This window comes from Agarilytica rhodophyticola (genome assembly GCF_002157225.2).
GTDB lineage: Bacteria > Pseudomonadota > Gammaproteobacteria > Pseudomonadales > Cellvibrionaceae > Agarilytica > Agarilytica rhodophyticola.
Genome location: NZ_CP020038.1, coordinates 3,666,481 through 3,724,151, shown reverse-complemented (window position 1 = coordinate 3,724,151; position 57,671 = coordinate 3,666,481). Strand labels below are relative to the sequence as shown.

At 41.8% G+C, this 57,671-nt stretch carries 47 protein-coding genes (2 of these 47 only partly in view); 31 read left to right on the top strand and 16 right to left on the bottom strand.

Annotated features, from left to right (window positions below):
• The 10 genes from BVC89_RS15515 to BVC89_RS15470 all read left to right on the top strand — a co-directional run.
• Positions 1-207: the end of an efflux transporter outer membrane subunit gene (locus tag BVC89_RS15515; protein WP_158657974.1), read on the top strand. It extends 1,218 nt beyond the left edge of the window; the window shows 207 of its 1,425 coding nt (coding positions 1,219-1,425); the start codon falls outside the window, past its left edge; its stop codon occupies positions 205-207.
• A 36-nt stretch (positions 208-243) separates the two neighbouring features.
• Positions 244-1,239, top strand: coding sequence for a lipid A deacylase LpxR family protein (locus BVC89_RS15510; protein WP_216824988.1), 996 nt, complete (start codon positions 244-246; stop codon positions 1,237-1,239).
• A gap of 292 nt (positions 1,240-1,531) precedes the next feature.
• Positions 1,532-1,963 carry a MerR family transcriptional regulator gene (locus BVC89_RS15505; protein WP_086932068.1) on the top strand — a complete coding sequence of 144 codons (432 nt, stop codon included), beginning with the start codon at positions 1,532-1,534 and terminating at the stop codon, positions 1,961-1,963.
• A complete protein-coding gene (locus BVC89_RS15500; protein WP_086932067.1) occupies positions 1,963-4,356 on the top strand; it encodes a VIT domain-containing protein in 2,394 nt (797 codons plus the stop codon). The genes BVC89_RS15505 and BVC89_RS15500 overlap by 1 nt, the downstream gene beginning before the upstream one ends.
• A gap of 353 nt (positions 4,357-4,709) precedes the next feature.
• Complete coding sequence (locus BVC89_RS15495; RefSeq protein WP_086932066.1) at positions 4,710-6,848, top strand: type VI secretion system Vgr family protein; 2,139 nt, start codon at positions 4,710-4,712, stop codon at positions 6,846-6,848.
• A 9-nt stretch (positions 6,849-6,857) separates the two neighbouring features.
• On the top strand, positions 6,858-7,205 hold the full coding sequence (locus BVC89_RS15490; protein WP_086932065.1) for a hypothetical protein: 348 nt from the start codon (positions 6,858-6,860) through the stop codon (positions 7,203-7,205).
• Between the two features lie 5 nt (positions 7,206-7,210).
• The gene (locus BVC89_RS15485; RefSeq protein ID WP_158657973.1) at positions 7,211-8,974 is read left to right on the top strand and encodes a hypothetical protein; all 1,764 of its coding nucleotides are present in this window, start codon (positions 7,211-7,213) and stop codon (positions 8,972-8,974) included.
• Entirely contained in the window at positions 8,974-9,789 is an 816-nt protein-coding gene (locus BVC89_RS15480; protein WP_086932063.1) for a hypothetical protein, read from the top strand. The genes BVC89_RS15485 and BVC89_RS15480 overlap by 1 nt, the downstream gene beginning before the upstream one ends.
• 32 nt (positions 9,790-9,821) lie before the next feature.
• Positions 9,822-10,118: a PAAR domain-containing protein gene (locus BVC89_RS15475; RefSeq protein ID WP_086932062.1), complete on the top strand. Its 297-nt coding sequence runs from the start codon at positions 9,822-9,824 to the stop codon at positions 10,116-10,118.
• A gap of 45 nt (positions 10,119-10,163) precedes the next feature.
• Complete coding sequence (locus BVC89_RS15470) at positions 10,164-11,291, top strand: hypothetical protein (protein WP_086932061.1); 1,128 nt, start codon at positions 10,164-10,166, stop codon at positions 11,289-11,291.
• Positions 11,292-11,331: 40 nt separating this feature from the next.
• Here the strand turns inward: BVC89_RS15470 and BVC89_RS15465 are convergent, their stop codons facing one another.
• Positions 11,332-12,681, bottom strand: coding sequence for a dihydrolipoyl dehydrogenase family protein (locus BVC89_RS15465; RefSeq protein WP_086932060.1), 1,350 nt, complete (start codon positions 12,679-12,681; stop codon positions 11,332-11,334).
• Between the two features lie 252 nt (positions 12,682-12,933).
• Between BVC89_RS15465 and BVC89_RS15460 the strand changes: the two genes are divergently transcribed.
• The 3 genes from BVC89_RS15460 (at position 12,934) to BVC89_RS15450 (ending at position 15,204) form a co-directional block, all read left to right on the top strand.
• Positions 12,934-13,329: a VOC family protein gene (locus BVC89_RS15460; RefSeq protein ID WP_086932059.1), complete on the top strand. Its 396-nt coding sequence runs from the start codon at positions 12,934-12,936 to the stop codon at positions 13,327-13,329.
• 654 nt (positions 13,330-13,983) lie between these two features.
• Complete coding sequence (locus tag BVC89_RS15455) at positions 13,984-14,496, top strand: lipase family protein (protein WP_086932058.1); 513 nt, start codon at positions 13,984-13,986, stop codon at positions 14,494-14,496.
• A 195-nt stretch (positions 14,497-14,691) separates the two neighbouring features.
• On the top strand, positions 14,692-15,204 hold the full coding sequence (locus tag BVC89_RS15450) for a hypothetical protein (protein WP_086932057.1): 513 nt from the start codon (positions 14,692-14,694) through the stop codon (positions 15,202-15,204).
• A gap of 46 nt (positions 15,205-15,250) precedes the next feature.
• On the opposite strand, the gene BVC89_RS15445 is transcribed toward BVC89_RS15450, so the two are convergent.
• Positions 15,251-15,541: a hypothetical protein gene (locus tag BVC89_RS15445; RefSeq protein ID WP_086932056.1), complete on the bottom strand. Its 291-nt coding sequence runs from the start codon at positions 15,539-15,541 to the stop codon at positions 15,251-15,253.
• 868 nt (positions 15,542-16,409) lie between these two features.
• Here BVC89_RS15445 and BVC89_RS15440 point away from each other — a divergent pair.
• Complete coding sequence (locus BVC89_RS15440; RefSeq protein WP_086932055.1) at positions 16,410-17,294, top strand: transporter substrate-binding domain-containing protein; 885 nt, start codon at positions 16,410-16,412, stop codon at positions 17,292-17,294.
• A gap of 65 nt (positions 17,295-17,359) precedes the next feature.
• On the opposite strand, the gene BVC89_RS15435 is transcribed toward BVC89_RS15440, so the two are convergent.
• Positions 17,360-18,280 carry an alpha/beta hydrolase family protein gene (locus BVC89_RS15435; RefSeq protein ID WP_086932054.1) on the bottom strand — a complete coding sequence of 307 codons (921 nt, stop codon included), beginning with the start codon at positions 18,278-18,280 and terminating at the stop codon, positions 17,360-17,362.
• A gap of 444 nt (positions 18,281-18,724) precedes the next feature.
• Here BVC89_RS15435 and BVC89_RS15430 point away from each other — a divergent pair, with 444 nt between their 5' ends.
• Both BVC89_RS15430 and BVC89_RS15425 read left to right on the top strand, forming a co-directional pair.
• Complete coding sequence (locus BVC89_RS15430; protein ID WP_086932053.1) at positions 18,725-19,768, top strand: AraC family transcriptional regulator; 1,044 nt, start codon at positions 18,725-18,727, stop codon at positions 19,766-19,768.
• Positions 19,769-19,897: 129 nt separating this feature from the next.
• Positions 19,898-22,213 (top strand): molybdopterin-dependent oxidoreductase, encoded by a 2,316-nt coding sequence (locus tag BVC89_RS15425; RefSeq protein WP_086932052.1) that lies wholly within the window; start codon positions 19,898-19,900, stop codon positions 22,211-22,213.
• A gap of 16 nt (positions 22,214-22,229) precedes the next feature.
• Here the strand turns inward: BVC89_RS15425 and BVC89_RS15420 are convergent, their stop codons facing one another.
• Entirely contained in the window at positions 22,230-23,210 is a 981-nt protein-coding gene (locus BVC89_RS15420) for a LysR substrate-binding domain-containing protein (protein WP_086932051.1), read from the bottom strand.
• Positions 23,211-23,344: 134 nt separating this feature from the next.
• Between BVC89_RS15420 and BVC89_RS15415 the strand changes: the two genes are divergently transcribed.
• Both BVC89_RS15415 and BVC89_RS15410 read left to right on the top strand, forming a co-directional pair.
• Complete coding sequence (locus BVC89_RS15415) at positions 23,345-24,589, top strand: efflux RND transporter periplasmic adaptor subunit (RefSeq protein ID WP_086932050.1); 1,245 nt, start codon at positions 23,345-23,347, stop codon at positions 24,587-24,589.
• Positions 24,590-24,591: 2 nt separating this feature from the next.
• On the top strand, positions 24,592-27,777 hold the full coding sequence (locus BVC89_RS15410; protein WP_086932049.1) for an efflux RND transporter permease subunit: 3,186 nt from the start codon (positions 24,592-24,594) through the stop codon (positions 27,775-27,777).
• Positions 27,778-27,950: 173 nt separating this feature from the next.
• Here BVC89_RS15410 and BVC89_RS15405 read toward each other — a convergent pair whose 3' ends face one another.
• The 3 genes from BVC89_RS15405 to BVC89_RS15395 form a co-directional block, all read right to left on the bottom strand.
• Positions 27,951-28,448, bottom strand: a complete 498-nt coding sequence (locus BVC89_RS15405) for an SDR family NAD(P)-dependent oxidoreductase (RefSeq protein ID WP_281261000.1) — start codon at positions 28,446-28,448, stop codon at positions 27,951-27,953.
• Between the two features lie 70 nt (positions 28,449-28,518).
• Positions 28,519-29,268 carry a hypothetical protein gene (locus BVC89_RS15400; RefSeq protein ID WP_086932047.1) on the bottom strand — a complete coding sequence of 250 codons (750 nt, stop codon included), beginning with the start codon at positions 29,266-29,268 and terminating at the stop codon, positions 28,519-28,521.
• A gap of 6 nt (positions 29,269-29,274) precedes the next feature.
• Entirely contained in the window at positions 29,275-31,458 is a 2,184-nt protein-coding gene (locus BVC89_RS15395) for a hypothetical protein (RefSeq protein ID WP_086932046.1), read from the bottom strand.
• Positions 31,459-32,050: 592 nt separating this feature from the next.
• On the opposite strand from BVC89_RS15395, the gene BVC89_RS15385 reads away from it, so the two are divergent.
• Both BVC89_RS15385 and BVC89_RS15380 read left to right on the top strand, forming a co-directional pair.
• Entirely contained in the window at positions 32,051-32,803 is a 753-nt protein-coding gene (locus BVC89_RS15385; RefSeq protein WP_086932044.1) for an alpha/beta fold hydrolase, read from the top strand.
• 146 nt (positions 32,804-32,949) lie between these two features.
• A complete protein-coding gene (locus BVC89_RS15380; RefSeq protein WP_216824987.1) occupies positions 32,950-33,405 on the top strand; it encodes a MarR family winged helix-turn-helix transcriptional regulator in 456 nt (151 codons plus the stop codon).
• A gap of 5 nt (positions 33,406-33,410) precedes the next feature.
• Here the strand turns inward: BVC89_RS15380 and BVC89_RS15375 are convergent, their stop codons facing one another.
• The gene (locus BVC89_RS15375; RefSeq protein WP_158657971.1) at positions 33,411-34,004 is read right to left on the bottom strand and encodes an AraC family transcriptional regulator; all 594 of its coding nucleotides are present in this window, start codon (positions 34,002-34,004) and stop codon (positions 33,411-33,413) included.
• A 233-nt stretch (positions 34,005-34,237) separates the two neighbouring features.
• On the opposite strand from BVC89_RS15375, the gene BVC89_RS15370 reads away from it, so the two are divergent.
• From BVC89_RS15370 to BVC89_RS15360, 3 genes are read left to right on the top strand one after another with little or no spacing between them, the layout of a single operon-like run.
• A complete protein-coding gene (locus BVC89_RS15370) occupies positions 34,238-35,626 on the top strand; it encodes a type 2 periplasmic-binding domain-containing protein (RefSeq protein ID WP_086932042.1) in 1,389 nt (462 codons plus the stop codon).
• A 28-nt stretch (positions 35,627-35,654) separates the two neighbouring features.
• The gene (locus BVC89_RS15365; protein ID WP_086932041.1) at positions 35,655-36,272 is read left to right on the top strand and encodes a 2-hydroxychromene-2-carboxylate isomerase; all 618 of its coding nucleotides are present in this window, start codon (positions 35,655-35,657) and stop codon (positions 36,270-36,272) included.
• Position 36,273: 1 nt separating this feature from the next.
• On the top strand, positions 36,274-36,903 hold the full coding sequence (locus BVC89_RS15360; protein WP_086932040.1) for a glutathione S-transferase family protein: 630 nt from the start codon (positions 36,274-36,276) through the stop codon (positions 36,901-36,903).
• 39 nt (positions 36,904-36,942) lie between these two features.
• On the opposite strand, the gene BVC89_RS15355 is transcribed toward BVC89_RS15360, so the two are convergent.
• Positions 36,943-39,474 (bottom strand): ABC transporter substrate binding protein, encoded by a 2,532-nt coding sequence (locus tag BVC89_RS15355; protein WP_158657970.1) that lies wholly within the window; start codon positions 39,472-39,474, stop codon positions 36,943-36,945.
• Positions 39,475-39,754: 280 nt separating this feature from the next.
• Here BVC89_RS15355 and BVC89_RS15350 point away from each other — a divergent pair, with 280 nt between their 5' ends.
• The gene (locus BVC89_RS15350) at positions 39,755-40,864 is read left to right on the top strand and encodes an AraC family transcriptional regulator ligand-binding domain-containing protein (RefSeq protein ID WP_158657969.1); all 1,110 of its coding nucleotides are present in this window, start codon (positions 39,755-39,757) and stop codon (positions 40,862-40,864) included.
• Positions 40,865-40,926: 62 nt separating this feature from the next.
• Here the strand turns inward: BVC89_RS15350 and BVC89_RS15345 are convergent, their stop codons facing one another.
• The 4 genes from BVC89_RS15345 to BVC89_RS15330 form a co-directional block, all read right to left on the bottom strand.
• Positions 40,927-43,983, bottom strand: coding sequence for an efflux RND transporter permease subunit (locus tag BVC89_RS15345; RefSeq protein WP_245929095.1), 3,057 nt, complete (start codon positions 43,981-43,983; stop codon positions 40,927-40,929).
• A gap of 36 nt (positions 43,984-44,019) precedes the next feature.
• Positions 44,020-45,093, bottom strand: a complete 1,074-nt coding sequence (locus BVC89_RS15340) for an efflux RND transporter periplasmic adaptor subunit (protein ID WP_086932036.1) — start codon at positions 45,091-45,093, stop codon at positions 44,020-44,022.
• Positions 45,093-46,574 carry an efflux transporter outer membrane subunit gene (locus tag BVC89_RS15335; RefSeq protein ID WP_158657968.1) on the bottom strand — a complete coding sequence of 494 codons (1,482 nt, stop codon included), beginning with the start codon at positions 46,572-46,574 and terminating at the stop codon, positions 45,093-45,095. Before BVC89_RS15335 ends, BVC89_RS15340 begins: the two co-directional genes overlap by 1 nt.
• 425 nt (positions 46,575-46,999) lie before the next feature.
• Positions 47,000-47,590, bottom strand: coding sequence for an NUDIX domain-containing protein (locus BVC89_RS15330; protein WP_086932034.1), 591 nt, complete (start codon positions 47,588-47,590; stop codon positions 47,000-47,002).
• Between the two features lie 161 nt (positions 47,591-47,751).
• Between BVC89_RS15330 and BVC89_RS15325 the strand changes: the two genes are divergently transcribed.
• Positions 47,752-48,510 carry a DeoR/GlpR family DNA-binding transcription regulator gene (locus tag BVC89_RS15325; RefSeq protein WP_086932033.1) on the top strand — a complete coding sequence of 253 codons (759 nt, stop codon included), beginning with the start codon at positions 47,752-47,754 and terminating at the stop codon, positions 48,508-48,510.
• A gap of 352 nt (positions 48,511-48,862) precedes the next feature.
• On the opposite strand, the gene BVC89_RS15320 is transcribed toward BVC89_RS15325, so the two are convergent.
• Together BVC89_RS15320 and BVC89_RS15315 are read right to left on the bottom strand one after the other, a co-directional pair.
• Positions 48,863-49,465 carry a hypothetical protein gene (locus BVC89_RS15320; protein WP_086932032.1) on the bottom strand — a complete coding sequence of 201 codons (603 nt, stop codon included), beginning with the start codon at positions 49,463-49,465 and terminating at the stop codon, positions 48,863-48,865.
• A 121-nt stretch (positions 49,466-49,586) separates the two neighbouring features.
• Positions 49,587-50,039, bottom strand: coding sequence for an AHH domain-containing protein (locus BVC89_RS15315; protein ID WP_086932031.1), 453 nt, complete (start codon positions 50,037-50,039; stop codon positions 49,587-49,589).
• A gap of 232 nt (positions 50,040-50,271) precedes the next feature.
• Between BVC89_RS15315 and BVC89_RS15310 the strand changes: the two genes are divergently transcribed.
• The 6 genes from BVC89_RS15310 to BVC89_RS15285 all read left to right on the top strand — a co-directional run bounded on the left by BVC89_RS15310 (position 50,272) and on the right by BVC89_RS15285 (position 56,718).
• The gene (locus BVC89_RS15310) at positions 50,272-50,940 is read left to right on the top strand and encodes a hypothetical protein (protein ID WP_086932030.1); all 669 of its coding nucleotides are present in this window, start codon (positions 50,272-50,274) and stop codon (positions 50,938-50,940) included.
• Between the two features lie 627 nt (positions 50,941-51,567).
• A complete protein-coding gene (locus BVC89_RS15305) occupies positions 51,568-51,879 on the top strand; it encodes a hypothetical protein (protein WP_086932029.1) in 312 nt (103 codons plus the stop codon).
• Between the two features lie 573 nt (positions 51,880-52,452).
• Positions 52,453-53,769, top strand: coding sequence for an ABC transporter substrate-binding protein (locus BVC89_RS15300; RefSeq protein WP_216824986.1), 1,317 nt, complete (start codon positions 52,453-52,455; stop codon positions 53,767-53,769).
• Positions 53,735-55,636, top strand: coding sequence for a sensor histidine kinase (locus BVC89_RS15295; protein WP_086932028.1), 1,902 nt, complete (start codon positions 53,735-53,737; stop codon positions 55,634-55,636). Before BVC89_RS15300 ends, BVC89_RS15295 begins: the two co-directional genes overlap by 35 nt.
• A 52-nt stretch (positions 55,637-55,688) precedes the next feature.
• Positions 55,689-56,195: a response regulator gene (locus tag BVC89_RS15290; RefSeq protein WP_086932027.1), complete on the top strand. Its 507-nt coding sequence runs from the start codon at positions 55,689-55,691 to the stop codon at positions 56,193-56,195.
• 19 nt (positions 56,196-56,214) lie between these two features.
• Positions 56,215-56,718, top strand: a complete 504-nt coding sequence (locus tag BVC89_RS15285) for a response regulator (RefSeq protein WP_086932026.1) — start codon at positions 56,215-56,217, stop codon at positions 56,716-56,718.
• Positions 56,719-56,732: 14 nt separating this feature from the next.
• Here the strand turns inward: BVC89_RS15285 and BVC89_RS15280 are convergent, their stop codons facing one another.
• Positions 56,733-57,671, bottom strand: the 3' portion of a protein-coding gene (locus tag BVC89_RS15280) for a phospholipase A (RefSeq protein WP_216824985.1). It continues 171 nt past the right edge of the window; only the last 939 of its 1,110 coding nucleotides appear in the window; its start codon lies beyond the right edge, outside the window; the stop codon is at positions 56,733-56,735.

Sequence of the window (57,671 nt, the reverse complement as noted above, 5' to 3'; positions counted from 1 at the left end):
GATGTCTCAGTTAAGGAAGCGGAAAAAGCCTATAAAATTGCTCAGCTAAGGCACAAAGAGGGGGAAATAGCACTGGTAGATCTATTGACGGTTCAGCAACGCGTGCTCTCTGCCAGCAGTAACAAATTGTCGGTGCAGCGTTTGGCTTTAGAGCAACGAGTGAATCTTTTCCTCGCCCTAGGTGGTGACTGGAATATAAATAAATAAACCTCTATTTAAATGGCTAGCGCGATGTTGAGATCTATGCTGAATACTTACACGAAAAAAACACTGCTATTGATGTGCCTGTGTTCTGCGACTATGTCGGTAAGAGCTGAAATTGATTGGATATCCGTTACCTTAGATAACGATCTATTTGTAGGTAACGATAATGGCTATACCAATGGCCTCTATGTGTCAGTGTTTGATGTGGGAGAAAAATCAGGAAAACCTCCGAGCCATGATTTTTGGGTACTGCCCCTTATGTGGACCATGCCCAAACAGGGGATAGAGTTTGCGGCTAATGCCTATGCCCTTGGTCAAACCATGAGTACCCCGAGTGATATTACTATTGCAGTACCCGATGAAGATGAATTGCCATACTCGGCTTTATTGGCAATGACAAACAGCTATGTCACAGTGAGCCAGGGCCATGCTGACCGGGTAAGTACCACCATTGGTATTGTAGGTCCTGCCGCTTTAGGGGAAGAAGTGCAGAAATTTGTCCATAAAATTATTGGTGCTGATGAACCCTTAGGTTGGGATACTCAATTAGAAAACGAGCTGGTGTTCCAGTTGTCGCGAGCGAGAATCTGGCGAACCTGGAGTTCTGCCACGGATCATTTGGATGTGTTAACTCTGGCAGAAGCCAGTGCGGGAACCCTGCAAAGTGGTGTCGGCTCGGGTATGATGATTCGTTACGGTCGCAACCTGCAAGAGTCCTACGTCACCACGCTATTCTCTAATTCCCGTACCATTAATCCTATGGCAGTGGACGGTGGTTGGTATACCTATTTTGGGTTGCAGCTAGACTATATCTTTAACCAGATATTCACCGATGGCAATACCTTCCGCGATAGTCGATCTACTGATTATGACCATGCAACGATAGGGGTGACAACAGGTATTGCCTATTCCTGGGGCAATTACGCCCTTACTTTTGCCTTTAGTGACTTTGACGTTTTGCAAGATGAAGGCTCTGATGAAAACGTTGAAAACTTAACCCGCTTTGGTACGCTGTCGTTTGCTTGGCGTTATTGATCAATACTAAATTTAGTCAATAGGAAGCCACGGATCTAAGTGGCTTTTGAATTCTTACCCAAGGGCCTACTGAGCTTTAGTATGTCCCTATCTTTTTAATATCCTGAGTGTTTTTACTCTCGTCTTTAGCGTCTGTCAGACCTAGCTACTCTATTCGTACCAAATGACTCGAGTGATTTTGTCATGCGTTGCGTCTTACAAGTAGCTTTAGGGCTAGGTGGTTCATTATCTACGTCATTAGTTTTTATTATACAGTTGAATTAGTCAGTGATTGTGTATTATATTGCTTGCCATGAAGACGCAAACTTATACATTAGATGAACTCTGTCAGTTGGCAGATGTAAATGTGCGGACAGCACGCTTTTATATTCAGAAGGGTTTAGTTCCTGGCCCGGAAGGTAAGAATCGTGGCGCCCGTTATTTTCCTTCTCATTTACAAAAGTTATTAGAAATAAAGAAATGGCAGTCCGCAGGCTTGTCACTGGAACGTATCGCGGAAATTCTCCAACAACCTGATGATCCTCATCATCTTCCTCTAAAGCGTCCACAACCAGGCTCTTTAGAAGTATGGACCCACATTATTATTGACGATGGCATCGAACTGCAGGTTGAACCGGCGAGAAGCGGGCTTACATCGTCACAAATTCGCGAGTTATCCCAACAGATATTAGAGCTATATAAAACTATTAAAACTAACGACGTCAACAACAAGGAAAACGACTGATGACAGATTATATTAGTCCGCAGCTGGCGACACCCGCTGGTGAGCTTATACCTCTAAAAGAAGTAGATATCGAAGCAAAAATAGAAGGTTTAATGACTGACGTTACATTAACGCAGCACTATAAAAATAAAGAACACCGCAATATTGAAGTGGTATATACCTTCCAATTGCCAATTGACGCGGTGTTACTATCACTTGAAGTCATCATTGATGGTCGAGTACTCACCGCTAGCATAATAGAAAAAAAACAAGCGCAAACTCGCTATGAAGATGCCATTACAGATGGCGATACCGCCATCATGTTAGAGCAGTTAGAAGAGGGTATGTATACCATGAACATCGGCAATTTGATGCCCGATGGCGACATATCCATTGCACTTAACTACGCTTTTATTCAGCGCTGGCAAGGGAATAGCTTACGTTTGTTTATTCCCACAACTATTGCGCAACGTTATGGCCATTCCTCATTTAGTCCACACCAAGTACCTGAGTCAAATATATATGCCAAGTATAGCTACCAATTTTATCTAAAAATTATAGGTGCGTTAAGTAAAGCCAATATTGCAAGTCCCACACATGCACTAGGTATTGTTCGTGATGACGATAGTGCTGAAGTGATTATCAAAGAAGAAAATACTTTGATGGATAGAGACTTCATCTTAACGCTAGAATCTGAAGAGCAGCATCATTGTGGGGTAATAGGGCAGGACGGCGACAATTATTGTGTGCTTGCAAGTTTTCACCCTCGTTTCGAGATGACCTCCGCAGACGCCGGTAAAGAAAAACAAACTGTGATACAGCGAATGTATCAACGCTTTAGCCAAAATAAAAAGCCTGATGAGCAAGGGAGAAATATTACTATTGTGGTTGATTGTTCTGGCTCAATGGCAGGCGTTTCTATTCAGCAAACTCGCATTGCGTTATCGAAAATTGTCAAGTCACTAAGCCATCACGAGTTTTTTAACATTATTTTATTTGGCACTGACCATCATCCCTTATTTAATACTACAGTACAGGCGAAACCGAGAAATAAAACTTTCGCCTTGCATGAGATCGAAAAATTAGAAGCCAATATGGGGGGTACGAATATTGGTCCGGCGCTAAAATATGTGTATCAAGAAGAAAACTTACAGCAAAGCGACAGTGATATTTTATTGATTACCGATGGCCGAATTTATGGGCAAGATGCTATTTTTGCGCAGGCAAAAAATATCCATCACCGTATTTTTACTGTTGGCGTAGGTAGTGCTGTATCTGAAAACTTTGTGCGTACTTTGGCCAGTATGACAGGGGGCGCGTGCGAGCTTGTGAGCCCCAATGAAAATATGGCACAGAGTATTATCCGCCACTTTAGCCGAATGCGGCAACCGGGAACAGACAAAGTTGAAATCAAGTGGTCACAAGATCCGCTATATCAACAAAACATAGGGGCTGTATATCACGGCGATACAGTTAATGTTTTTGCTGAATTTGCTAAAGAACCGGCAAATGAAGCGCAATTGCGACTGCATATGTCCGATGGAAAAACGCTCACACAACAGGTAGATCTGTGTTCATACCACGACACTGGCGATCAACAAGTGAGTGCACCGTATTATTCCCAATTATCGCGCCTGGCGGCTGCACAGCGGATACGAAGCTGTGACAATAAGGAAGAAATTATTGATATTGCCTGCCGGTATCAATTGATGTCGCCTTACACCAATTGTTTAATGGTAGATAAACGTGAAAATCCTGCGGAGGATTTACCTGTTTTACGTAAAGTACCCCAAGTAGCTTCGGCTGATTATCTCGCGCCAGGTGCGATGATTGTTGGGGCTGCACCATCTGATGTGGATAAGCTCATTATGAAATCGTCTCCACCACCAAGGTCATACCGTGGGGAGAGCGGCGATGATTTGCTAGGTTCATCTGGAATACCCGACGCCCTAGCACCTGAAAGTTTTGACAGTGATCCTTTTGCTATTTCTGGTTGTGCTCTCCCGGGAGGTTTTGACAGTGATCCTTTCGCTACGGCTGGCCGTGGTCTTGCGGAAGGTTCATCTGCGTTCAACCCTAGCATTTTTGCTTTTGCCCAGACCTTAGCCAATTATATGAAATCCGAACCATTTAATTATGATGAGTTAACCGTAATCTTCTTGAGTCTTTCCAGTTTGCATCCCACTATTGCCCAGCAGCTTACCAATATCTCGCACGATGGTACTGACGAAAACAAAATGTGTTTGTTTTTTATATATCATCTATTTGAGTCCTGTGGCGAAAAAATTAATCTCAATCGCCAGTTACACAGGGAGATAACCAAAGCTTACAAAGACGTCGGCCTTGATGATCAGCTTAAAGACAAAATTTCCCACGTCATTAATGAATATATGAGCCTTCAGCGAGCGGCTTAATAACAGTTAGAAAAATACGTATAGACAATCGGCTTAGCCACATGGAAGTGGCACATTGCGAGTAGTATTAAGCCACTGTCTTTTCCCTTTTCTTCTTCCTTTTGTAAGATTTTTCGACACAAAAAAATAATTTTGAAATAAATAATTCAGCAAATTTAACCTTTTATTGAATTGCTATAAAAACATCAAAAACTGTGACCAAGTATGCAATTTTAAATAAGTATTTGCTATTTAATACCGCAGCGTTTACAGCTTATTTGTGGGCACTTTGGGATAAATTTTTTTGCAATACGTTATTGCGTTGTTGCGCTATTACGTCGTTACTTTATTCGCTACTTTATTAAAAGGTACTTATGGGCATTTTAGGTTTTATGCAGGCTAATCGCATTGTGCGAGTAGATGGGCTTTTGGGCCCTGATCAACTTCTCGTAGAACGCATGAAAGTTCGCGAATCAATATCAGAATTATTTGATATATCACTACAAGTGTTATCTAAAAATAAAGACATTGCGCCGGATCAATTATTAGGTAATAGCGCTGATATTAGTTTAACTTTGGATCAAAATAAACGGCGAAACTGGAATGCTATCGTTACTGAAATGACGGCCGGCACAGAAGTTTCCCAAGACCATTATCTTTATCAGCTCACTTTAAAACCTCAGCTTTGGTTATTGGGGCAAAAGTCAGATTGTCGTATTTGGATGGACATGACCTCCGTCGAAGTCTGTGAAACGCTGCTATCAGAACATGGTATTGATGTACCTGTAAAAGCGGGTATTTTTAAAGAAGTGCCGAAGCAACATTACAGCGTACAATACAATGAAACCGATTTAGATTACCTTAACCGTCGCCTTGAAGAAGACGGTATTTTCTACTGGTTTGAGCACGAACTTGGCAAGCATGTCTTGCACATTGCCAATTTTCCTAATGGTTATACTGGCGATGATGATACCCGTCTTCGCATTGGTGCCAGTGAGCACGATAGTATCCAGCGCTTTGATACTAAGTACCGCTATACGCCGGGGAAATTTGCTGGCCGTGACTGGAACTTTGAAACCCCCGAATTGCTTCCTGAAGCCAAAACCCCATCTATTGTGAAACTGCCGCACAACAGTGACTACGAACTATATGAATACCCTGTTCTCGGTGGCTATGGCGAAGGCGAGCGTGCATCGGAAGGTATACAAAGCTCTGCGGTAGAGCGACAGACCCGTTTGCGTATGCAGGCAGTAGAGGCAGATCATCAAAAAGTCTCTGGCGAATCCAGTGAGAGAAGCTTGTCTCCGGGCTCTAAGTTTACGCCTTTTGATGTGGCGAACCCGAAAAACAAATTTGACCCTTATGTCACCTTAAGTGTCGAGCACGAGGCCATTAACCCCAGTTATGGCAATAAGAATCCGCAAGATGTAGCCGCTAAAAAGATCGATGGTGATGAGCAAGGGGCTGAGCCAGAATACCGTAACAGTTTTGTTGCAATTCCAGCCAAAATTCCTGCGACTCCTCATAAAAAGACCTTGCGCCCCCGCATTGATGGTTCCCAACTGGCTTTTGTGGCAGGTCCTGAAGGGGAGGAAATTCACCCTGACGAATACGGTCGCGTTAAAGTTTGGTTTCCTTGGGATCGTCGAGCAAAAAAAGACGGCAGCGATACTTGTTGGGTTCGGGTTATGCAAAACTGGGCCGGCGGTGGCTGGGGAGGGCAAATTATTCCCCGCATCGGGATGGAAGTGATGATCACCTTTTTTGAAGGTGATCCTGATCGCCCAGCTATTGTCGGTGCTGTTCCCAATAAAAAACAAAAAGTACCTTATCCGCTACCTAAGCACAAAACTAAGAGTGTTTTTCGCACCGACACGCACAAAGGTGATGGCTTTAACGAACTTACCTTTGAAGATAAAACCGACGAAGAAAAGATCTACCTGCACGCCCAAAAAGATCATGAAATTCATGTGGAAAATAATCGTTCAAAACGTGTTGATCAAAATCAAAGCGAGAGCGTCGGTAACAACAAATCTATTGAAGTGGGCAATAATCACCACGAAGTCATCGGCGGCAATATGACCTTAATGGTGGGTCCCAATAAATTGCAGCAGGCGGTTACCTCCAAATTTAAGGCTTTTGCTTCAGCCATTGGTGATTTTGCCAACAAATTGGGAGTGCCAGATGCTTTGAACATGGGTGAAGGTAATCTTATTGTTGGGGTCGCTAAGAACAAAGCTGAAACGGTCATGGTCAGTTCCAATGAAATTGTTGGCGGTGCTAAAACTTTGACGGTTGGCGGCGGCTATCAAGTATCTGTGGCGGGCATTCGCAACGAATCTACCTTATTGGGATCGTTTGAAGAAGTGGGACAAAATAAAGTGGTGGTTGCCGGTAAACGTATGGAGTTCGTCTGCGGTAAATCGAAGATTCAACTCAACGAAGATGGTACCGTCAATATCGAAGGGGTGACCATCAACCTTAAAGGCAGTTCACGCATTAATCTAAACTGAGGCCTATGCATGAGTTTTAAGAAAGGCGCCTTTTCAAAAAAAGAGCCAGAGAGACAAAAAATCAGAGATGATTTACGCAAAAAGTTCTTTGCTGACTTGGGGTTAACACCCTGTCATAAAGTATTTGCTGAAGATGTTAAAGTGGATGCTCAGGCGAAAAAAATGCCAGCACTGTTTGCCAAGGCGAAATCTTTACACAAGGACGAAATGTCGGCATTGGAGAGTTTACAGTCTGAATTTTCCCAGCTTGATTTTGGCAAGGGGGCATTCGCTAAATTACCCAGCAGCAGCCCCAATCAAAGTGGGCTCAATGTTGCTGCATTGGCAAAAAATTTCTTCTACACCTATAGGGATTAATGGCAATGGGCCAAGCAGAAAGTGCGCTATTAGCGCCGGATAACCTGCCGGGAGACAGCTTTCAAGATCAAGCTTCAGAAGTCAGCGAATACGCCCAAGAAGCGATGAATCGTGTTGCTGCGCAATACCGCTTTGCAGGATTAGTCGCGGGCATTAAAGGGCCTAATGATACTGACGAAGATGTGGAAGCGGCGCGAGAAGCGGTTATCAATGCGGTAAAAGATTTTCTCAATCCCGAATCTGGGCCACTGAGTCAGCAAGTGGATCAGCTACACTGGGAGTTGGTCAAAGAGCGGGATAATCTCAATCGCGAGATGTTTGGCATCGGTGATTCCAGTGTTATTTCTGGTATCTATCCCCGTGGCCATCCGGCAGATTTGCCTGAAAGTATGCACGAGTTTAACGCCACTGGCGGCAAGCGTCAGTGGCTCGAAGACAGCATGTCACGGCGCAGTTATGATGAAGCGACGAAAAATCGTTTGCGCGAAATGCTCGCCAAATCTGAACAGCTTTCAAGCCTTGAAGATCAGCGTCGCGAACAAGTGAGGGAAGGCTGGCGCCAGTACTTCAGGGGCATTTGGCAAAAAGCTAAAGACTATTACAACGATAAAATAGCCTTAATCAAAGAGGGAAAATACCTAGTAGCCGCGGGCAAGATTGTGGTTGACGGTTTAGAAGTTTTCCATGCCGATATTGCTATAGCCATTATTTCTGCCGCTGTTATCGCCGTTACAGGTGCGGTAACCGCTGTTATGGCTCCTATTATTGTGTCCGCTGTGGCTCACGCGGTGCGTGTTGTCAAAGCTGGTGCCGGTGTGCTTAGACGGGCTCAAGATGAAATGCGTCACGCCGCAGCAGCCACAGTATTCAGCGTCCGTTTACATATTGTTGAGCCGAATGTGCAAAACATTCCTTCCGCACGCCCTAACTACTTTTATGAACGCCAGGTCGATGTTAGTAGGGACCTTACTGAAGATGAGCGTTTCTTGCTCAACGAAGAAAACCAAGGTTCTACAAGTGCAACAGATGATGCTGGTGATTCAGCCAATAAGCAAAATAGCACACGCAATATGCGCGATGAGGATTTTGACGCGATTAGTGACAGGGTAGGGGCTGAAAATATTCGCCTGGCCGGAATGGACGGTGCCTCGCCAGCCCAGGTGAATGCCCGCAGCGAGTTGGTGAAGGCTTTTGAATCTCACTTTGGTATTAGCCCCGGAGGTACCAATATCCTAGATGCCGACGGCGGTAGCGGCGGTATGGATTTGGAAAGGCCCATGCGTATTGTTAAGTATCCACCGCCTGATCGCTTGGTGACTTGGCGCAATGAGAAAAATATTGGCGAAGATGGTAAGGATGTACGTGGTTTTGGTAATTTCTTCGATCCCTCTGGTGGCAGATCGAGCCCAAATGAATTGGGTATTAATTCGGTTGGCCGTACCGAAGGGGTGCTAGATGTGTCGGAAAAGCCGGGCATCGCCTTTCAGGGTCATGGTGCGCCGATTCCAGATAACTGGAGTGTCAACGGTGCAGGGGTTCGCTACACTGAAGGGGGGCCGCCACAATGGTATATTCCCGATAAGGACTACAAGCCTACTCCAGATGACCTAGTGGAAAACCGCAATAATTGGCGCGATTTACCCGGTAACCGTTTGTGGGTGGAAGCTGAAAAGGAAGGGCGTTTGACCTTCGAGCAGCGCGAGGGAGACAATTACCCTAAATGGTATCTCGATGGCGATCAAATCCCGGAGACTGGAGGTGTAAGATAGTGGCAGCAGTGCCTGATCAACAAAGCAGAGTGGCAGCAGAACTAAGCCGCTTGCACAGTGACGATGACGTACTCGATTTAATCGACCGTTTTTTCGTATGGCGTAAATCGAATCAAGCGAGCGATGGCAATAGTTTAGACAATATGTTGGCGTTTATGCGCGACCACCTAGAGCAGCGCAAGGCTGTTGCCACAGCTTTGATGCCCCAACTTATGGCCGTGCTCGATGAGATGGCCGTACTAAGTCGTTCTCTCGATAGCGATCTCAATTATGCCGCCACTTATGTCGTGGACGCTCTGAAAAATGCGCCAGAGAAAGTGGATTACGATGAACGCTTTTTTTACTTGGGCCACTTTCTCGGTAATGCCAAAATTATTGCCCCAGGTAAACCGGATTATGCCAAATTTATGGGGCACTACTCCGGCTACTTTAAAAATGCCGTGGCGGTAAAAATAATGTTGATGTACCGGCAGCTTAATACTCCCCAGAAACTAACGCAGCAAGACCGTGATCTGGCTAGAACACCTATTTTGATGCTGTTATTAAAGCGTTACTACAACTTGGCGTTACACATCGACAATATGCAAATGGGAACCAATGCCTGGGGAAAAGGGGCTGACATGGTATCTGCCCTGCACGAGTATATTAGCTCACCTACCTCTTATGGGCAGTTGTGCTCATTGCGTCGTGCCGACTTACCTGAAAAAGTGAGTTGGCAACACAATGCCTGGATTCAAGCACCGGAAAACTGGCATTGGCTAAATGAGGGAATCGCCGATATAAAAACAATTCCCAGTAAATATAAAACCGCGTAAATCATATAAGTTAAATAACTTAGGATAAAACCATGCCCGCAGCATCGCGAAAATTTGATATTGGATCCGGTCACGGATGTTTTCCTCCTTCACCGGCTACCGGAGGTAGCTCTGATGTGATGATTAATAACATCCCAGCCTTACGCAAAGGGGACTCTGTGTTACTACATGCATGTGGCAATTGTCCACCACACGGTCGCTCGGTTTCAGCGGGTTCGCCCACGGTATATGTGAACGGTAAACCCTTGGCCCGAGTGGGGGATGGCATTAATTGTGGCGGCTCAATGTCGGCAGGCTCAGGAGATGTTTTCGCCGATGATAACGGCTAAGCCGTGTTTGCATCTGTCGTAATTATTAAGTGTGAAAAATAGTGAATGGTTTCAATTCATAGAAAGCATATCGATACCTGCTTGTCTGCTACTGCGTCGATATGGTTAGAACGTCAACAGCGGCTATGGTCATATAAGTGTACGGGACAAGGTCTTGCCTATATTGATCAACAACTACAAGAACATTTATCTGATTTAAAAAAGTGTGGGCGACGTGCTGTTTCTCGTGCATTAATGAAACTAGAAGAGCAAGTAAGTCCCGAACACACATTTGTCACCACCTACTGTTTGTGTTGTGCATTTGAAGTGTATGGTGTACGTCATTTAGAAAGTTTACTTGAAAAACACGCTGACCTTATTGCCGCTGCCAGTTCTGCCTTAATATGGGCTACGCCTGCGCAGTCAGAGTTTTTTGTTGAACGTTGGTGCTCAAGTGATGATGGCTATTTACGTGCAGCCGCTTTACCTGCGGCACTTATGAATCCTGCTAATAACCGGCAAAAACTTATTCGCAACGGGCTTGATGATGACCACCCGGGCGTTCGCAGCTATACCTATCGCTCCGTTGGCGAATGGCAAAATAAAGATTTTATCGAACAATTACAACAAGCTTTTCATCAGGAAACCGATAGCGGCTTAGGCTTATATGAAGCTGCTGCTGCATTGGCTTTGCTGGGGGATACATCATCGTTGCACTATATGCCTTATGCGATTAACACACCTGACAACATACATTGGCAGCGTTTTTTATTGGTTTGGGCAGCCATTAGTAGTGATCAACAATTTGAGCAGTGGGTGATTAATGGTGAAAATCATTTCCACAACGAAAGCCATGTATTATTGGCCATAGCTCTTAGAGGTGATCCCTATTATTTAAAATTTATTGGCAATATTCTGATGCAGCAAAAACAATTAACCTTAAGCACCTATGTTATTCAACATATTGTCGGTAGCTTACATGCAGATATTAAACATAACCCTAGCGGCCTGTATGAATGGGTTACTAGCAATAAGCAAGGACTAATACCGCAACGGTACTATATCAATGGTCAACTAAAGGAAAAGATTGCTAAGGATATGTATCAGTACGGTACTCAACCACAACGTTGGCAAGCAGCACTTTATCTGACCTTACAAGGTGAGGGTGGGGCAATGTCTTTATTGTCTAAGTAACAATAAAGACATTTCTTTTTTACTTAGTCGCTTTTAAATATCAAAACATACTTTTGATATCTGCTGCGAATGTGGGAAAAGCATAAAAATCACCAAGTAAATCATCAATGGAAATATTGTGTCGCATGGCTAATGCAAAAATATGAATCAGCTCTTCGCCATGATGACCAACAATGTGTGCGCCAAGGATCTTGCGCGTAGATTTTTCTACAATAATTTTCGACCAAGCAACAGTTTCAGAATAAAACCTAGCGGAGAACCAAGTAGACATATCCGATGAACGCACTTCATATTCGAGGCCTTCACGCTCACAATCTGCTTCAGTAAAACCGACGCTGCTGATCGCAGGCACGGTGTAAACCGCACTTGGCAGCACAGAGTAATCAGGTTTTTGCGCTTCATTATTAACAATATTGTTACCTACAATCCTACCTTCATATGTCGCCACAGGGGAAAGTTGGGGAGAAGATACAAGGGCATCACCAGCAACCCACACACGAGGGTTAGATACCGAACGAAGGTTTTCATCCACTTCGATGCGTATATCATTGTGCTGTATATCACCTGCTTCAAGATTAAGCTCGGCAACATTAGCGATACGCCCAGCACCATTAATAATACGATCTGCTTGTGCAGTTAGAGTTTTGCCCTCATGCACATACTGTATTTGCAGTTTGTCACCGGCTTGCTCTATACCTTTTACTTCTACAGCAGTTTTTATATTAATGCCTATACGTTCACTCTCATTATGTATTTGTGCCACGGCGTCTTTGTCTAAACGAGGTAGGAGTTGAGGCATCATTTCAAGTATCGTGACTTTTGTTCCTGCACGGGCATACACATGGCTAAACTCCATCGCAACCACACCACCGCCAATAAAAATTACTTCTTCTGGTTGTTCTGTTTCAGACAAAACCTCATCAGAAGTGATGAGTAGTTCAGCTCCAGGAATGGTAAGAGGGCGGTGAGTAGACCCTGTGGCAATAACAAAGTTATCCGCTTCTAATTGAACGTCATTTACTTCAACAGTTGTCGGGTTAATAAACTTTGCTTTTCCTTTATAAATGTCACCTCGCTTCTGCGCTGTACCTTCCATTGCGCCTGGAATAAAATCAATTAAATCATTTTTACGTGAAATAAGCTTATTCCAATTAAGCTTAGCTTCACCAACTTCGATGCCGTGGGTATGAGCAATCTTTATTTCATGCATAGCGTTTGCTGCTGCCACCAAAACTTTCTTAGGTGTACAACCTCTGTTGGGGCAGGTACCGCCGAACTCTGCAGGTTCAATAAATGCTATGGATTTGCCTGCCGGATGCACTATCTGAGAGACGCCAAAGCCTGCATTACCGCCGCCGATAATTATTACATCATAATGTTTATTACTCATATCAAACTCTTTTTATAATTTAAAATAGATTAAGGTCTAACCACACGATAGGAGATCGTTAATAATGGCTATCTAGACTATGGTGAATATGAATAGTTCAAAATTAGATAGATTGGTCTAATGTGTGGCTGCTTAGAGAGTGTGTAGTACTATAGTGTTACCCCGTTCATCTGTATATGTGGTTGTATAAAGATACGGAAAAAACCAGTTGAAAAAAGTCAGAAAGAAGGCCGGAAAGAAGGGTAGAAAAATATGCCAAAATTTATTCATACGATGTTACGAGTTCTAGATGAGCAAAAAAGCGTTGACTTTTATACAAAAGCCTTAGGTTTTACACTTAAAGAGGTAAGAGACTTTAGTAACTTTAAATTGATCTACTTAAAAGACTCAAGTTCGGATTTTGAACTTGAACTAACCGTTAACAAGGGCCAGCAAGAACCTTATAACCTCGGTAATGGTTACGGACATATTGCTTTTGTTACTGACCAACTTGAGCACCTGCATAAGAAAATATCCTCATTGGGATACGAGCCAGCCGCCATTAAAACCTTTGCTCCTGAAGGGCAGTTTGTTGCACGTTTTTTCTTTATCAAAGATCCGGACAACTATGATGTGGAAATCATCGAACAATCAGATAGGTATAAGTAAGGATAAAGGATAGTTGTTTGATACCCGCGATTAGAATCTAACCTGAGATAAGCTGCTTGTGGTAAGGGACTTGCAGTAAGAAACTTGTAGTCAGAAATTTTCAGTAGAGACCTGGAGAAGAAACATGGTAAAAGAAACTAGAGAAATAACTAATTGCTCGTTTCTTCTATAAAGAAAAATCTAACAAAAAATTTAGTTTTATCTCACGAGAACTCGTTAGTAGTGAATAGCTTCAGCACTTCAATTTATTCACAAACATGATGTATGTATGTGATAAACATTATCTTCTTACTAGCTCATCTATAAAGATTCATTCAGTTAAATATAAATAACAAACCTAATCTTCTGCTAATTTTTTAATATTTAATTTTATTTTTCGAAATTTTTTAATTTGTTACTGCTAAAGTTTTTATTTCCGCAAACATACTGTATGTATGTGATAAGTGCTCGGCTTTAATGTTGGCTATAAATAATTGAAAGTGTGACCTGCAACAAATGGTATCGCTTTTAATAGGGACTTTGACCTTATTTTTTGCTGGGTAGTTTTTTAAAAAAATAATATAAGATCATAAATAAAAATTAAAATTTATGATTGCTATTGTAATAATTTTTTAAAAACTAATCATGTTAATTAAAATATAGGAATTTTTAACGATGTTTATTGAGGTAATGCGTTTTCACTCGCTTAAATTCTTTGCAAGCCGTTTTGATAACGTTGACGGTTTTACCAAAGATGCATTTCGAAATACAGCCGATGCACCACGCCGGGGTTTGATAAATAAATTATTAACCGGCCATAGTTTAGGGGGCGCGTTGGCTCATATTGCTTATGCATCTGTAGAAACGGATATGATAAGACGAATTGGTAGTAAATATGCTATTAGTTTTAATAGTCCTAGGGTTTTTGCTCGTAAGGATGAGCGGGATGCATATCGCAGGGCTCAAAATAGGTTTGAAGGAAAGTTTTTAATTGAAAGACGAGGAGATCCGGTACAATCTTCACCACCGAATTTCTATGGCTTTGATTTTAATACTGCAAGACGATGGGTTGACAGTGTTAGTAAAACACCTTGGCCACATCATAATATAGATTACTATACTCAGAATAATATGATGAGCGCGCAAATCATCGTATTCGTATATAGGTATATAGTATCCGAGCACTAATGACGCATTAATAGCCCTAAACATACTATGTCCAATACTAAAGAGTATTGGACATAGTGATTCCTAATTGGCTTCTAAGGTATCTAGTTCTGCAAGCCATTGAATTACTTCGCTACCGAATCTGACAAAAATGTTTCGAACTAACCAGACACTTCAAAGTACAAAATAAAAACTATCACTATAAAGGCCTTCAATATGAGTTCGTCCATACGTGCCAATTACCATAGGATACCCCAATCTTCGTCAGAATCGTCGACTTTCGCTAGCGGTGGACAAAAACCAAACCAGCCGCCCATAAGTACAGCAGCTACGCCATTATTAACAGGCGGTCGAGAACCAGATCGAGCTAAAAAATATTTATCACTATTGTCGGAACAAGCGCCTAAAAGTTCTGTAAGGCATGAATATTCACCCATTGTCTCACGCCCAGGGCCTTCAAACAGTGCCGAGCGATACGTAGCAAAGTTAAATAAAGAATTACCCAAAGATATTGCCACAAGTTTTGGCGCTGGTCTTGTTCCTGGAGCAATAGCTGGAGGTGTTGCGCTGGGACCTCCAGGTGCTGCATTGGGTGGTTTTTTTGGCGCGATGACATCAGCGTTAGGTGATTTGATGATAGCGAATGATGAGTTGGATGAAACAGATCCCGGTTACATCGCAGATTTGCTAGCTAAAGCCGAAAAATTGTCAAAAAGTGATTCAAAGTGAAGTTAACTGTAAGGGGGAAACTCCCCCTTAATTAAGCTACCTTAAGCTACTTTTTCTCGTTTTCAAGGGCTTTGCTTGTAATATGATGGTAAAGATCAGCCACCTGTGACACTAGCTTTCTAAATTCAGGGTGTATATCAGCAAAATGATCGCTACCACGACTGTGTTCAAACGTTTCGGCGAGGAAATCGATCTCATAGTCTTCCAGTGTGGCGCCATTATCTACGCGATCTTTGATTCGCAGCAAGCTCGGCAGTCTATGATTATTAAAGTCCAGCAAAACAGCCTCAACCGTGCCTAATTCTTTGTCCGTCAGTCTCGTATGGTTGTTCTTCACTATTTACACCTACCTGATACATGCTTTTGAAATTACCTTATGATACGTTAAAAAATAAGCCTAGGTGTTAACTTTACGCAAGAATTGCTGCCGTTTAATTGGTATTTGGTGACTGTTAAAGCAATTTCAGAATACATATACGAGAGGTATGTCGCGGTGTCAGTTGTGGCGTTATGCGCTTTATCCTCTTTAGGTGTAAAAGTCAGTATGTGTTTCATGTTAAGAACCAAAGAATGGGCAGATTTAGTATTGCTGCTTTCTTCTGAATTGGTAAATCTTTTTACCTGTATCTCTCTAAAAAGTAGCGTTATCCTTGTTTGCAATTCTAATATGTCCCCTACTACAATTTTTTTAAAGCCAGTAATCTCTCATACCTTTGATCTAAATATTTTTGATTTGCTTTACTGATAATAGCTAGATTCATTTTTTCTAATAGAATGTATTCGCAATACTTACTGCTAACTCATTATGCTTAGCTTCGCATGGTGAAGCGTTTACAAAATAAGAAAGTTTAGTGCTACTTTTCGCTATAGCTGCTCTCTATAGCTGCTCTCTATAGCTACTATTATCGGTCAACCAAGGTGTTCTAGGTTGGTAACAACCTCTATAACAGCTTGCATAACAACTTTCATAACAGCCATTCATAAGAATGGTTAAATAAAAAGGTATAGCCGTAACAAACATTTGGTCAGATATATTCATCCGTTAAAACTAAGGTATCACTCCGATAGTAAAGCTATTGGTTAAATTAGTACTAACAGGCCCTAGCAAAATCAAGTATTCTTTCGTGTAGGGTAAATCTGAATATATAAAGGATATATAGACTAGAGGTTTTTGATAAAAACGATATTGCAAGGCGATTTAAAATATGGAAATAAGTAATACAAACCTATTCACTTACGTTAAAGCCGGGTTGGTAACCATTATTCTGTCCTTAGCGGCAGTTTTTCAGGCGTGCGCTGAGCAAGAACGTGGCCGGTCAGATACTTTATGTAATAGCGAGAGGCACAATGTTTTACCAAGCATTACACAAAATCAAGTCTTAAGAGTGGGTACAACAGGCGATTACACGCCCTTTTCCTACTTTTCTAAAGATGGTAACAAAGAGCTGGTAGGTGTTGATATTGTTATGGCTAAAGATCTCGCTCAGTTTATGGGGGTCGAGCTCAACTTGGTAAAAACCTCCTGGCCTACCCTAATGGAAGATCTACTCGCCGACAAATTTGATATTGCCATGAGTGGTGTTTCTATTACTTCAGCTAGAAAACAACATGCTCTTTTTAGTCTACCTGTGCACAAAAGCGGAAAAGTGCCGATTACCCGCGATGAAAATGTATTTAAATACCAAACTATTGACGATATTAACCAGCCAGAAGTTAGGGTTATTGTTAATAAGGGGGGGACCAACGAAGTTTTTTCCCGTAAGCACTTTTCAAAAGCACAACTAACAGTTAGCCAAGAAAATTTGTCGGTGTTTCAAAAAATCGTCGACGGGCAAGCAGATCTGATGGTGACAGATAGAGTGGAAACATTGGTGCAACAGGCAATCCATCCTGAATTGTCAGCAGTTAACCCCGACACCCCTCTTAATAGCTTTAATAAAGGCTATATGATGGTGTGTGACCCTGATTTTAAGATGCGTGTAGATGAGTGGGTAACAGCGCGAAAAAAAGATGGCACCATGGAGACTGTATTTAATAGAGAACTCGAACAAATTATTAACAGTGCTCATAATGCCATTCAAGGAGAGTAAGCGGCTAGTAAATGCCGAGCTTATCAAGGGTTGGTATACCGCAAATATAGGTGTGTTGATCGGTATTAGCGGCTTTGTTCGCCCTCTGATCTCATCCATTGCAAAGTCTCATACCAAACTTTCTTGTTAAAGGTCGAGCGAAAAAAACCAAAGTGCCCTATTTTTTCAAGATCAAGTTGGGCTGGCTTAATCCATATGTTGCTTATGTTATTGTTAACAAATAATTTTTGTAAGTTTTCAACATTAGACTCTGTAGCAATATGGTCATCAGTAAAACAGTAGGCCCTTATAGGAAAAGTGATGTCAGAGAAGTATTCATTACCGAACGCCTTCCCATCCACTGAAGTTTTTTTGCCTTTTTGGTCGAAGTAAGCCGCTAGGTATTCTACTTCCATACACCATGACCCCCATTCCTTGGCAACACCGATAGGAAGATTCTCCCCCATGCCTAAAATCTTAGCGGGTGCATAACCGACTAGCTTGGTGGTGATTGGGATGTAAAGCTTCCACAGAAATAGTGATAACAGTCGTTGACTGACGGACAAGCCCCCCCAATAGCCTGTTGAAACAGATACAAAAGTAGCAGCGCAAACCTTGTTGTGATTTTGCGCAAGCCCCAGCTGCTGGCCTCCTGTGGAATGACCCAATACAGTAAGTGGAAGGTTTAAAAATCGTTTTGAAATATATTCAATTGCTCCCCACACATCTAATTGTCCCCAGTCTCGGTAACGGGCATCAAAGCCTTTTAACTTGGTGGGCGCCGAACCACCAACACCACGGTAATCAAAGGTAAGAACTACAAAGCCTAAGGATGCGGCATATTTAGCAAATTTAATATAAAAGCCTTGTGGAATACCGGTACCAGAATTAATGAGCAAAGCCGTGTGATACTCATTAATAGGTGTAAAGAGCGTTGCAGATAAACTTACTCCATCACGCGCATATAGGGTGATAGGTTCCTGTTTAATTGTATTTATTAGGGTCATATAACGGCCTTTGAAGTATTACTTTTCGGTGTGAATATTGAACCAAATCACCAGTTGTATTGCTCACACTGATTCATTTAAATGTCATTGTCCCCTCTTCTTCTATAATTAAAATCTATCTTTAGATACTTTCATTTCCATAGGAGAAATAAACAAAAATACGACCAGCTGATGTGCTAAGGAGTGCCGATAGTGTCTATGAAGGGCCGATAAGTGATAAAAGAATATGAGGTCATATTTGACTGATTAATAACAGAGAAAACCGTATTTAAACCGAAATATTCTCTAATAATAGGCCTTTATAACCCGGCAAATTAGCTCACTAGTTTATCTTCTAAATGAGTTTTTCGGCTAAATGACCAGTAATGTCATTGCTATCTAAATCGGGTTTTGATTAATATCTAAAGTTAGGTTCAGATAAATAATAAGAATTAAATTAGTACTATGATACATTCTATTGGCTGTCGAGATAAAATTTTCCCATGGCATTTGCACCCCAGCCAAATGTATGAAATGGCGCTTGAATTAGGGATATCAAAAAGAGACTTGCTCTCTGCCGTTAAACTCAATGAAGAAAAAATAGAAGATCTTGAACTGCAAATTGCTTGGTCTCAGTATCGTGCAATGGCAGAGCTATTAAATCATTATGGGCCAGCAGATTGGTCGTTTCAATTTGGTAATCGCCTTACTCTTGCAAGCCACGGCATTATAAGCCTCGCTATTATGAACTGTAGCTCTTGGCGACAAATTCTCGAAATACTCACCAAGTATAAAAATTTGGTTACCTCTCTTTTTTTCTTGGATTTGGAATACACTGACACACATCTATTAATGACCATAAGGCCCGAATTTACCAGGGAGGATATTACTTTTAAGTTTGTTGAAATTTTTACCACAGTTTTTTATCGTTCTCTTTATCACATAACAACCTTTAAAGAGCTTATGGAGGATAACCAAGATAATATCTGCGTGTTTGTTAAGGGAGAGCAACCTGAATACTATAAAGATATGCATGAAGTATTTCACAATAATATTCGCTGGGGCCACTATGCCCATCAAATACGCTTCAATATATCTCTGCTCGATCGAGACATGGCGTTTTCCAATACTGTGGCGGCTAAGAATATGATTAAAATGCTTACGGCGCAGTTAACGTTACTTCCAAATCATAGAGGCGTTCTACGGGAGCTTTATTATTTATTCGAAAAAGGTTTGTATCGGCAAGAAGAATGCGCCAAACATCTATTTGCTAGTGTCTCAACCTTAAAGCGAAGCATAGCTAAAGCGTCTACTACTTTTAGTGAAGAGCTTGCCATTTATCGAATGGAAAAAGCGTGTTACTTACTTGGTAATACTGATATCAATATTGTTCAGTTATCAGATTTACTCGGATTCCAAGATAGTGATAGCTTTAGGAAGTTATTTAAGAAAAAGCTTGGGATTTCTCCTAGTAACTTTAAAGAAAAGATATTAAAGAAAAAATATTAAAGAAAAAACAACAAAGTACGTGACATATGTTGATCTAAAATACCTTGTTCTATCGTTTTTAGGGATTAATAATCGAAGTCTGTTAGCTCCTAACTAATAATAACGATTCCAATTTGACGGGAACAAGCTATGAGTCATATTATCAATGATATAACCGCGAATGAGAAACCCACTGCCTGTGTTTTATGCTCTATGAACTGCGGTCTGAAGGTTTCAGTCCATGAAAATAAAATTATTGAAGTCAAGGCTGATAGTAGTAATCCAATCTCCAAAGGGCATATTTGTAATAAAGCTTTTAGTATTAATCACTATGTGGATCATGCACTAAGGTTAAAAGAACCGCTTAAAAGAGATAATTCAAAGCATACTCCTATCATCTGGGAAATAGCACTTGAGGAAATAGCCACTAAACTTAAGTATGTTGAAAACAACTTTGGTGGTAATACGATTGCTGTCGCGGGTTTAGGTGGACAAGCCAATCACTCTGATGGTTTCTTTGGTATTGCTTTATTAAAGTATTTTAAATCTTCCTGGTTTTTTAGTGCTTATGCACAAGAAAAGACTCAACATCACTTGGTCGAAAAGCTCATGTTCGACTCGCCCAATCACTCAATGACCCATGCTGATCTCTGGAATAGTGACGTTTGTATTATTATAGGGTCTAATATTCTGGTGTCTAATCGAGGTTATAAAAATGCTGAAAATATACGTAAATATAAAGCATCAGGGAAATCCATTTTTGTTATTGATCCACGAGAAAATGAAACCACTAAAAAGTCAGATATTCATATAAACCCAAAACCTGGTGCTGATGTTTGGTTGCTCGCAGCGATGATTGCCATGATTCTAAAAAATAGTTGGCAAGATAAAAACTATATTGCAAATAATGTCCAGGTAAATACGACTTTCTTATCCTTGTTTAGAAACTTAGACATCAAAGATTTATGCTCTCGTGCAGGCGTGGTTTATGAAGACGTGTATGAGGTAACACGAGCCTACGCACACGCAGATAAAGCCAGCATATTATGGGATACCGGTATTGAATGGATACCTAATACCACATTGGTGAGCTGGCTACTTAAGGTAATGATTGTCATTACCGGGAATTTCGGCAAGCCCGGTGGTAATTACTTAAGACCAGGGTTCGCCGCAGATGGCGATTTCTTAGCAGCAAAAGAACCCTTTGTTGCGCCGGCTTCCGGTATTGTCGGCATTCCTGCACTCACCCCTTTTGAAATGTTCTCTCCTAATATATTAATTGATGAAATAGAAGCGGGAAATATAAAGGCTCTGCTGGTGAGCAATGCAAATCCTCTGCGTACCTACGCTAATACTGAAAGACTGCGTAAGGCTTTTGAAAAACTTGAATTACTTGTAGTAATAGATGTTGCCTACACGGAAACTGCGATGCAGGCAGACTATGTATTAGCTGCCCCCAGCGGTTACGAAAAATGGGAGTGGGCATCTTTCGGTAGAAAATTTCCCTATATTACAGCACACCTTCGAAAACCTATTTGTTACAGCGAAGGTAATACTAAAACCGAAGCTGAAATTTTTCAAACAATTCTTCAGTACTCGGGAGCTTCAACTAAAGCGCCCAGGCTACTGCAACATTTAGTAACGTGGTTAGGTAAAGATGGCTGGAATAACAACTGGATTGGCGTCACACTGTTATTAACAAGTGTGATAGCCGCTAAAGCCAATCCTTGGCAAACTTTTGTTCGCTGGGTAAGTTGGTCTTATGATGTGATCGGCCCATATTTACCGGCAAAAAATATTTCTGCAATGTGGCTCAATTGTCAGCTGGTCGCATTTACTCGTTACAAACAATTTATTAAAACTCCCACTAAAAACCCTTTCGTTCTAGGTAAAGAGTGGTTTAAGCAAGTATTACATAATCATAACGGCGTTATCTTGGGAGAGCTCCCTTGGGATTGGCATTTTACTACAGCCATCGGTTATCGAGATAGAAAAATTAGGCTTGCACCGAAAGTTCTTCACGAGGCACTTATAAACATTCTTACACAAACACCGAAACTAGATGACGATTACCCCCTTATACTTTGTGCTGGAGAGCGAAGCCAGTCTACCGCCAATACTATTTTAAGAAACCCACTATGGCGCAAAGGTAAGACAGCAAAATGTACTTTGAGAATTCACCCTAGTACCGCACATAAATATGGTCTTGAGAAAGGAGATATGGCCTTGCTTGAAACTGCCATTGGACAAAATAAGATAGAAGTCAACCTCGATCAGGGTATGCATCCTGATAGTGTGTCTATGCCAAATGGTATGGGGCTGTTATATCCCAACGCCAATAGTGCTGAGACGCTTGAAAGCTACGGTATCAATCCGAATAACTTAACGGATCATTTATCGAGAGATGAATTTACCGCAATACCTTTTCATAAGTATGTCGCCTGTCGTATCTCCAAGGCATCATAATGACGAGCTAAAAATTCTATTTTGAGAGTGTATCTAAATTTGTATGCACGTGAGTACGAGGACAACAAAACCTCCTCCCTAGTTCTTTGTAGTGGTCATGTGCGTACTCTCGAATAATCCGGTTAAGGTGAGTTCTTAACCACAATAGCCCATCATCTCGCTCTTGGCGTGCATGCCAAAATGACGCCACCGGCACACCGGGAATATCGATAGGTAATTCTATGACCGCCAGTCTGCCAGAAAAAATTGGCTCTTCAATGGCAGTAGGTGGTACCACAGCAATTAAGTCACTATTTTCAAGTAGGTGTGGGATGGCGGAAAAATGATTTACCGTCATTGCAATCCTGCGCCTTAATCCATACTGGGACAATACTTGATCGCTATACCCCATGGTGTCACCAGAAAGAGAAACCAGGATATGTTCTGCTGAGGCAAATTCTTCAATGGTCATTCCTGTTTTAGTCAAAGGGTGTTCTTTGCGCATGACACAGACAAACTTTGAATTGAAAAGAAATTCATTACGAATGACATTTAAATTAGTACTCACGTCACCAATAACCATATCAACTTCAGCATCAACCAGCACTTGTACACCATTGACGACAGTATAAGGTATTGCGTGAACATTAACTGAGGGGGCTTCTTTTTCTATTATCATACGTAGCTTAAGCCATGCTATATCCACAGTAACGCTGGCTAAGGCAACGCGGAAGGTACGAGTCGAAGTAGCTGGATCGAATATTTCAGGGTTGACCGCATGATTTAAATCTTGCAGTGGCTCTCGAATTTGTTGCCATAAATTTTGAGCAAATAATGTCGGCTGAATTCCGCGCCCTTCTTTGACAAAAAGTTCGTCTTTCCATATCAGCCGCATTCTTGAAACTGCATTGGATACCGCAGGCTGGGTCATTGCCAAACGCCTAGAAGCCTTAGTAATGGAGCCTTCTGTCATTATCGCATCAAACACCACAAGCAAGTTAAGTTCTTGGGTTCGCATAATTTTTCCTCAACTTACATGACTCATAAATATTTGTGATGTGTTTGATACTATTTAATAATTTTTTTTATTGCAATCACATCTCTATACTTGCCCCAATTAATATTTTAAATATTTGTTGAGGAGCAAATACAATGAAACTTTCAACAGCGATTAGATCTATGACATTGGCATCTATGGCCATGTTATTCGCTGCTTGCGGAACTAAGCAAAACCCCAATCAGGCGTCATATATTCCAAACGTATCCGTTGCTGAAGTTGTATACGAGCGGTTAACCGAGTGGGATACCTTCACTGGACGTCTGGAAGCACCGCGCACAGTAGAACTGCGACCGCGTGTTTCAGGTTATATTGACACGGTTGCCTTTGAAGAAGGTGCCATTGTTCAAGCTGGCGAGCCTCTATTTTTTATCGATAGTCGCCCATTTAAAGCAGAGGTTAAACGCCTTGAAGCCGATTTAGCAACAGCAAAAGCACGTTTTGAATTAGCACAATCAGAATACCAACGCGCACAAACGCTTATTGTAAAAAATGCGATTTCAGAGGAAGTACTGGATAACAGACGAGCACAGTTTGGTGAAGCGAGCGCGCAACAAGACGCTGTCGCAGCTTCTTTAGAATTAGCGCGTTTGCAATTAAGTTATACCCGTGTTGAAGCACCTATAACAGGACGAGTCTCTCGGGCCATTATTACCGCAGGGAATTTTGTGTCCGCCGGAGAAACTGTGTTAACCAATCTGGTCTCAACCAACAAGGTGTATGCATATTTTGATGCTGACGAACAAACATACCTTAACTATGTGAAACTTGATCGAGAAGGAAAACGCCCAAGCACTCGAGATAATGGTAACTTGGTTGTTATGGGCTTAGCTTCTGATAAAGATTTTCCATATCAAGGCTATATTGATTTTGTCGACAATAGTATCAATCCTGTCAGTGGAACGATTCGTGCGCGCGCCGTATTTGATAACGCTCAAGGCGAATTTATTCCTGGACTATTTGCGCGAGTTAAATTGATCGGCAGCGCTTCGTACGAGGGAATTTTAATTGACGACAAAGCCATCGGCACCGATCTTAATAATAAGTTTGTACTGTTGTTAGGCGATGACAATATTGTGCAATATCGTGCGGTTGAACTTGGTGAAAAGGTAAACGGATTGCGCATTATCAAACAAGGGCTTGAAGCAAAAGATAAAATTGTCGTCAACGGATTACAACGGGTTCGACCGGGGACAGAGGTGGCACCATCAACGGTGATGATGGCTTCTGAAAAAACAATCCAATCTCTACGTGCCATGCAAGCGCAAATCGATGCCACAACCCCTCGTCCACAACTTGCGAAACCTGCGAGTGCGGGTACGGATACTGTGGGAGGCTAGTTGTGAATTTTTCTAACTTTTTTATTCAAAGGCCGATTTTCGCGGGTGTGTTATCACTGCTGATTTTTATCGCAGGAGCCCTCTCCCTAAGTAAACTGCCGATCACCGAATACCCTAATGTGGTGCCACCGACCGTGGTGGTGACAGCGAACTACCCTGGTGCCAATCCTAAAGTGATCGCGCAAACAGTGGCATCTCCGCTGGAGCAAGAAATCACAGGCGTTGAAGATATGTTGTACATGTCTTCACAGGCTACCGCAGATGGTCGTATGACTCTTACCCTCACCTTCGCGATTGGCACAGACCCCGATCAGGCAACCACACTTGTGCAAAATCGAGTAGATCGAGCATTGCCTCGTTTGCCTCAAGAAGTGCAGCGTTTAGGTGTTGTTACACAAAAAGCTTCGCCTGACTTGACCATGGTTGTGCATTTGATTTCGCCTAATGATCGTTACGACATGTTGTATTTGTCGAACTATGCCCGCCTTAATGTGCGCGACGAGTTGGCTCGTATTGATGGTGTCGGCGACATTCAACTATTTGGTGTCGGCGAATTCTCAATGCGAGTTTGGCTTGACCCCGAAAAAGTTGCGGCACTTAGTTTAAACCCAGGTGATATTGCCGCCGCTATTCGTGAACAAAACCAGCAAGCAGCAGCAGGTTCTCTCGGCGCGCAGCCCACAGGCAACAGCGATTTTCAATTGCTGATTAACTTACAAGGTAGGCTCACAAGTGAGAAAGAGTTTGGCGATATCATTATTAAAGTAGATGAGAATGGCGCTATCTCGCGACTCCGTGATGTGGCGCGAATCGAGCTTGGCTCTAATTCCTATGCGCTGCGCTCGCTACTTAATAACGAACCTGCTGTCGCCCTTCCGGTTTTTCAGGCGCCGGGCAGTAATGCCATCCAAATTTCAAAAGATGTGCGTGCCCGAATGGAAGAATTGAAACAGTTTTTCCCGCAAGGTGTGGATTATCGCATCGTCTATGATCCCACCGTTTTTGTTCGTGGCTCCATCGATGCTGTCATTACAACCTTACTTGAGGCGGTAATTTTGGTAGTGCTTGTGGTTGTGTTGTTTTTGCAAACTTGGCGGGCGTCAATCATTCCTTTGGTCGCGGTGCCAGTCTCGTTAGTAGGCACCCTTTCAATTATGCATTTGATGGGTTTCTCACTCAACGCCTTGTCATTGTTTGGCTTAGTGCTCGCCATAGGTATTGTGGTGGACGATGCGATTGTTGTGGTTGAAAACGTAGAGAGAAATATTCACGAAGGCTTATCACCAACAGAGGCGACCAAAAAAGCGATGAGTGAAGTCACCGGCCCTATTATCGCCATTACACTGGTTCTGATTGCGGTGTTTGTGCCAACCGCATTTATGTCCGGTCTTACGGGGCAGTTTTATAAACAGTTCGCACTGACAATCAGCATTTCGACGGTTATATCAGCATTTAATTCTCTGACCTTAAGTCCGGCACTCTCTGCTTTGTTACTGCAAGATAAAGATGCGCCGAAAGACAAGTTAACTCGTGTGATTGACCGTATTTTTGGTCACCTAGTATTTGTGCCATTTAACCGTATATTTAAGCGGGCGGCAGAGGGTTATCAAAGCGGTATCGCCAAACTTATTCGTATGAGTGGCATTGTTATTGTGTTGTACGCAGGCTTGATGGCTTTGACTTATCATCAATTTGCCTCGACACCCACAGGATATGTCCCAGGGCAAGATAAGATGTACTTGGTGTCGTTCGCACAACTGCCAAATGCCGCATCTCTTGATCGCACTGAAGATGTGATTCGTCAAATGTCCAGCATTGCACTCGAACACCCAGGTGTGGAGTCGGCCGTTGGTTTTCCTGGACTCAATATTAATGGTTTAACTAACAGCTCTAACAGCGGCATCATCTTTGTGACTCTAGAAGGGTTTGATAAACGCACTAGCCCTGAGCTCAGTGCCAATGCTATTGCCGCTTCACTTAACCAACAATACGGTATGATCGAAGATGCATTTATCGCTATTTTCCCGCCACCTCCCGTGCAAGGTTTGGGGTCTATCGGTGGCTTCCGTTTACAGATTGAAGATAAAGCCAACCTTGGCTATGAAGCCCTCTACGATGTGACTCAAGAAGTGATGCATAAGGCGAGGAGTACACCTGAGCTTGCTGGAATTTTCTCAAGCTACGAGATTAATGTGCCGCAACTTGATGTTGACCTTGATCGCACGAAAGCGAAGGGCCAAGGGGTCAATATTGATGAAGTATTTACCACGATGCAGTCCTATCTCGGTTCTTTATATGTTAATGACTTTAATCAGTTCGGCCGTACCTACCAGGTGAACTTGCAAGCGGACGAAAACTTTCGCCAAGAACCTGAACAGATCGCCCAAATAAAAGTGAGAAATGCCTTTGGTAATATGATTCCGCTGGGTTCGTTCATCAACGTTAAACACAGTGCTGGCCCTGATCGAGTCATGCACTACAATGGCTTTACCACAGCAGAAATAAACGGTGCGCCGGCGCCGGGCTTCAGCTCGGGACAGGCCCAGGCCAAGATGATTGAGATTCTGCAAGAGACACTGCCTATTGGTATGGACTATGAGTGGACTGAACTGACATATCAGCAGATACTTGCCGGTAATACCGCCGTGTTAGTATTTCCTCTTGTAGTGCTCTTAGTTTTTCTAGTGCTTGCTGCACAATACGAAAGCTTATCGTTACCGGTGGCCATTATTCTGATTGTGCCAATGACACTTTTATCAGCCATGACCGGCGTTATTTTAACGGGTAGCGACAATAATATTTTCACACAAATTGGCTTTATCGTACTGGTGGGCCTGGCAATGAAAAACGCAATACTTATTGTTGAATTCGCCAAGGAGTTGCAAGACGATGGCATGACCGCATTAGCGGCTATTAAAGAAGCTGGCCGTTTACGCCTACGTCCAATTTTAATGACCTCATTTGCCTTTATTATGGGGGTATTACCCATGGCTATATCTTCTGGTGCGGGCTCGGAAATGCGACAAGCCATGGGGGTTGCAGTATTATCCGGCATGATAGGAGTTACCATCTTCGGCCTTATCCTAACTCCGGTATTCTATTATTTATTGCGCAGTAAAAAGGCGAAACAGCCAGACCCTCAAATAAAACCACAGGCAGATGCTGGCGAGTTGGAGTATCAATCATGAGAGCTGCTGTAGCTAATTCGAGAGCTAAGGCACAAGCCATTGAACGAACTTGGAGGCAAAATACTTAATTCATAGAAACTAGCAAATGTTTAGCTACCTTGAAAGAATAAGAGGCCTTCGCCGAAGGCAAACATCGTTTTGCCGCTCCTCAACAGTCGGCGTTGTGCCTCTTTCTATATCCGTTTCAGATACTTATTTCGGCCTCTTCTACCGACCCATTCTAGAAGTGGATATAAATAGCTAATCATCCAAGGAAAACATGAAATGAAGCGGCCACTTAAGCTTTCAGAGTAAGGGACATAGAGTTCTAAATGTTTAGACTTGATTGCTTTTATTACCGCATCACCCACATCCTTAACGGTCACCGGCACACTAACAAAATTAAGAAGGCTGCCACCATGTGTGGCTTCATAACGTAACATTTTGCTATCAACTCCGGTGGGGTAGATACCGGAAATGTTAACTTTATAAGGTTTTAATTCATCTCTAATTCCGGCCATAAAACCTCGCAAGCCAAATTTAGATCCGGAGTAAACAGCACTTCCCTTCAATGAAACAATACCTCCCATGGATACAGTGGCAATGATATGCCCTCCTCCATGCGCCACCATATTATGTGCGCACGCCTTTATTAAATGCACGGCACTGCGAAGATTTAACTCTAATTGCAGGTCTATACATGTATGCGGCTTTCACAGATCACAGATTACATATCGGCGAGGGCGAATATGTAGGAATATATCAATTAGCGTTTGCTATATGTGTCCACTCTGAGGTAGTGGCAAAATGGTAAGTAGAGATTAAAGAACGTCCTTGTGGGCCAAATTTCTCAAGGCTTAGGCTTAATGAGCCTTGAATATATTGTCTTCCTGTCACACCGCCAGCAATAGCGGCGGCTGTCACTGATTGTTGATCAGCTTCTATATTTTGAGCGTTAGTAATTGTCAGCACAGCACTTTTAATTGAGAAGTCAGGATAGTCGTCGACTTGAATTAAATTGTTTCCAGTAACAAGAGGTTTATCCACTTCCATAATAAATGTTTTAGGCTTATTCCTATCAATATCGTCCGAAACTAAAAATACACTGGTTTTAGTAATACGCTTAGGGTTAGGAAAATCTGCGGTTGCCTGGACGCTAAATTTACCTTTGTGAAAGCGAGGCACTTCGTTCAGTACATTGTAAGAAACGCCGATATAGGAAAGGCCAATTGCGTCTAAATCTTTATGGCTTATTGTCATCCTGACAGTATGATTCATACCATCACCGCTAATAGAACCAATAGCAATGCCCTTGCCCTCTGCGCTACATTCATCATCTTGATTAGCGCCAAAATAACAATACTCTCGATAAGGGTCTTCAAACGTATCTTTTGGTTGCTCCATCACCAAGCTATCGTCTAGTGTATTACTGTCATCACTTTGTTCCGCTTTTTCACATCCAAACAGCACTAACGATACGAGAATTAGTAGGTTGGATTTTATGTTTTTCATCCTTTGTCAGCCTTGAATTATCAATAAGGAATCGTCAATATTGCCACCCACTAGTTGCATTAGTTCAGCCGTATCCTGCTCCTTAACCACTATATAAGTCATTGTGTCACTGCCATCGTTAATTTCAATAAGCGTTAAATTTTGAGTGTTAAGAAAACTCCCGTAAGCCTGCCATTGCTTATAGTTTTCCTGTTGATAATCCTTATCGCTCAGGGTGCATACACAGAGGGGTAAGCCTAGATAATTCATAGAAGCGTTAACCTGATGTTCAATTGAGCTATTATCCTTCCAATCACTGCTCAGCAGAACGGCACTATCACTCTTCGAAATCGCATCAATTTTCTCAACGATGGAATATATCGCCGATCTTTTGTCTTTGTCATTTTGAATATGTTCGTGCTCTAGCTCTGAACATATCTTTAAACGTTGATCAGCCGTTACATTAAAAGCCATAAGTTCGAAAATTTTCTGAACAATAGCAAACTCAATTTGATGTGAGCGTAGTTCGTCACTAAATTTTGGAGCTGATAAGTCCACACTAGTGTTAGTTGCCACGTCTTTAAGAGTCACACTTAAGCCTAGCGTTTGAATGGTGCTTTGCAAAGCGTGAAAACCTTTATCATCAACTACTATTGCGTGACATTCTTTATCATTAAAATCGACCTCTATTAATCGCAGTTGTTTATTACTCAAGAAATCAGCGTAAGCAACAAGAGAAGCAGATTCGTATTGTGCATGACGTAACTGTTCAAATTCAGAAAATTCTGTTTGAGGTATATTATAATAGCCCATTGACTGCTCAACAGACTCACTAAGTGACGCACTTTGATCCCAATACGTGGAAAAGGCTAACCTTCTTCGCCCAGGTAGCGCTACAGACAATACCCAAAAGAGAGTGGGTAAATAATCATTTGCGTTCCAGTTATGGACACGCATACGAGAAAGCGCGCCATAGTAGAGACTGTTCTTTTCTGAGTCGCTGGCATGTAATACCAATGCCGAAAGTAGATCCTGCAACTCCTGCTCATTTACTTTTATTATTTTGTTATTATTGCTTGATGGACTAGCATTTTTACTTTTTATTTTATCTGCGTGAGCTTTTATGTAACTCAAAGTGATAAAAGTAAACCACGAACTATTTTGTTTAGCCGTCGCTATTATTTTTTGATACAGCGATTCATTAACACTCGTATTTTCAGGTAAAGATAACAGTGCAGATAAGGCATTTAAACGGCTATACCAATCAAGTTCGGCATCGGCATAGTACTGCCATATAAAGTCAAAAACTTCTTGCCTACTAAAATCTGAGCGGAATTTTACCGATAAAATTAGATTGGCTATCGCCCCCTTGTCTCTGCTAGTTTCAGCAATTTTTTGACAAAATAAAATAATATCTCGTCGATCATTAAAAGCTTGTAGAAATTGTTTTATTATCGTCGACAAAGGTGTTGGATTGAAACCACCATAGCCATGGTTCTTTAACATATAATGCTCTACAGCATCTTCAAATTCGGGGTGAACCTTTTGCGGCTCTGGCTCAGCGGGTACAGCTTCTTCTAACCACCTTTTAAAGTCTGGTAGCATGTGTTCAAATTCATCACATTTTCTATGTACTGCCGAAAATAGATACTTATCATTCTCAAAGTCTTTTTGATCAAGCCGAGAGCGAATAAATACCTCATAGGCCTTAGAAAAATTTAATGATGATAATGATCGGTAAAACCTGTCAGACGATATATTCAGCTCAGCGTCTATTGACGGATGCGCTTGAGTAAGGAGAGATAGTACCTCCTCATCATTGCTTTCGAAATAGTGATCGGCAATAGCGTAAAAAGCCGATTCTCTCACATTTAAGTCTTCGTCATTTAAAAAGATACGCTTTAGCGCTGGCAAAGCATTCTTTGGGAAAAACTTAGTTTGCCTTAATGCATGTTGTCGAATTTTTGGTTTTTTACCAAACTCTGCTCGCGACATAACAATAGGTGATACATCGATATTATTAATCACTTCGAGTTTTAGTACATCCTCAACTAATCTCTCAGCCTGCTCTGCTATTAACTTAGTACTAACAAGCTCCATTAATTGATCGTCATCGGCATGATCAGCTAATAGTTCTTGATAGGCAGCAAGTTTATTACTGGCTGCGCCCTTAGTTAGTTTGGGACGCCACTCTTTAACGACATTGCTCATTAGTACTTATCCTCAGTTACTTTAGCTATTTTCATGTTCTTATATTTGACGCTAGGCTTAAAAAAGATGGATAAATTCGACTAAACAGCTTTGATTAAAACCGTAAACTCTAACTTTTTTGCCAAATAATAACGCTGTCATAAGGGTGCTGTAGACCGCATTTGCATTTGCATTTTTTTCTAATTCCGTATTGCCTTTTGCCCCCCACCTTAACCAAGATTTTTGAGTACAAGTGCCGCCAGCATCGGCTATTTGGAATGAGACCCTAAGCTTGGCTGTACTAAGGTAACATCGCTTTCCACCTGTCAATCATAGGCAAGTGCATTAAGAGAAAAAACTAGGCTTATTGGGAATAGAGCTTTGCGTAAAAATTTCAATTGATAATCCTTATTCAATAATCATCATTTATTTCGATTGATGGGGTAAAACGCTAAAAACCGTTTTAGGCGGATAATTCTACATAAAATACTATGAGGCTTATAGTTAAAAATTAAATAGTGCACTATTGACTTGTAAGCTAACTAATATATGCTTTGCAAAATAGATAGTGCACTAAGTATTTTTAAGTTAACCAACCTGAGGAAGCTAAACTATGAAAACCTTGAAAACCTTGATCGCTTTAAGTGCGATTCTATTTACCACCGCCTTTGCTGGTGTTGTCTCAGCGAAAGAACCCACTACCGTCGTACTAGTGCATGGCGCATTTGCCGATGGTTCATCTTGGTCTAAGGTGATACCACGCTTGGAGAAGGCGGGATTAAACGTGATTGCTGTACAAAACCCACTGGAATCTCTTGCAGGCGATGTTGCCTTTACCCATCGAGCGATCAGCAGTGCCCCTGGAGATGTGGTGCTTGTAGGCCATTCTTGGGGAGGTATGGTCATTACTGAAGCGGGTGTGCACCCAAAAGTAAAATCCTTGGTTTATGTTGCCGCCTATGCGCCTGATGCTGGACAGTCACTGCTTGATGTTGCAGGCAAATACCCTGATGCACCAGGTCTGGGTTTCTTATCAGCGGATGCTGAGGGTTATTTAAGACTTAGCAAAGACGGTGTCACAAAACACTTTGCTCACGATGTGTCTGCGCGTGAACAAGATGTTATTGCTGTGACTCAAGGTGCGCTTAATAGCAAAGCTTTGGAGCAAAAAGTGAGTAATGTGGCATGGAAACACAAACCCAACTTCGCCGTTGTTGCCACCCAAGATACGATGACCCTAACCCAACTGCAGCGCGATCAAGTTAAAAAATTAGATGCGACAGCAGTAGAAGCGAAAGCTAGCCATGTGGTGATGGTTTCTCAACCAAAAGCTGTGGCTAACCTCATTATTAAGGCGGCTCGCTAGTCATCAAACATGAGCCTCCTAGACATTGTCAATAAGTGCCTGTCCTAATAGCTAGTCGTAATAGCCAATAGGCAATGGGCACTAACTGGTCGAATAAAAGCTCGCTAACGCGTAAACTAGTGGGCTAAATATAAGGAGGCTATAGAGTGAAATCAAAAATCACTGACACCAAGGGGGAATTGCGCTTAGCTCAGCAGTTGTGTTTCGCCCTTTATTCCACGTCACGTGCGTTTACTAAACAATATGGCGCCATACTCGGGGATCTGGGGCTAACCTATCCTCAATATGTGGCTATGATGGTATTGTGGGAACAAGACGGCATCTTAGTTCAGGAATTGGCTAAACGAATGGAAATTGAGGGTCCAACCGCGACACCGCTTATTCAAAGATTAGAGAAACAAGGCTTAGTAGTAAGAACACGTAATGCGGAAGATGAACGCAAAGTACTTGTTTTTCTCACGGAAAAAGGCAGTCATTTATTTGAAAAAGCTCGTGCAGTGCCCGCTAAAATTGGCCAAGCGGTTGGCCTGAATGCCAACGAAGCAAGTAAATTAACCAAAGAGCTCAATCGAATTCGAGCCAATATTGGCCCAAGTAAATAGCCGCGTTAACTTTTATCCATTACTAATTTTGATGGCGCCACGCCGTAGGTGTCCGTAAAGGCACGACAAAAAGCATCGCCACTACTATAGCCAAAGCGTTTGGCGATTTCCTTGATACGATCCCCTCGCGCGATAGCGATACGTGCCAGGGTCATGCGCCACTCTTTTAGGTACATTTTGGGCGTCTTGCCGACCACCGCACGGAACTCTGCCATAAACTGAGACCGAGACATGGTGGCCAATTCGGCAAAATCTTCTACTCGCCAATTTCGTTCGGGGTGATCGTGCATCGCCACCATTACTCGGCGTAGTTTCGCATGGGCAAGGCCGGCGAACATTCCAGGCTCCTGGATTTGTTGGGCAATACGTGTTCTGAGTATGTTCACCACCATCAAATCGCAAAGACGATCTAAGGCAAATTGCCCACCACACCTGGGTCTTAAAGATTCGCAGACAATCAAATGTGCAATGGTTTTAAGGTTACTCTCTTGTTTCAGATCGATCTCTATACAAGGAGGCATTGCGGTGTAAATAGGACTCTGCTCGCCCCCCAAATCTACTTTAGCAAAAGCTAAAGCCTTAGGTTGTACCTGTGGCATGCCCTTAATAAAAAGCATGAGGGTCTCCACCTCTTCTTCATCGCCAAGAATAAACAAATTGCTGCCTTGTGGGCCGGACATACGCTGGGCACGTACTTCGAAACTTGAGAGCAAACTAGATAAGCGATCTAAATGAGGCATTACTGGATTATTTAACAGTTTTAGTGGACTAAAACCTATAATAAGTCCGTTAAACTCTCACTTCAAGTATTTTCAAGGACAATCCTGAGGCTATGAATAAAACAGCGTTTCGTATTATCACGGGTATGATTTACCTCATATTCAGTTATGTGTATCCAACAGAAGTTAATAGCGCTACGGACAATACCTCGCCCTCAAGTCTACATATTGAATCGGATTACCCTATTCTATTTGCGCCTTATGGACCACCAGAAGGCACTCATCCTGTGGCCGCACCGGCACATTTATTTGTTCAACAAGCTGCCCCTTTATTGAAAAACCTCGGGTTAGAAATATTCCTTCAAGCCAAGGATATAAAATCCACAAGCCGCCCTTATTTGAAACCCAGCTCATTGCTCAAAGGCAGTACATTTCCTTCAGTGTATGAAGCCGTTGCCGCAGGTCGTGACAGTGGCGGCTTGGATGCGAGTATTACCATTCCTATACAAAGTGGACACGACTATTCAGGAATTTATATAGGAGGCTTGCCCTTTGGCCTTAAACCCTTAGCGTTTTTAAATTATATGTATAACGCTGGTGGCCTTTCTCTTCAGCAAGAGATTTATGACCAGCAGTACCAAAATAATATTGTAGTTTTGCCTGTGGCCCTAACTGCCGAGCCTGCTGCAGGTTACTTCCCTTCGGCAATACCAGATCCTAAACAATTAAATATTTCTCCTTCGTCAGCATTACGGCAGCTCTGCAACAAGCCTTGGGTGGTACGTTGGCAGAAAATTGCTATTGGAGGGTGGCAAAAGGCTTGTGAGGCCGTCGGTGTCAAAACCACCAATATTGGGCAAAACACAAAATGCAATGATGCGCAAAAACCCTGCCCTAGTAGCGCTAATCCTTCAAGAGTAAAGGTAAAGAATCTTACCTTCGGTGGTTTTGTGCCAGGAGTAGCCCCCCATAAAATGTTGCTAAATGGCAATATCGATGGTTATGAATTAAATCTTCCTGCTACGGATGTGCATTTTATTAAGTTAGTCTCTGGACAAAAACACCTAGAAAATAAAAATGCCGATCTAACAAAAGCGATGAGCCAAGCCCGCTATTTATACCGAGGTGCTTGGCAGCAACGTTTTACTTATATTGAGTTAATTATTAATCGCGACAAATGGCAAAGCCTGACACCACAACAACGGCAGTTAATCCAAGTGAGCGCAAAAGCTTCCGTTTTAAATACATTAACCGTATCGATGATACAGCAAAATGAGGCTTTAAAAATTCTACAAAACAATGGCGCAGTTATTAAAGACTGGCCACCCGAAGTATTAGCGCTGATAAAAAAACATACAGCACTTTACTTGGACGCACATGCCGAAGCTCTTTATAAAGAAGGTAAAGGTAACTTTAAGAAAGTGTATAAACATATGAAAGCATTCCAAGAAACAAGTAAGGAATATTCACTTTTTAGTGAAATGAATATTGCTGACTATTAAATTATAAGGTAAATCATAGGATTTTATTATGAAAAAAACTGTCGATTACTTTTATTCTCATCTCTCGCCTTATGCTTATTTAGGACATCAAACATTGCTAGAGTTGGCGACAAAACATCAGCTGGATATTCAATTTAGGCCGATAAATCTTTTACAAGTGTTTGAAAAAACCGGTGGTTTACCTTTAGGTAAACGACACAAAGTGCGCATTGCTTACCGCACAATAGAACTGCTACGATGGCGCGAAAAGCGAGGCATTGCACTTAATATTGCACCTAAGTTTTTTCCAACCAACCCTCAGCCTTCTGAATTAGCAGCTATCAGTATTAGCAAACAAGGTGGCGATATTGCAAAATTTTCGGCCTTAGTTTTCCAGGCTATTTGGCAAGAAGATAAGGATATTGCTGACCCACAGGTTATTACACAGCTGATAGAGAACGTTGGCAGTAAACCTGATAATGAAGCCAATGATCAGACACAGGTAATGAATGATTATATTAAAAATACTGAAATTGCCATTGAACTTGGCGTAATAGGATCTCCAAGCTATGTCTACCAAGGTGAGATTTTTTGGGGACAGGATAGACTTGAGTTACTAGATGATGCATTGAGCAGTGGTCGCGCGCCATTATTAATGGGTCTTTAACATGATAACTCTCTATACTTGGGATACGCCCAATGGCCGCAAAATATCGATTGCCTTAGAAGAACTTGGCTTAGACTATGACGTGATACCTATTAATATTCATACCGGTGAGCAACACGCACCTGAATTTAGCAAGATCAGCCCTAGCAATAAAATACCCGTTATTAATGACGGCGGGCGAATTTTATTTGAGTCTGGTGCGATCTTGCTCTACCTCGCTCAAAAAACCGCTAAGCTATTGGCTTCAGTTAACAGCGAGTCCTATTGGCAACAAATTATTTGGCTACAGTGGCAAGTGGGTAATTTCGGTCCTTCAGTAGGCCAGGCACATCATTTTTTACACTATAATAAAAATGTATCAACCTATAGTGAACAGCGATATCTTCAACAAACTTTAACATTGTATGAGGATTTAAATCAGCAGTTATCAGGTAAAGATTTTGTCACAGGCTCGGCTCTCTCTATCGCAGATATATCCATATGGCCATGGGTAGCGAGATTTCAATACCACAAGGTCGACCTTAATACCTTTGCAAATGTGAAGCGATGGTACCTTCAATTAGCCAAACGGCCATCGTTTGAGAAAGGCTATAAGCAACCATTTATCCATCAAGATATTCCCTTACCTTAATATTAATACACTTTCAAATAGCTTAACCGCCGGCAGGTATTATGCCGGCGCGATAGCAAGCGATTTAAATTGTGGGGCATCCGCAAGCATTAACACTTTATTTTTAGTATACACAGGAATCGACCGATATCTTGACGACAACAATTGCTGCAATTTAACGCTAAACATGGGTTTGTAATAAATATATCCCTGTACTATATCGTAACCTAGTTCATCTAATACATTAAGCTGCTGCGGCGTTTCTACGCCCTCCACTACTGTTGAGGTATCCGTGTTTTTCACGAGAGATTGTATAGCCGCTAAAATATTTCTCGACTTTTCATTATCTGTAATATCGCACACTAAACTACGATCAATCTTTAGGTCACCAATAGGTAGTTCTTTAAGATAGGATAAATTCGACCAGCCTGTACCAAAATCATCGATAGCAATTGAAATTCCAATATTATTAAGTGTTTGTAAGCAATTTCTCGCCGTATTTAAGTCGTCAATCAAAACTGACTCTGTCAGTTCTATCTGAAAAAGCCCCTTAAGGTGGGGGTTGACGGCCATTGTTGCTTCAAGATACTCCACCAACTCACTTTGATAAAGGGAAAAACTCGAGAGATTAATGGATATAGGAACTAAATGAATGCCCTTGGCATACCAGCAATTCATATCTTTAATCACATTGTCTATAACACTAAGATTAATTTTTTGAATCAAATAAGACTTCTCGGCTACCTCGATAAAATCGTTAGGATAAATAATGCTGCCTTCATCATCGCCCCGCATACGTATAAGCCCTTCCGCGCCAACCACCGTATTTTTTGTGATCGATACTTTAGGTTGGTATACCATAAAGAATTTGTCTTCCGCTAAGGCATCTAATATTTTAGTCTCCACCATCGTCCGATGACGCCATTTTTCCGGTAAGGCTTTGTCAAAATATACCACACTGACATCCTTTCTTTTCTTCGCCTCGTTCTTGGCCGCTTCAAGATAGTTAATAAGTTGGCTGGCTGTTTGTGCATCAACGGGAAAATTTAAAATGCCAGTGTTGATTCTCAAGATTATTTTCTGATATTCGAATAAGAAAGGTTGATCAAATATTTTTTTAACTGTTGTAGCCAGTTTATCCTTGGTGATCTCACACTTTGTATCGCAAACAATATAAAATTCATCGGCACCAAAGCGCCCTAAGAAGCTATAGTTTGGTAGCATTACCGAAAGTCTTTCTGCGACATTTTGCAGTAATAAATTACCTGCTTCGTAACCGAGTTTTTCATTAATATAGCGAAATCCAGCGATATCCACTAATGCCACAATATACTGCTCTGGAGCCCTTTTTTCGATTTTATAAACATACTTAATAAAGCTATTCTTGTTAGGAAGAGATGTTAATTCATCATTGTAGGCAAGTGAGTGAAGTCTACTTTCAGCTTGTTTTCTCCTTTTTATATTGAGTAGCATGACCAGCGAAAAGATAAGCAGTAAAACGGCAATAGCGCATGTTATGGTAAATATTTTTAGTAGCCGATCATAGTTTTTGAGCGGGGCATTTATTACTGTACTACCATCAGGTAGAGTTTGCATATCAATATCAAAACGCTGCAAAACTTGATAATCAAAATGTGGAGAATAATCTGCCATATGGATAATAGGAATATCGTAGGCAGGCCTACCCTGTAAAATTTTTCTTGCCATGTAAGCCGCGTTTTGCCCATGCACATAAGGAGACAGCATATTGCCACCAATCACGCCATTACCTAATACCAGCGAGCCCCACAGACCATATAGAGGTGAAGATGATGCCTCTGACAAGGCTTGTAAATCCTTTTGATATGAAAAGTATCGCCCGTTATTATCTTGTTGCACTATTAGCATCAAGCCTGCACTGTTGTCTGGTAATTTCTCCAGGCGGCCGCGCAATTCGCGATAGGAATAATCGTCCCATATGTCAAATTCTATACCGTGGTAATGTTTCTCATTTTTAAGTCCCGCAATTACCTTTAGAGCTTGTTGGCGAGCATTTTGTCCAAGATGGGTAGTATCTGTAATCAGCGCTATTTTTTTTACTTCAGGTTGGACTCGACGTATCAAAGCGATATTGCCTTTGATATCGATACCTTCATAAATACCAGTAACATTTTTATGTTGCTCAAGCATTCCTGAAAAATCAGCATTGATGCCGCTAAACACAATCGGAATGCCTTTGAAAATACTGTCTCTGTTTTCAAGTGCGAAATTTAACGCAAAATCCTCATTGACCATGATCAGAGATATGTCATAGCGTTTTTTATATTTGTAATCGATTAGATCTAATAGATATTGCGCATAGCGTTCATCATCGATAAAGCGGCGGGAATCGAGATATTCAACATGAATGTTTTCAAGAGGAATCTCTTCTTTTAATACATCTTCAATACCGCTTATCTGCTCGGAGGACCAAATATATTGGGGATGATAACTATTCAATATTAAAACATGTTCGGCCGCGACACTTTTGGGTGTCAGCAACATCACAAGACACCCAAGCAATAATACATAGGTGATGCTGATTTTTGTCCAATATTTTTGGATGCTCTTCAAAGTGGCTGTTCCTCATTAAGATACATTCACCGAGAGAATCTTTTCTATAAAGATATACCTAAACTCTCAGATTCTTATAAATGCTAAGTGTCCAGAACTCGATCACGGTTCATACCATTTGCAGCAGAATGTAGACACAAACACATTCCCCTGTGGTTATTGAGTTGATTTTTAAGCTCAAAACCTGTTATCGGGCCTTCGTATGTTCTTTCACCACTGGTCAATGAGGATTAAAAGAGCTAAAACTCTATGTTATGCTCTTGCGCCTTTGCGGATATTCGTGACGCGTAAGCGCTTATTGCATATTCAGCTACATATTCGACATTTATGGCCATCTTTATCTATGTCAAAGCAGTCTAATACTCCGGGAGAGCAACAATACCAGCGCCCAAACACGCACCCGGCCATCGTCTCTTCTGTTATCACGTTTTCCCTGTCGCAAGGGGTTTTGCTCAATGAGATAGAACGGATAATAGAAATGCCGTTGTCTACAATTACGTCAGAAGAGGCACGTATTCCTGATGATATCTTGTCGAATCTATGGTGTTTACTAGAGCAAAAATTCCCTAACAGGGCCTTGGGGTTTGAAATGGCTATGGCTGCCCCCTTTAGTATCACTGCTGGTTTGGCCCACGGTATGAGCTTTGCCAAAACCTATCGCGAGGCACTTACTCTTTTGTGTCGCAACAAAGCATTGCTTGCCGATAGGCTTAACTTCGAACTGGTGGAGTCGGGTGATGTGGCTGAATTCTATTACTCCCACCCCAATGATTTGATTGAGCATGGGCATATGAGCGAGTTTGCTGTTGTCATGCTACTGAGAGTCGCCCAAGATATTATGGGAGAACCTCTAAAGCCAGATGAAGTGCATTTTTTGCACAACAATACCCATCGTCGAATAAACTATGAGGCACATTTGGGCGCCCCTGTTTATTTTGGCAAAACCAATAACAAAGTATGTTTTGATAAAACTTACCTCGATAAACCACTACTGCAGGCCAACGCCGATATTTTCTCTTATGTCGAAACTGGATTTTCACAACAGCTGGCCAAAATATCACGCTCTGAGTATTCGAATGAGCTCTCACAATTAGTTGAAGCGGTGGTGGAAAACGCTGCCTTGGGAGAGTTTAGCGCCCAAGCGGCAGCGGCGAGAGTTAACCTGAGTTTGCGTGCCGCTCAGCGCTTGGCCTCCAGCTACGATAAAACCTTAAAAAGTATTATCGATGAAATACGTATCGACATCGCCAAAGGGTCGCTGAAAACCACCACCCTTGATATGGAAAGTATCGGCAGCTTGGCGGGCTATTCTGATGAGCGAGCATTTCGCAGAGCCTTCAAAAGAATAACTAGCCTCTCTCCTGCCGAATATAGAAATAACTTTAGGTAAGCATTTATTCAATTAAAATCAATAGCTTAAATGCAAAACCTAAAGTATTTTATCATGTTGGCTTACGATGCTTGAAGCTCGGCACTAAAGAATATCGCATATAGAACAGGCACCACAATCATGGTAAGTATGGTGGCAAAAATAAGGCCGCCAATAATTGTGATTGCCATAGAGGCGAAAAATGCATCAAACACCAAGGGGATCATACCTAATGCGGTGGTTAGAGCAGCCATACTCACAGGACGCAGTCGACTAGTGCCGGAATCCAGTATCGCAGGAATTAGCTTTTTTCCTCCAGCCAGCTGGAGATTAATCTCCTCAATCAAAACAATCTCATTTTTGATCAACATACCCATTAAGCTTAAAAAGCCTAATAGCGACATAAAGCCAAATGCTTGATTCGACAGCAACAAACCAAAGGCCACACCAATCACAGCCATAGGAACACATAGCCAAATCATTAAAGGAATACGCAAAGAGTTGAATAGTGTTATGGTAATCAAAACCATGATGCCAACAAACAAGGGGATCGAGGTAATCAGCCCCCCTTGTGCTTTTGCGGTATCTTCATACTCTCCACCCCACTCGAGGTTGTATCCTGGTGGTAGAGGCATGGCTTCGATTTGCGGCCTTAGGCGCGCTAGCAATTCTGTGGCGTAACCGTTGATTGGATCGGCATAAATGGAAATACTGCGCTTCCTATCTTGCCGTTGAATAATCTCATCTTCAAATACCATATCGAAACGTGATACCACCTGCCTTAGCGGAATCATTTTATTGGCTACTGGACTCCAGATTTGTAAATTCTCCAAGCTGGCCACATCACTTTGTTCTTGCAGTTCGGCGCGCACTAAAATTGGCAGCAATAAATCGCCTTCGCGATAGACGCCCACTTCTTGCCCCTGGAATCCCTGACGAATGGTTTGGGCAATCATTGAGCGGCTAATGCCATTTAAATTAGCTTGTTCATCAGCAATCACGGGTCGAATCGTCTTTACCCTGTGACGCCAATTTGTTCTGATGGCTTTAGCATCATGATCTTCGTGCATAATAGCCATAGCCTGTTCAGCCAAGCGACGCAGTTGAAGAGGGTCCGGCCCGCTGAATTTTGCTTCTACTTTGCCCTTACCCCCCGGCCCGACCTCAAACTTATAGGTGGAGACTTCTAAAGTAGGGAAATGCTCTAGCAACTGTTGGTCTACTTCAGCCACAACACTATCTAAAATATCGCTGCTGGCCACATCCACTAATATCTGGGCATATCCGGTATTAGGGTTTTCAGGTGTATAGGTTAATAAAAAACGTAGTGCTCCTTCCCCCACCACGGAAGTCATCTGTGTCACGCCTGCTTGCTTGGCAATCAGTTGCTCAACTTCCATGATCTTTTTCTCTGTCTGCTCGATATGTGTGCCCTGGGGCAACCATAAATCCACCATAAATTGTGGCCGGGTTGAGCTGGGGAAAAAGCTCTGATCCACCTTGCTAAACCCCCATAGTGAGGCTGCAAATATTAACAAGACAGTCAAAATACTTGCGCTGCGATGTTGCAAACACTTATCGAGAAAGGCGCGGTAATGTTGAAAAAAAGCGCCTGCGTACGGGTCTCGTATTTCGCCATCGGCATTTTCATTAGTGTCTTTACCTTGTAAAAACATAACGCCCAGTAGAGGCGTGACTGTAATTGCTGTTACCCAGCTCAGTAACAAAGACACCATGACTACTTGAAATAGTGATCGACAAAACTCGCCGGTACTATCGTCGGACGTGCCAATCGCCGCGAAAGCCAAGATAGCGATTAAGGTAGCCCCGAACAGTGGCCACATGGACTGTTTTACTACGTCCGATGCTGAGGACTCAGCAGACTGCCCTTTTTGCATGCGCACCAACATACCATCGACAACAACAATGGCATTATCCACCAGCATACCAAGTGCAATAATCAGTGCCCCTAAAGAAATCCTTTCTAAAGCAACTCCCATAGGATCGAGAAAAATAAAGGACCCAGAGATGGTTAGCAGCAACACGAAGCCTATAATCATGGCGCTGCGCAGGCCCATGAAGAAAAACAGTACGGCAACAACAATCGCCACCGCTTCTATCAGGCTAATAATAAAACTGTCTATCGCCGTGGTAACCGCTTCTGGTTGCATGGAGACGATACCTAACTCAATGCCAATCGGGCGATCTTGATTAAGCTGGCGAATTTTATTGTCCAGTGCCTCACCCATTGTTACCACATTACCACCGGACACAGTGGAGATACCTAAGCCGATGCCTGGCATCCCTTTGTGACGTATTAGGGTCTCTTGTGGTTCTAAATAGGCGCGTCGAACTTGGGCGATATCACGCAAGAAGAATTGCTGATTACCCTGACCACGTATCATTAAAGCTTCAATTTCTCTGACGCTGTCGTAGGCACCTGTGGGCGCAAGCGATAAGTATTCATCCCCCATACGAACGCGACCGGCATCGACCACCAAATTCTTTTGGTTTAACTCATTGACAATAAGCTCTGGGGAGATACCTAGTTGTGAAAGGCGATCGCGAGAAAACTCAACATAAATGGCCTCTTCACGTTCGCCAAAGGTACTTATCTTACCCACATCTTCCACTAACAATAGTTCACGTCTTAAGTAATCTACGTAATCTTTCAATTCGGCATAAGAGTAACCGTCACCAGTAATTACCATAAAGACGCCATAGACATCGCCGTAATCATCGATTACCACTGAAGGTGACGTTCCCGGTGGTAATTCGCCTGCTGCGTCATTGACTTTACGACGCAACTCATCCCACACTTGAGGTAAGGTAGTTTTGTCGTATTGCTCTTTTATTTCTACTGTAATGATCGACAAGCCTCGCTTTGATTCAGAACGCACTTGCAAAAGCTGCCCCATTTGTTGGATGTTGATCTCAATTACGTCGGTCACTTCCTCTTCCACTTCTTCAGCAGAGGCACCGGGATAAGGTGTGATAACTAAGGCTTCTTTAATAGTAAATTCAGGGTCTTCCAGTCGACTCATTTTATCGTAGGCTAAATAACCTCCTACCAACATTACCAAAGTCAGTACCAGAGTCACGGTTTTGTTTTTAATGGATATGGCCGCTATGTCCATCATTTCCTCTCTTTATTAATGTTTTGCAACATATTGGCGTTAAGGATTTAAAGGGCGAACATGCATGCCTTCTGTAATGGTATGAACACCACTGGTGGCAATTTTTGCCCCTGGCTGAAGGCCGTCTGAAAGGCTTACTTGGCCCCCTACTACAGGTCCCAAAGTGACACTTTGTTTTACCGTGCGATTATTTTCATCGATCAGCCAAACACTGGGTTGACCGTCACTTTTACTAAAAACAGCGCTTGCAGGAATATAAATTTTATCTGTGCCTTCAATTAATGTTGATGGCCTACGAATACGTACCTTGGCTGTCATACCTGGGCTTATCGCTCGATCTTTTGGTGCTTCAAAAGAAAAGCTGGCCTCATAAGTACGAGTAATCGGATCGACCGCAGTGGAATAAGATTTAGCTTGGGCGTCAAAAAGCCTTCCTGGTAAAGCTGAGAGTTCCACCGATGGCGCAAGTAATTCAGTTGCATGTGCAGCACTTAAATTAGGTGGCGCGGCTACCCAGTCTCGCTCGGCAATATTAACGCGCACTTCTAAACTAGACTCATCATGAATCGTTACTACACTTTGTTTAGCTTGGATATTGGAAAACTCTTCCACCGTTTTCATGGCTATACGGCCATCGTAAGGCGCTTTTAATACGGTATCTTCCAATGCTTTTAGTGCCGTTTTTAAATCCGCTTCAGCAACATCCAAATTACGTTTTGCCAAATCCACGCTCTGGCGTGTGACCGCATTGGCTTTATTAGCATCCACATAGCGGCTGTAATCAGCCCTGGCAGAATTTCTGCGCGCCAGCGCACTATCGCGGGCGGCTTCAAAGTCTCTAGGATCGAGCTTGGCTATAACGGCGCCTGCAATTACCTGATCACCTTCTTCTACTAAGATTTCTATTATTCGGCCTGATACTTCAAAGGCCACTTGAGTTTCTCTGGCAGCATAGACACTGCCTGGAAGTTCTAATACACCACGAGCATCACCTGCGCCTACTTGCATAATTTTTACAGGTCGTGGTCGCGATGGTTCTTGTTCAACAGTTTTTTCTGAACAGGCAGCAAAAAACAAAGGTAAACAGGCGAATAAAAATAATTTATTGATCATTATTTAGGCTCCTTCGCAGCAGATTCATCAAAGGCAGCCCAGCCACCACCAAATGCCCGATAAACGGAGATTAAATTTATTAATACAGTGCCCTGACTCGTAGCGACACTATCTTCTTGAGAAAATAGAGAGCGCTGTGTATCTAGCACGTTTTGAAAATCAGTAAGCCCTTGACGGTATAAAACTTTGACTAATTCATTCGCTTGCCTAGCAGCTATGACACTCCTATCGAGAGACTTTAGGCGCTGCTCTTCGGTTGAGAAGTTAACAATGGATTCTTCAACATCTTGCAGCGCAGACAAGACATTTTTTTCGTAGGAAATAAGTGCTTGTTCTGTGCGAGCTTCTTGCACTTTAATCGAGTTTCGCACGCGACCGGCATTAAATAAATTCCATGAGAAAAAAGGACCAATGTTCCAGTCGCGGTTCTGTTGGGTAAATAATTCGCCATTGAGGGCACCGAAGCTGAAACTTCCAGAAAGAAAGAAGTTCGGATAGAGATCGGCTTTAGCAACGCCGATCTGAGCTGTCTGTGCCGCTAATAAACGCTCCGCACGGCGAATATCAGGACGCTGACGAATGACATCAGCAGGCAAACTCATCGCTATGGCTTCAGGCACTGCTGGCAAAGCTACCGGCGCAGATAGTTCAGCATAGAGGGCGTTGGGAGTTTCACCAACCAGTACACTGATGCGATAAATAGTTTTAGATATTTCAGCCTCGATAGTAGGAACAAACGATTCGGTCACAGCCAAATTTAATTCCGCCTGGCGAACCTCAAGGTCCGGTGCCAATTCCGCTTTATTTCTAGCGTAAACAATGGCGAGCGTTTCTTGTTGTAGTCTGACATTTTCTTTGGCCAAACGAAGGCGTGTTTGCAAGGTGCGCAGTTGTATATAGCTTGCACCGATATCGGCATAGGTAATCACCAAAATATCGCGCAAGTCTTCCACTGAGGCTTGATAACTTGCAGAAGCCGATTCCACCGAGCGCCTAACTCGTCCCCACAAATCGATTTCCCAGGAACTTTCCACGCCTACTTGACGCAAGGTATCAATGCGTCCGGGGAAAAAAGAAGTGCTATCACTGCCCTTTTGTCGAATGACATTACCGGAGGCAGATAAGTCTGGAACCCGGGCACTGTTGGCGATACCTAACGCTGCTCTATTTTCAGTGATGCGAGATACAGCAAGATTAAGATCAAGATTATTGTGATGCGCTCTTTCAATTAGCCCGTTGAGTGTGTCGTCTTGCAATAATGTCCACCATGAATGCATGGGGGAATTATTTTCATCCAATTGTTGGGTAACAGAAAGACGCCATTGATCATTAATATTCTCTATTTCTGGCGCTTTATAATCAGGGCCTAGCGTGACGGAGCAGGCACAAAGTAAAGATAAAGAGCCGATTAAAAGCGTCTTATATAGTCCCTTTACGCTAAGGTTGCTGCGCTTTTCGGCTTCAGTGATGACACTAGACAAGAATTTCTCCTCCGCATAGTTAATTGTTTGAATTTAAATTTTTTGAATTTAAAAGATTGATTCGTAAATTAAGAACAATCTTTTGTAATAACCATGGTCGCCACTATACGTCTGTGGTGGTAGCGAAAGAAGGACATAAAATGACGTTGCGCGGACAAAAAGCGACAGGTTCAATGGATGGCTTTTTATGCGTCAGGGCTTTGTATGAAAATGCTTCTTAAAAAAACATTGATACCTCTTAGCAGGCCCTAAGATTTAATAGGCTATTGTGTAAGGGTCGAGAATCAATATTATTGGGATAATGCGCGAGTGATCGGACAAACTAAATTAAAAGACTTGTACTTGCTTTGGTATATAGTCTGCGCTATTTAGTTTTTATTAAACGGTAGATATTTGCACTGGTCTAGCTTTTAAAAAGCAATCGATCATTTCTCACTAAAAATATATAAAGCGGCATATTGCAATAACATAATAGTTTTTCCATCTTTTATACTACCGTCTTGGATAAGCTGCATTGCCTGAGAAAAAGATAATTCTAGTACTTCAATATCTTCTCCTTCTTCCTTTTGGCCACCACCTTCATTTTTACGTTGATGATGAGTGTAGGGAGCGATAAAAAAATACAATTTTTCCGTCACCGAACCTGGGCTCATATATGCCTCCAACACTTTTTGTGGCGGTTCAATATGGAAACCCGTTTCTTCGGCCACTTCTTTACGAATACTCTGTTCAGGACTATCGGCTTCTAGTAAGCCTGCAGGTGCCTCAATTAATAATCCGTCGCAATTGCCATTGACATAGGAAGGATAGCGAAACTGCTTAATCAAGATAACGCTTTGCATCTGAAGGTTGTATAACAAGATAGTGGCGCCATTGCCACGATCATAGGTTTCACGAGATTGGGTCTGCCATGTTCCATCACGCCTTAAATAGTCAAAAGTGGTTTTTTTTAAGGTATACCAATCGTCAGATAAAACTTCTGTTTTACGAATTTTGACTCTATTCGACCCCTTCATACTTAAAACCTCGTGCAAAGCCTATGAAATATCGTGCATAAATATAAAATATCATGTATTTTCGTGCATAATCAAGTAGTATTCACTATGACCGCCATTTATTTAGGGCAATGCAAGGCATAAAGAAAGATATAAAGAAAGATATAAAGAAAGGACAGTCCATGCTGACAGAACAACGTAAACAAAAAATTTTGGCCTTACTTAAACGAGATGGCCGCATTGTTGCCAAAGAGTTGGCTGAGTTATTTACTATTTCAGAAGACACAATTCGGCGAGATTTGCGAGAGCTTGCCAAGTTAGGTTTATTACAAAGAGTTCACGGTGGTGCCTTGCCCTCTTCTCCTGCTGTAGCTGATTTTGTTACTCGGACAGAAATTTCTCATCAGCAAAAAATACATATAGGCCGCACAGCTGCGCAACTCATCAAAAGTGGGCAGGTGGTAATGATCGATGGTGGAACCACGGCAGTGCAACTAGTGAGGCATTTACCTAAAGACTTGTCTGCAACAATTGTTACCCACTCTCCCAGTGTTGCTGTTGAACTTATTGACCATGAAAATATAGCAGTGGAGCTTATTGGTGGTCGGCTCTTTAAGCATTCCATGGTCTCAATAGGAGCCAGAGCATTAGAATCGCTGGCGCATATTCATGCGGATGTATTTTTTATGGGCGTCACGGGGATTCATCCTGACCACGGCTTCACCACCGGCGACCTTGAAGAAGCCTATATGAAAAAAGCCTTAAGCCGCCATGCAGCAGAAACCGTGGTGATGGCCTCAGATGAAAAAATAGGTGTAGCTTCCTCTTATTTAGTTCTACCAACAGCTGAAATAAGCAGTGTCATTATTGATATGCAATATCCCAAACAAGATGTCCAATGGCTAGCGGATGCTGGTGTTAACCTTATTTTCTCTGGTTAGGCCTATCATTCCAAAAATCAATTAGTAACGCCCAATACGGGAAAAATACGCCCAGCCTATGGGTCGTACCTACAACACGCCACTTGAGGTTGTTCGAAGTGTAGACAGCAGTATAAAGATATGGTAACACAAGAGAGAAATAGACTTAACCGTGTTGCTAATTCGGAAATGAAAAATGATATTCAGTCATTAGCGACTATTTTTGAACGTCGTGTCGCTGTTCAACCCTGACCATTGTTTCACCAATGGAAAACGGCTAAGGAAACGCCCTTAGTGGTGAAAATAGTGGCGAAAATAATTGCTCTTTTCGACTATTGTTAAGATAGCTAGGCGCAGTTAAAAATGATCGCACTTAATTTATTTGAGCAACTGAACCTCGATCTTCAGGAAAAATATTAGCGAGGTCGTTCGTGATATAAAGCCCTGTGAGCTTTTCACTCTCAATAATATTTTTAACCGATTCTTGAGCATAAAGCCTCATATAGCCATTATATTCTGTACGAAATAATGCGTAATCTTTAACCTGATCCTCATTAAAGCCAAGGTTGACGATTTCGTCCCACTCATTTTTACGGGTTAGATTAGGATCAACCGCCGCAACTTGTAAGGGAATATAAAAGTAGCCTTGCCCATTCTCATAGGTTACAGGTAAAAATTCCCCGTCATTTTCAATAACCGGTTTTAGTACCTGATAAGCTTTTTCACTTAAAAATAAGCGCCCTAAATGTACCTCTAAATCAGGCATATTTTTATTTTTGTCAGCTTTTTCCATCACTGGAAATGAAAAGTTCAAAAGCTCATCTATAACGCCTTTATAGCTACGTGGCAGACCGTTAACATCAATACGTTTGTCTAACGTATCATCAGTAATATCGCCGATAACCCGTATTATCTGCTCATCATCAAAACGAAGCCCCAGATAATCATCATAAGCACTGATTAAGGTATATAACATTATTTATCGTCCTGTTCGTGGCATAATATTAGGGGGTACATTCCCGCTTTGTAGTAACCTTCTTACCATTAACTAATTGATCAATATTTTTTATCATTATAAAATTGATACGACTATCTAGTCAGTCATAATAACGTCCGTGATGAATACGGCAATGAGGCACGGCACTACGCAAATGATTAGGCATATACAAACGGTCTTCCCAATCTCGAGGCAACCAGCATCCATTGATCGGATCATCAATACGTACTTTCAACCAAGCTAGAACGGCACGCACCTGAATAGCTTTTTTCATTCCCCCTGAGATCATCGCATGACAATCACACCGAGAAGAAGGTCGCGGATCACAGGCCTTTGTCATATGCTCGGCCAAACGTCCTGATTTATGCTTTTCTACCTTGAGTTGCTCTGTGCTCATGTTCATAGCATCTATACGATATTGGTCGAGCTTGTCATACATCTCTCCAAGTGTGCCGATAGCCGCAAAGTCCGCCGCTGTTGGCTTATCTTTCTTGGCAAATTCTGCGAGCAATCTCTCTACATGACTAAATGAGGGTTTAATATCCGGGAACATACTTATTGTTATCCTAGGGCTATGAAAACCTAGCATTCTATAGCGCTATAAATAGGTTATTTGTGTTGATGGTGACAGTTTCAAAAAATTGTCATTAAGCGTTATTTATTGGCGTGAATAGCTTATTTTGTGCTCCCTGTCTAAAGCTATAGAATAAAGGATATATACTAAAATGGTATATGTACGGATCAAAAACTATGGCTGTTTTAAATTACATTTATTGGTATAGAGTATGAAGAAATTATTTCTATTTATAATAGTTGTTCAATTTATAGATATTGGCAAAGTGTATGGTGCGGATAGAAAAATGTTAACAGGCATTGATGATATTTCGTTATATTTAGCAGCCGATATATCAGGAGAACTATTGCCACCTAAGGATGTTGCACAAAAAATTAGTGGTCATCTACATGATATGGTCAAAATTTTTCCTGAAGCTTCAAATTTCTTCAAGAGTACTAGCATGCATAAAAACTGCATAAGCTTATACTTATCTAAAAGTGGTATGAAGAAACTTAAAGCTACTAGCTCAAAGGCCATATATGACATCAATAAAAAATTAAAAATATCCGATGTAGAGCATTTTGATGAAGACTATTCGGATCTTAAGGTAACTACGATTTCTTTTGACGGTATTTATAATACAAGAAAGCTTGTCGCTCTATACGAAAATATTGAAGGTGTACATTCTGTTTTAAATTGTTTTCTAATTGGCTCTAACTGGCAATACCATATAAAATCAAATAGCTCTTTGTCTGAGTATGTTGTTGTTGTCGGGTGGGGAGATTGCCCTTCAGGATGTATAAATTATAGAAAGTGGACTTTTAAGTTAGAGAGAGGGTTAGTTTTTCTTGATAACATTGAAGGAGACCCTCTACCAAAAAAGCGCACCTGGAATTGAAAAATTAAATAAAATATGTGTTTGAAGGTGCATAAGAAGCATTTAATATTTATTTCAGTCTCGATTAGGTGCGCAAATCTATACTGCTTAAGACTGCTCCTATCACGACGGCAACTCACAAAGGTATAGGCTTTTTAATAGTCTAGATTATGACAGTGGGAGAATGACTGAGGGGTTATTTTATCAGACACTTATTTTGTGTATTTAAGTTCCGTAATTTTTTCACAAGCCCAGTATTAGCTCATACCGAGCTTTCGTTTCTGGTAAAATGAGTGCATCAAATTACCAAGGATTGTCATGTGGAAATAGCAGCCATTTAAAATATAAACCTTACAATAGTAATTTGGATATGATCAATTAAACCTCCCGTAATTCTCCGGTCTCACGTACCGTCCACATTCTGTTTCAGTCATCGCAATTAATACTTGGTTTGGCGTGTCTATTCAAACGTGGCTGTTTAAAATTGTATGCAAAGTTCTTGAATGTGAGGCAAAAAAGCATACAAAAATTACGGTAAAACCATATAAAGCGCATGCAAATGATTATTTGAGCGAACAAATAACTCCAAATGCGCCACTTAAAGTAAAGTAACTTTCTTTAATTCTTTTTGCAAATTGATATCCGACTATGAAAGACACCGATTCTCAACAGCAATTTGGCACAGCACCTATTTCTGTGTCTATTGAACGTATCCTACCAGGCTTGCAGCATTCTAAATTTATTGATGGGTTTTGCTATGACTCCGATGAAGCAACCTATTTAGTGTATGCTGATGTGCGAGCTCGTTTGGGAGTTGCGTTGAAACATGCAGACTACCTTGTGGATTTATATATTCATGATGAACGCCAAAGCACATTTTATCTCTCGGAACTTGGCTATCGCTCCTTGATCAGGCAAAAGAATATTCAGCAGGCGTATCGCCCAGAATTGAATGAGTGAGAATTAGATAACATACCTGTGTTTTCAGGCCATAGTTTCTATCTCATCATTTGCTATGGCTTTTTTTACTACTTTTTGTAAACATTGCAAAATAGCGCTTTAAGCACTGCGTTATGGCAAAACCTTCAAGCCCTTTGATCTGATCAAAATACATTTTTACTGCGGGTAACTATACAAATCATTACGCCAGACATGGATATCATGCAAACGAAAGGCTTTAGGGATTACATTATCTTACTTGGATAGCTCTTGTGGTTCGGGCAATGGACCATAATGCACTCGGCGATCAATCTCTTGACAGTTATAGGCGTGTTATGAAATGGCGGTGCAGGAAGCTTAACTGTCCCTAATGGAACATCTGAAGGCATACGATGTACCTCCTTGTATCGAGCATATATAAACAAAGAAATACATGACACTTTGGTCTAATGTCACTAGTGACATATAGGACACATGTGACTATTGTGATGTATAGCAAAGCTTGAAATAAGCACTGGTGGGTCTACCGCGAGGTAAGTGTTGCACGTTTTATGCCCTCTGCGTCTAGACTTTAATAGTGAATAAGAGGTAATCATGAAGAGTAACTCCACCGCCCACAAAAACTCGCTGGACGTAATTACAGCCTTGAGAGGGTTATGCCAGATACTCCTATTGATCTACGTTATTTGTTTTGGCACATCGACGGCTGTTGCCAAAGACGACGCTGATAATAAGATTCGGCTTTATTTAGATGCAGATCAGACGGGTACTCGCGCTTCAGGTATCGCAATCGAACGAGGTATTCGCGTCGCTCTCGACGAGGTGGATAATACAATATTAGGGCGCAAGGTCGAGTTGGTTGTTCGCGACCATCACGGCAGTTCTGTGCGTAGTAAAAGCCATCTACAAGAATATCTGAACGATGATACAGCCCTGGCGGTATTTAGTGGGCTGCATTCACCACCTCTGCTTGAAAATCTTGCCTTTATTCACGAAAACAAAATATTGCTGTTAGATCCATGGGCAGCAGCAGGACCCATTACACGTTATCCTTCCGATACAAACTGGGTTTTTCGTCTTTCAGTAGATGATAGTAAAGCGGGTGCAGTGATTGCCAAACATGCTTTAAAAGAAGGTTTTAAACAGCCTTTTTTATTGCTTGAAAATACTGGCTGGGGCAAGTCTAACCACCGCACTATGACGCGAGCGCTAGCTAGGCACAACATAACCCCAATGGGCGTGAAGTGGTTTAACTGGAATCTAGGCATACGCAGCGCCAAGATGATATTGCGCGATATATATAGCTCCGGGGCAGATGTTATATTTCTTGTAGCTAACGCTCCTGAAGGGAAAACTATTGCTAAGGCGATGCTTGCACTGCGCCAGGAACAAACAGCAAGTCACAGTGAGACAAATCCATTTGATATACTGCCATTGCGCAGCCATTGGGGCATTACCGGAGGCGACTTCCCTGAAGTTATCGACGCTAAAATGCGCCAACATTTAGATCTTAAGTTTTTACAAACACGCTTTTCATTTAATAGTTCGCCGCCCACTGCCCTATCCAAACAAGTGCTTAAACGAGCCATGGCATTGTATCCAGATGAGATTACCAATGCAGCAGATATTACCGCACCCACTGGATTTATTCATGCTTATGATCTATGCCGTATATTGATCGCTGCGATTAATCAAAGTGGTCTAAGTGGTGATATTCAGCGAGATCGCGGTACTGTGAGGAAAACCCTAGAAGTATTAAAAGCCCCTATTCAAGGATTAATTAAAAACTATGTCCATCCCTTTCAGGTATTTAATGAGAGTCACCCTGATGCACATGAAGCACTCAATGCGAAGGATTTAGTAATGGGCTACTACAATGAGGATAACCGCATTGTTATTGTCCAAGAGTAGGCCGATAGAAAAGGATCACTTATTTCGTCTGCCAATTTCTTGGGCGTTCATGTTATTTTTGCTTGCCAGTACAATTTTACTGGGTTTTAGTCTCGGCAGCGTAATGTTGCTAAAAGTAAGTTCTCTAATCAAAGAAAATCGCGAAGAACTCATTCATCAGAAAATGCTAAGTATTAGTAGTCAATTTTATGACTATATGCACTTGCGTGACATAGTACTTAAAGATTACGCCAAATTTCCAGTATTGTTACAAGGCGTTATGCAACCCACTTCCAGCTTAGCCAATGCGCAAGATTTTATCGATGAATTAGTGATACTGGGAGATAAAGCACCGCTACATTTATTCAATATTAATGAGGAGTTAATTTATTCTACTCAAGAAAGCTCACCCTGTTTGCCGCAAACTTTGGAGTACCTGCGCAGCCAAGTAAAAGCGCGACGTATTCCTATGCAGTTTTGCTCTGCCGAGGACGATTCCTATCATAGCTGGTTATTAGCCACACCCATACATTATCATGGCCACGTTGAAGGCTACTTATTGGCCGAGCTTGCCAATAAACATGTATTCGCCAACCTTTCATTGGAAGAAGTTATACAACACAACCAAATTCAGTGGTATGAAAAAGATAGATTATTGGTGACTCTCGGTCCAGAGCTAATGGACTTAGTAACCCAAATTAATATATCTAATACAAGCATTAGCTTTCGTTATCGAACAGATAAGCAGGCGTTGTTAACTGCTCGCAAAACAGTGGTTACCAATCTTCTGCTCTCGTTATCGGTAGTATTGATAGTGATTCTCGCCCTTTCGCAAAAATTGGGATACATCTACTTTATTCAGCCATTTGAGCACCTTCGAAGAATGACATTGAAGCTGGCAGAAGGTGAATCTTTCCAACAAGCAGATAATAAAGTGAGGATTCAGGAAATATTTGATCTACAAAAACAATTCAAACATATGGCGGAAAAAATTGAGCACAGAGAGCAAGATTTGCGACGTGCAAGTAATGAACAAAGCCAACTTAATCAACAAATACTGCAACAACAACAAATGCTTGTACACTCTGAGAAACTCGCTTCTGTTGGCCAGCTCGCTGCCGGTGTGGCGCATGAAATTAACAACCCTACAGGTTTTGTTAAAGGTAACCTTGAAATCCTGACACAATACAGTACCGCAATAAATGAAGTGTTACGAACTTATGAATTACTCGCACGGGAGTTTACAAGTAATGACTATGAACTGAGTCAATTCGCTAAAGAGCACTTACAGGTTCTCGAACAATTAAAAACAAAACACGATATCAACTATATTATTGAAGATCTGATTGATCTGACAAAAGAATCTCTGGAAGGTGTGGTTAGAATCCAAAACATTGTTAAAGATTTAAAAAGCTTCTCGCGAGTGGATGACCATACTCTAAAAGCGGTGGATATCAATGATGAAGTTATTGAAGTGGCCTTACGCTTAGTTTCCAGTGAGATTAAATATAAGTGTACTGTTCATAAAAACTTATCTGCCTTGCCTGCACTTGAGTGCATGCCCGGTGAAATCAGTCAGGTAATGATGAATTTGCTAATCAACGCTTGTGATGCGATTGACGAGCATGGTGACATCACCATTACTTCTTACTTTGACGATGGTGATATTTTTATTGATATTAGTGACACAGGGATGGGTATACCTGAGGAAAGCAAACTTAAACTTTTTGACCCCTTCTATACCACTAAAGATATAGGTAAAGGCACGGGATTAGGTTTGGCGATTTGTCAGGCTATTATTAATAAGCATGGTGGCGATATCACCTTTGATAGTGAACTTGGAAAAGGCACAACATTTAGCGTACGTTTACCAGCGAACAAACACTGAAACAGGATATTGGCAATACACACACATCTCTATTACATAACGGGTCAATATTATGGATAACAAAACGATATTATTTGTCGACGATGAGCGATCGGTACTAAAGGCCATAAAACGGGTATTTATTCGCGAACCATGTAATATTTTAATTGCAGAAAGTGGTGAGGAAGGTCTTACATTACTTGAGAAGGAGCAAGTTCACCTAGTGGTATCAGATCAACGGATGCCAAAAATGAGTGGCTCTGCATTCTTAAAAACTGTTCGTGATCTTTACCCTCATACTATCCGCATCATTATGTCAGGGTATGCGGATATTTCTGCTGTTATCGAAGGGGTAAATCAAGCACATATCAGTCACTTTTTAACAAAACCATGGGAAACCGAGGATTTAAAAAAAGCGGTTATGCACTATCTTGCAATCGCGCCAGAATCTGGTGCGGCGTTATGCAGTGATCAAATTCAAGACGCCCAGCATTGTGACTATTACCGCGACTTACAAACTATTATTTACGAGCAGAAGCAAGAGATCGAGTCATTGCGATCAAAGCTAGAAAAACAGTAATCACTTTTGGAGAAAATATATGTTACTGGACAGGGATCAAGAAATTACTTCTTCTATCCTATTGGTGGATGACGAAGCCAGTGTTTTAAAATCACTTACTCGATTACTAAAGCAGAAGTCTTATACCGTTGAAACTGCACAAAATGGAGAAGCGGGTCTCACGATGTTAAGAAATAAACATTTTGATCTCGTGGTTTGTGATATGCAAATGCCCTATATGAACGGTGCTAAATTCTTAGGTAAAGCAAAGCTTCTGTCTCCGCACACGGCGCAAATTTTATTAACAGGTGAAGCAACTCTTGAAGATACTATTGCTGCAATCAATCAAGGACAGGTACAAGCATACGTGAGTAAACCTTGGGACAGTGATAAATTAATACGTACAATTGAGCTTGCTTTATATGCGCAGCAATTAGAGCTGGAGAAAAAAGAATTGCAGCAACTTACACAGAAGGATAATAGAAAACTGCTAAAACTCAATCATCAATTGCAGGCTCAACTCGCAACCAAAAACAAAAGTTAGCAAGCGTGAATACCTTAAAGTATGTTGGTTAAAGCAAAACCAAGTCCAATACGGGTTTGTCGGTAATTATAATCAATTAAACTTTCTCCATAGCCGTCAAATACAGTAGCATAACCTCTCACCTTACGCCACAGCGGGAAGGTAAAGCCCAGTTCTATCGCACCTTTGTGGGTGGCAAAATTTTGCCTGCTGTTAAAAAACAGTTCGCAATTGTTCCATTTATAGGCGCCACCCAATTCAAAATGTCCCATAAAATCGGTAATATCAGGGTTGTCGTCACCATCAGAATCTAGTGGGAATTCCTTTTCATCTTCTGGAATTCGCCACCAGGGTTGAAAGTGAAATGCAGCATTATCAACTTCATATAAAAAGTTTGCGTAAATACGATTCCAACTACGGGAAAGTAATTGGTCGCGACCATTAGATTGATGTTCTATGCCAAAACTTACCCCTGTGTTACCACCGTAGGGATGCCAATCAAGGGGCATGAGATAAAATATTTCTGGACGATAATTAGTTTCTCTAAAGGGCTTGGATATATTATCTGAGTAAACTTGCCACCAGGCTTCTAAGGTAAATGCAAAATATAACGCATCCCCTTCGACATAGAGGTCTTCAGCGGTGAGAGGAATTTTAACACTGAGCTGAAATTTTGCTTCCACATCGTCGAGATTTTCTTCATAACCTTCCAAGCTTGCAAATGGCTCAGTGTTAATCCGGTTTGTACTCTGGACAGGTAAAACATAATTTAATCGATGAGGGGTTATCACGTAAGGGTTTAATTCTGTTTGTTTTTCCTGTTTCATTCTTGCAGAGATCACACCATCTCGATTTGCTTTACCGGACAGGCCTTCATACGGTCCATCATGTTTAGGGGTACTTAGTGATTTCTGCCCAATTTTATCGTCTTGTCTATTTTTCTCTTGATCGCTATCTCCAGCATGCTCATCCAA

Coding starts and splice junctions, on each gene's coding strand:
- BVC89_RS15510 (WP_216824988.1), top strand. CDS start 244: ATGCTGAATACTTACACGAAAAAAACACTGCTATTGATGTGCCTGTGT.
- BVC89_RS15505 (WP_086932068.1), top strand. CDS start 1,532: ATGAAGACGCAAACTTATACATTAGATGAACTCTGTCAGTTGGCAGAT.
- BVC89_RS15500 (WP_086932067.1), top strand. CDS start 1,963: ATGACAGATTATATTAGTCCGCAGCTGGCGACACCCGCTGGTGAGCTT.
- BVC89_RS15495 (WP_086932066.1), top strand. CDS start 4,710: ATGGGCATTTTAGGTTTTATGCAGGCTAATCGCATTGTGCGAGTAGAT.
- BVC89_RS15490 (WP_086932065.1), top strand. CDS start 6,858: ATGAGTTTTAAGAAAGGCGCCTTTTCAAAAAAAGAGCCAGAGAGACAA.
- BVC89_RS15485 (WP_158657973.1), top strand. CDS start 7,211: ATGGGCCAAGCAGAAAGTGCGCTATTAGCGCCGGATAACCTGCCGGGA.
- BVC89_RS15475 (WP_086932062.1), top strand. CDS start 9,822: ATGCCCGCAGCATCGCGAAAATTTGATATTGGATCCGGTCACGGATGT.
- BVC89_RS15470 (WP_086932061.1), top strand. CDS start 10,164: ATGGTTTCAATTCATAGAAAGCATATCGATACCTGCTTGTCTGCTACT.
- BVC89_RS15465 (WP_086932060.1), bottom strand. CDS start 12,681: ATGAGTAATAAACATTATGATGTAATAATTATCGGCGGCGGTAATGCA.
- BVC89_RS15460 (WP_086932059.1), top strand. CDS start 12,934: ATGCCAAAATTTATTCATACGATGTTACGAGTTCTAGATGAGCAAAAA.
- BVC89_RS15455 (WP_086932058.1), top strand. CDS start 13,984: ATGTTTATTGAGGTAATGCGTTTTCACTCGCTTAAATTCTTTGCAAGC.
- BVC89_RS15450 (WP_086932057.1), top strand. CDS start 14,692: ATGAGTTCGTCCATACGTGCCAATTACCATAGGATACCCCAATCTTCG.
- BVC89_RS15440 (WP_086932055.1), top strand. CDS start 16,410: ATGGAAATAAGTAATACAAACCTATTCACTTACGTTAAAGCCGGGTTG.
- BVC89_RS15435 (WP_086932054.1), bottom strand. CDS start 18,280: ATGACCCTAATAAATACAATTAAACAGGAACCTATCACCCTATATGCG.
- BVC89_RS15430 (WP_086932053.1), top strand. CDS start 18,725: ATGATACATTCTATTGGCTGTCGAGATAAAATTTTCCCATGGCATTTG.
- BVC89_RS15425 (WP_086932052.1), top strand. CDS start 19,898: ATGAGTCATATTATCAATGATATAACCGCGAATGAGAAACCCACTGCC.
- BVC89_RS15420 (WP_086932051.1), bottom strand. CDS start 23,210: ATGCGAACCCAAGAACTTAACTTGCTTGTGGTGTTTGATGCGATAATG.
- BVC89_RS15415 (WP_086932050.1), top strand. CDS start 23,345: ATGAAACTTTCAACAGCGATTAGATCTATGACATTGGCATCTATGGCC.
- BVC89_RS15400 (WP_086932047.1), bottom strand. CDS start 29,268: ATGAAAAACATAAAATCCAACCTACTAATTCTCGTATCGTTAGTGCTG.
- BVC89_RS15395 (WP_086932046.1), bottom strand. CDS start 31,458: ATGAGCAATGTCGTTAAAGAGTGGCGTCCCAAACTAACTAAGGGCGCA.
- BVC89_RS15385 (WP_086932044.1), top strand. CDS start 32,051: ATGAAAACCTTGAAAACCTTGATCGCTTTAAGTGCGATTCTATTTACC.
- BVC89_RS15375 (WP_158657971.1), bottom strand. CDS start 34,004: ATGCCACAGGTACAACCTAAGGCTTTAGCTTTTGCTAAAGTAGATTTG.
- BVC89_RS15370 (WP_086932042.1), top strand. CDS start 34,238: ATGAATAAAACAGCGTTTCGTATTATCACGGGTATGATTTACCTCATA.
- BVC89_RS15365 (WP_086932041.1), top strand. CDS start 35,655: ATGAAAAAAACTGTCGATTACTTTTATTCTCATCTCTCGCCTTATGCT.
- BVC89_RS15360 (WP_086932040.1), top strand. CDS start 36,274: ATGATAACTCTCTATACTTGGGATACGCCCAATGGCCGCAAAATATCG.
- BVC89_RS15345 (WP_245929095.1), bottom strand. CDS start 43,983: ATGATGGACATAGCGGCCATATCCATTAAAAACAAAACCGTGACTCTG.
- BVC89_RS15340 (WP_086932036.1), bottom strand. CDS start 45,093: ATGATCAATAAATTATTTTTATTCGCCTGTTTACCTTTGTTTTTTGCT.
- BVC89_RS15330 (WP_086932034.1), bottom strand. CDS start 47,590: ATGAAGGGGTCGAATAGAGTCAAAATTCGTAAAACAGAAGTTTTATCT.
- BVC89_RS15325 (WP_086932033.1), top strand. CDS start 47,752: ATGCTGACAGAACAACGTAAACAAAAAATTTTGGCCTTACTTAAACGA.
- BVC89_RS15320 (WP_086932032.1), bottom strand. CDS start 49,465: ATGTTATATACCTTAATCAGTGCTTATGATGATTATCTGGGGCTTCGT.
- BVC89_RS15315 (WP_086932031.1), bottom strand. CDS start 50,039: ATGTTCCCGGATATTAAACCCTCATTTAGTCATGTAGAGAGATTGCTC.
- BVC89_RS15310 (WP_086932030.1), top strand. CDS start 50,272: ATGAAGAAATTATTTCTATTTATAATAGTTGTTCAATTTATAGATATT.
- BVC89_RS15305 (WP_086932029.1), top strand. CDS start 51,568: ATGAAAGACACCGATTCTCAACAGCAATTTGGCACAGCACCTATTTCT.
- BVC89_RS15300 (WP_216824986.1), top strand. CDS start 52,453: ATGAAGAGTAACTCCACCGCCCACAAAAACTCGCTGGACGTAATTACA.
- BVC89_RS15295 (WP_086932028.1), top strand. CDS start 53,735: ATGAGGATAACCGCATTGTTATTGTCCAAGAGTAGGCCGATAGAAAAG.
- BVC89_RS15290 (WP_086932027.1), top strand. CDS start 55,689: ATGGATAACAAAACGATATTATTTGTCGACGATGAGCGATCGGTACTA.
- BVC89_RS15285 (WP_086932026.1), top strand. CDS start 56,215: ATGTTACTGGACAGGGATCAAGAAATTACTTCTTCTATCCTATTGGTG.